Genomic DNA, 53,639 nt, shown 5'->3' with positions numbered 1-53,639 from the left:
GCCACCGGCCCCGGACATTCTCAAGGACGCCAAAGCGTCATGAGCGACGAAGACATCGAGGCCAGCAAAGCGCCGCTGATGGACCATTTGATCGAGCTGCGCTCGCGGCTGATCAAGGCGCTGCTCGCGTTCGGTATAGCCTTCATCTTCTGCTTCTTCTTCGCCAAGCAGATCTACAACGTGCTGGTGTGGCCGTTCGTCTGGGTCGCCGGCCCCGAGAATTCGAAGTTCATCTACACGGCGCTGCTGGAATATTTCCTCACGCAGTTGAAGCTCGCGCTGTTCGGCGCCGGCTTCATCTCGTTCCCGATCATCGCAACCCAGATCTACAAGTTCGTGGCGCCCGGGCTCTACAAGCACGAGCGCGGCGCGTTCCTGCCATACCTGGTGGCGACCCCGTTCTTCTTCGTGCTCGGCTCGCTCCTGGTTTATTTCATCGTGCTGCCGATGCTGGTGCGCTTCTCGCTCGGCATGCAGCAATCCGGCGGCGACGAGACCGCACAGATCCAGCTGTTGCCGAAGGTCGGCGAATATCTGTCGCTGATGATGTCGCTGATTTTCGCCTTCGGTATCGCGTTCCAGCTGCCGGTCATCCTGACGCTGTTGGGGCGGATCGGCATCCTCACCGCGCAACAGCTGCGCGAAAAGCGGCGCTATTTCATCGTGGTCGCCTTTGTCATCGCGGCCGTCCTGACGCCGCCCGACGTGCTGAGCCAGGCTTCGCTCGCGCTGCCGTTGCTGGTTCTCTACGAAGGCTCGATCCTCGCAGTCGCCCTGGTCGAGAAGCGGGCCGCCGCAGCCAAGGCCGCGACCGGCACGCCCCCCTCCGCGACCCCGCCGCCGGCGGCTAATCCGGCCGAGTAGGGTTGTCGTCATACCCCGCGAAAGCGGGGTATCCAGTACGCCGCGGCCTCTCGAATCCATAGCTTCTGCTCTGGAATACTGGATCACCCGCTTTCGCGGGTGATGACGGGTGTGGTACGGGAAGCGCACCGTTAAATGTCAACGTATTGCGTTGGCATTTGACGAATTCAGGAATGACCCGCCATGCACGACATCAAATCGATCCGCGACAACCCGCAAGCCTTCGACGCCGGACTGAAGCGCCGTGGCCTGGCGCCGCTGTCGCCGTCGCTGCTGGCGATCGACGAAAAGCGCCGCGCCGCAATCCTGGCCTCCGAGCAGGCGCAGGCAAGGCGGAATGCGGCCTCCAAGGAGATCGGCGACGCCAAGAAGGCGAAGGATGAGGCGCGTGCATCGAAGTTGATGGCCGAGGTCGCCGAGCTCAAGACCACGATGCCCGAGCTTGAAGCTGCGGCAAAGACGGCGGACGACGAGCTTGCAAAAGAGTTGGCCGCGATTCCGAACCTGCCGCTCGACGAGGTGCCCGACGGTGTCGACGAGCACGGCAATGTGCAGCGTCAGGTGTTCGGCAAGGCTCGCACCTACGGTTTTGCGCCGAAGCCGCATGACGATCTCGGCGGCGCGCTCGGCTATATGGATTTCGAGGCGGCGGCGAAACTGTCCGGCGCGCGTTTTGTCGTGCTGAAAAAAGGCCTCGCGCGGCTGGAGCGCGCGATCGGGCAGTTCATGCTCGATCTCCACACCAATGAGCACGGCTACAGCGAGATCAATCCGCCGCTTCTGGTACGCGATGATGTGATGTTCGGCACCGGGCAATTGCCGAAATTCGAGGATGATCAGTTCTGGGCGATCAAGGGCGAGCTGCTGGCGGCTCCGGATGATGGCCGCTTAAGGAGTGAACGTCTTGGCCTCATTCCCACGGCCGAAGTGTCGCTGACCAATCTCGTCCGCGAATCCATCGTCGACGAAAAGGAATTGCCGATGCGCCTCACGGCGCTGACGCCTTGCTTCCGTGCGGAGGCAGGTGCCGCCGGACGCGATACCCGCGGCATGATCCGGCAGCATCAGTTCACAAAAGTCGAACTGGTCTCGATCACCACGCCGGAGAACAGCCGCGACGAACACGAGCGCATGCTGTCCTGTGCGGAGGAAGTGCTGCGCCGCCTCGACCTGCATTATCGTGTCATGACGCTGTGCGCGGGCGACATGGGTTTCTCCGCGCAAAAAACCTACGACATCGAAGTGTGGATGCCCGGGCAGGGCGACGGCGGCGCCTACCGCGAAATCTCCAGCTGTTCGGTGTGCGGCGATTTCCAGGCGCGGCGCATGGATGCGCGCTATCGCGGGCCCGACGGCAAGCCGCGTTTTGTACACACGCTGAACGGCTCCGGCACCGCGGTCGGCCGCGCGCTGATTGCCGTGATGGAAACCTATCAGCAACAGGATGGATCGATTGCGGTGCCCGACGTGCTGCAGCCTTATATGGGCGGCCTCAAAGTGATCGAGCACGACAAATAGCAAAGCCGAAAATGCCCCTGCATCGCGACATCCATTGGATCGGCCGGCAATGGGCCGTCACCGGCCTCGGGATGCAGTTGATCGACCAAAAGCTGAAGGGCTTCTTTGATATCGAGGTCTCGCAGTTGTGGGACGAGGCGCTGATCGAAACCATGCGGGCCAAGGAATGGCTCAATGTCGCGGATTTCGACAAGGGCCTCGAGGTTGCGCGCAAGCGATTTCCTGCGGGCGGTGCAACGTCGCCGCCGGCGGCGGCCACGCCAGCGCAGCCGGCCGCATTGGCGGCAGTTCCGGAGGCTCAGCCCGTTTCACCGTTGACATCAGTTGCTTCCGCTCCGCCCGTCGTCGCGGCGCCGGTTATCACATCGATCAAGCCGGTTAGAAAAACGCCAGCGCCTGCGCAAATCGCGAAGCCTGCAGAACTGCTGCCGCAAGAGGCTGAAATGATCGAGCCGGCAAAATCGGCGCCGGAAAAATTTCAGATGCGGTTCCTGGGTTATGGCAAGTTAATTCGCCCCTGGCGGGTCCGAATGAAACAGTGACGGTATTTTGCCGGTTTGCCACGGCGACGATAGCCGGATAAGACGGCAGTAGACTCTTGTTTTGACGCGTTTTCTTTACGCGAACCGGTATCCACGTCGCTCGGAAACGCTTTAGAAACGAAAAGCAAACTGAGACTGAACCAGAAGGCATTTTGACGGATGCGCATTCTCTGCACCAATGACGACGGCATTCACGCTCCCGGTCTGAAGGTCGTCGAGGAGATCGCCCGTGCGCTGTCGGACGACGTCTGGATCGTAGCGCCCGAACTCGATCAATCCGGGGTTTCGCATTCGCTGTCGCTGAACGATCCGCTGCGGCTGCGCGAAGTCGGCCCGCGCCATTTTGCGGTGCGCGGCACGCCGACAGATTGCGTGATCATGGGCGCGCGCCACATCCTCGGCGAGAAGCTGCCGGATCTCGTGCTGTCCGGCGTCAACAAGGGCCGCAACGTCGCCGAGGACGTGGTCTATTCCGGCACCATCGCCGGTGCACTGGAAGGCACCATTCTGGGCATCCCGTCATTCGCGCTGAGCCAGGAATTTTCCGTCGACACGCGCCACGCGCCGCTGTGGGACACGGCGGTGAAATTCGGGCCGGATATCGTGCGCAAGGTGATCGACGCCGGCGTGCCCAAGAACACCGTGATCAACGTCAACTTTCCGGCCTGCATGCCTGATGAGGTCAAGGGCATCCGCGTCACGCGGCAGGGCAAGCGCAACCTCGGTTTCCTGAAAGTCGACGAGCGTCACGACGGCCGCGGCAATCCCTATTTCTGGATTGGCTTCGAACGCGCCGCGGTGCTGGACACGCCGGCCGAAGGCACCGATCTCGCGGCGTTGGCCGCGCGCTACGTGTCAGTGACGCCGCTGCGGCTCGACCGCACCGATGAAGCGTTTTCGGAAGCACTGACGGCGACGTTGAAGTGATGAACGGTAGCCCGGATGGAGCGAAGCGTAATCCGGGAACGATCTCAAAGGCCGGTAAACTGAATCCCGGATTGCGCTTCGCTCCATCCGGGCTACGCGCAGTCGGATGTGAAAACTAAGCCGCAGCGCTCTTCAGCGCGCTGTTGATCATCTGCGCCAGCGTTTCCAGTTGAAACGGTTTTTGCAGGGCCGGGCGATCGCGGTATTCCTCGGGTAGGCCCGAAGAGCCATAGCCGGTCGCGAAAATGAAGGGCCGGTTGCGCGCCTTGATCAGTTCGGCCACCGGCGTGATCACCTTGCCGTTGACGTTGACGTCGAGGATGGCGAGATCGAACTCGGTCGATTGGGCGAGCTTGACGGCTTCGCCGATTTCGCCGGCCTCGGCGGCGACGCTGTAGCCGAGCTCTTCGAGCATGTCGGCGACCATCATCCGGATCATGACCTCGTCTTCGACGAGAAACACTGAACAGCCCTGCGGCCGCGTCGCTATCATGATGGAATCCTTGCCCTTCCCGAGCTCAAGGTTCGCAAATAACACCAATCGGCGCAACGACAAGATGGGATAGGCCAAGGCCTGCGGCCCACCCGTCAAGAGCCCCGATTTTCCGGGCTCTAACGCTGCTTCCGGACCCTGGTTCCACGATCGGAACCCATTTTTGAGGAAATTCTTCCTTAAAGCTCTGCTGGCTATTGCATCAAATCTCGACCGAAGCACTAGATGAATGGCCAAGCCGTGACCCTTGAGTCGCTAATGTCGCAAGAACCGCCCGAAAAGATGATGTTCCAGCTCACCCTGCGGCGGCGGGGGATCAGCGACCAGACCATCCTGCGCACCATGGAAGAGGTGCCGCGCGAGATGTTCGTGACCACTGCCGATCGCGGCCACGCCTATCGCGACAGCGCGCTCGGCATCGCCTGCGGGCAAACCATCAGCCAGCCCTTCGTGGTCGCCTACATGACCGAGCAATTGCAGCTGCAAAAGCAGCACAAGGTGCTCGAGATCGGCACCGGCTCCGGTTACCAGGCCGCGATCCTGTCCCGGCTTTGCAAGCACGTCCTGACCATGGAGCGGTACCGGACGCTTGCCGACAGCGCGCGCGCCCGGCTGGAGAAGCTGGGCTACGACAATATCGAGGTCCTGCTTGGCGACGGCTTCGATATCCCGCCAGGTGCCGGGGATTTCGACCGCATCATCGTGACCGCGGCGATGGAGCAAATCCCGGAGAAGCTGCTGGCGCGGCTCGAGCCCGGTGGCATCCTGATCGCACCGGTCGGACCCCACCAGGGTGTCCAGACTCTGATGCGCGTGACGAAAACTGACGCAGGGTTCGACCGCAAGGCGCTGGTCGACGTGCGCTTCGTGCCGGCGCTGCCGGGGATTGCCCGCGAACTGTAGAATCACGGATTGGCGGTTCCCGCCAACATCTTATTCCATAGCCGTGGCTTCGCCGCGGCGTTCTTCTAGGACGTCGGCCGAAGGCCGACTATGGGTTAAGCGGTTATTTACTCGGGACGTGTTTACTCAAAAGAGTATTTTGTTGCGTATGAGTGAGTAACCATGTCCCGTGTCGTCGAGTTGCTTCGCTCGCGTCGCGTACCGCAGGTGGCGGTGCTGACGCTGATGTCGTTTGGCTTTGCCGGCTGCAGCGCCGATATGTCGACGCGCTTCTCGCAAAACACCTTATCGAACCCCTTCAACTATCAGCCGGACGCGACCGGTTCGGTGCAGCAGGCGCCGGCGCCCCAGGTCGAGCGTCGCGAACTGCCGCAATATGCGCGGCCGCAAGCCCAGGCTCCGCAGTATCAGTCGCAATACCAGTCGTCGGCCTTGCCGCCACCGCCGCCGGTGGTCACGGCGCCGCGATCCTATACGGCCGCAGGCAACGGCGTGTCGGGAGGAGGCCGTGGGCTTTCGTCCTACACCCCGCCGGGCCAGCCCAAGCTTGAGACCACCGCCACGGTTGCGCCGCGCTCGGTTGCCGCTGCGCCCGCGCATGGCGGCACCACGATCATCGTCGGTACCAGCGACACGCTCGACATCCTGGCCAAGCGCTACAACGTTTCGCCGGCCGCGATCCTGCAGGCCAATGGTTACAAGGGACCGCGCGCGCTATCGCCCGGCCAGCAACTGATCATCCCGCGCCAGGCCGTTGCCGCTGCGCCCGCGCCGGCAGTAGCGCCGCCGGCCAGCAAGCCGGTCGCGGCCGTGGCAGGGCCGTCGAGCGTGCACGTCGTCAATCGCGGCGACACGTTGATGAGCATTGCGCGCCGCAACAACCTCCCGGTGGCGGATCTCGCCAAGGCCAACAACCTCGACACATCGGCCAAGCTCAGCCTCGGCATGAAGCTGACCGTGCCCGGCGCCAAGATCGCCGCCGCACCTGCGGCGCAGCCTGTTGCACCCGTGCAGCAGGTCGCAGCGGTCGCCGCGCCTGCCGCCAAGCCGGGTACACCCGCCGCCCAGCCGCAAAGCGCGCGCCTGGCGCAGTCGACCGTCAATGTCGAAGAAAAACCGGTAGCCGAAGCGCCGGCGGTCAAGTCCAGCGAAGCCACCGGCGCGCTGCCGACCTTCCGCTGGCCGGTACGCGGCAAGGTCATCACGACCTACGGCGCCAAGACCAACGGCAAGGCCAATGACGGCATCAATCTGGCGGTGCCGGAAGGTACCCCGGTGAAGGCTGCCGAAGACGGCGTCGTCGCTTACTCGGGCAATGAATTGAAGGGTTACGGCAATCTCATTCTGGTTCGGCACTCCAACGGTTACGTCACCGCATATGCCCATGCGAGTGAGCTGATGGTGAAGCGCGGCGACACGATCAAGCGCGGCCAGATCATTGCCAAGTCGGGTCAGTCGGGTGAGGTGGGGTCGCCGCAACTCCACTTCGAGATCCGCAAAGGATCTTCACCGGTTGACCCGCTTCAATTCCTGAACGGCGCTTGAGGCGCGACGCGACCGTAGCCCGGATGGAGCGAAGCGAAATCCGGGGCCGTCCTCTCAAGTAGGTAAACTGTCCCCGGATTGCGCTGCGCTCCATCCGGGCTACAGGCTCTCGCGATGCCGCTACCTTCCCGTCAGCCGCACGCCCAGCCGTCCCGCCAGCTCCTGCGTGAACTGCCAGGCGACGCGCCCCGAGCGTGAACCGCGTGTCGTCGACCATTCCAGCGCTTCGCGCTCCAGTTCCTCATCGGCGAGCTTGATGCCGTAATGGCCGCAATAGCCGCGGACCATCGCCAGGTATTCGTCCTGGCTGCAGCGATGAAAGCCGAGCCACAGACCAAAGCGGTCCGACAGCGAGACTTTTTCCTCGACCGCTTCGCCGGGATTGATCGCGGTCGAGCGTTCGTTCTCGATCATCTCGCGCGCCAGAAGATGCCGGCGGTTCGAGGTGGCGTAGAGGATGACATTGTCCGGGCGTCCCTCGATGCCGCCTTCGAGCACCGCTTTGAGCGATTTGTAGGAGGCGTCGTTGCCGTCGAAGGAGAGGTCGTCGCAGAACACGATGAAGCGGAACGAAGAGCTGCGTACCCGGTCCATCAGGCCCGGCAGGCTCTCGATATCCTCACGATGGATCTCGATCAGCTTGAGTTTTTCGGCCGGCTTGCGCTTGAGGTTGATGTCGGCATGCGCGGCCTTGACCAGCGACGACTTGCCCATGCCGCGCGCGCCCCACAGCAGCGCGTTGTTGGCGGGCAGGCCGTCGGCGAACCGCTCGGTATTCTCGATCAGGATTTCGCGCATCCGGTCGATCCCCTTGAGCAACCCGAGGTCGACCCGGCTGACGCGCGGCACCGGCGCCAGCCGCCCGTCCGGGTGCCAGACGAAGGCGTCCGCTGCCCCGAACGACTCAGGTCCCGAGGTCGCCGGGGAGGCCGCGGAAAGGTGGTTCGCAATGGCCTCCAGCGCGTCCGCGATGCGCTCGGCGGTGGCGTCGTTCGAGGGGGCTGCCGGACGTTTTGTCGCGGTTTTCGCAGTCCTCCGCGGGGCTGCTTTGGAGGTGGCGCGAGCCGCTGTTTTCTTGGGCTTTTTCGACATTTTCCCTGTTCCTGACCGCGCAGCCATAACGGGCCTTGGAAGCTCCCGCAAGCGGCCTAAATGAGGGGGCTGGCAGCGTTGCAATTGGGACGGCCGCCGCTATAGTCCGCGCGAATTTGCCCGGACCGGCCAGACGCTTGCGTCGCCGGTCGTTTCCCGTCTCACGAGGATTGTTCGAATGCTGATTACCCCTGCGTACGCCCAGGCTGCAGCCGGTGGCGATGCCAACAGCATGTTGATGTCGCTGCTGCCGTTCGCACTGATCTTCGTCATCATGTACTTCCTGATTCTGCGTCCGCAGCAGAAGAAGATCAGGGACCATGCCGAACTGGTGAAAAACATCCGGCGCGGCGACACCGTCGTGACCTCTGGCGGCCTGGTCGGCAAGGTGACCAAGGTTGTCGACGACGACCAGATCGAGTTCGAGATTTCCGACGGTGTACGCGTGCGCCAGATGCGGCAGATGATTTCCGGCGTTCGCGCCAAGGGGGAGCCGGCCAAGGAAAAGGCCGAAACCGCCAAGGACGAGACGTCCGCGAGCTGATTTGCGCTCTGCATACTCCTGATCTGACAGGTCGACTCGATGTTGTATTTCACGCGGTGGAAGGCGCTGGCGATCATTCTGACCGCGCTGGTGGTGTGCCTGTGCGCCGTTCCGAATTTCTTTCCCGAGGCCAAGGTAAAGACCTGGCCGAAATGGGCGCAGCGCCACATCGTGCTCGGCCTCGACTTGCAGGGCGGCTCGTCCCTGCTGCTGGAAGTCGACTCCAATTACGTCAAGAAGGAAAAGCTCGACCAGGTGCGCGACGACGTCCGCCGTGTGCTGCGTGATGCCAAGATCCAGTATACCGGCCTCAGTGCCCGTGCCGATGTCGTCGAAGTGCGCATCACCAAAGACACCGACGTGCAGACGGCGCTGACCAAACTGCGCGAACTGTCGCAACCGCTTGGCGGCTTGTTGGGGTCGAGCGGCCAGCGTGGCCTTGAGGTTGCTGACGGTGGCGGTGGGGTGATCCGGCTGACAGTCCCTCCGGCCGCGGTCACGGAGCGCATCCGCCAGTCGGTCGAACAATCGATCCAGATCGTCGAACGCCGCGTCAATGAACTTGGAACGGTGGAACCCTTGATCCAGCGTCAGGGCATCGACCGCATCCTGGTGCAGGTGCCAGGCCTGCAAGATCCGACCCGACTGAAGGACATTCTCGGCAAGACCGCCAAGATGGAATTCCGGATGGTGGATCTGACGGTGCCGCCGGACCAGGCGCAACGGGGGAGCGTGCCGCCGGACTCGGAGTTGCTGCCCAGCGCCGACCCGCAGTATCCGCAGCCCTATGTGATCAAGAAGCAGGTGCTGGTCTCGGGCGGTGATCTGATCGACGCCCAGCCGGGCTTCGACCAGCGCACCAACCAGCCGATCGTTTCATTCAAGTTCAACAGCTCCGGATCCCGCAAGTTCGCGGTGGCGACGACCGAACACGTCAAGGAGCCGTTCGCGATCGTGCTGGATGGCAAGGTGATCTCGGCGCCGGTCATCCAGGAACCGATCACCGGCGGCTCCGGTCAGATATCCGGTAACTTTACGGTGCAGGCCGCCAACGATCTGGCGATTCTGTTGCGTGCCGGCGCGCTGCCTGCGCCACTGACCATCATCGAGGAACGCACCGTCGGTCCGGGCCTCGGTCAAGATTCGATCGAGAAGGGCGAGCTTGCGGCCTATGTCGGCTCGATCCTGGTCATCGTGTTCATGCTGGTGACGTACCGGCTGTTCGGCGTGTTCGCCAATATTGCGGTCGCCATCAACGTCGCCATGATCTTCGGTATCCTGTCGCTGCTGAATGCCACGCTGACGTTGCCGGGCATCGCCGGCATCGTGCTCACGGTCGGTATCGCCGTCGACTCCAACGTCTTGATCTACGAGCGCATCCGCGAAGAGTTGCGCCACGGCCGGACCGCGATTTCGGCGATCGACGCCGGCTTCAGGCGCGCGCTGTCGACCATTCTCGACTCCAACATCACGACCTTCATCGCCGCCGCCGTGCTGTTCTACATCGGCACCGGGCCGGTCCGCGGCTTTGCCGTGACGCTCGGCATCGGCATCATCACCACCGTATTCACCGCGTTTACCCTGACCAGCCTGATCGTCGCCGGCTGGGTACGATGGAAGCGGCCGAAGACCGTGCCAATTTGAAGCATGATCCCGAAAAGTGGCCACCGGTTTTCGGAGCAGATCATGCTTCCAGACAAAAATAGAGCGACGAACATGATCCGGCTACGCTGGATCATGTTCGCGCTGACAATGCGGAGTCGGCTTTGACACAATTCGTCCTTATCGGGCTTGGCATTCTTATTGCCGTGCTGACAGTCGTCGCCGTGCTCGATCTGCTGCCTCCGCTGCGGATCGTCCCCGACGATACGCATTTCGATTTCACGCGCTTTCGCCGCATCAGCTTTCCGATCTCGGCGGCGCTTTCGATCGTGGCGATCATCCTGTTCTTCACCCACGGCCTGAATTTCGGCATCGACTTCAAGGGCGGAACGTTGCTGGAGGTGCAGTCCAAGTCGGGCTCCGCCGACATCGCCACGATGCGTGCGACCTTGAGCAATCTCGGCCTCGGCGAGGTGCAGCTTCAGCAGTTTGGTGGTCCGGCCGACGTCCTGATCCGGGTTGCCGAGCAGCCCGGCGGCGACAAGGCGCAGCAGGATGCGGTGACGAAAGTCCGCACCGCCCTCGGCGACAGCGTGGAGTATCGCCGCGTCGAAGTGGTGGGGCCTCGCGTTTCCGGCGAATTGCTGGCTTACGGCATGCTCGGCCTGATGCTGGCGATCTTCGCGATCCTGATCTATCTCTGGTTCCGGTTCGAATGGCAGTTCGCACTCGGCGCCATGATCGCCAACGTCCACGATATCGTGCTGACGATCGGCTTCATGTCGCTCACCCAGGTCGATTTCGACCTCACCAGTATCGCGGCACTCCTGACGATTCTCGGCTACTCCCTGAACGACACGGTCGTGATCTATGACCGGATCCGGGAAATGCTGCGGCGTTACAAGAAGATGCCGATGCCGCAACTGCTCAACGAATCCATCAATTCGACACTGTCACGCTCGATCATCACCCACGTCACGGTGACGCTGGCCTTGCTGGCGCTGTTGGTGTTCGGCGGGCACGCGATCCACAGCTTCACGGCGGTCATGATGTTCGGCGTCGTGCTGGTCGGCACCTACACCTCGATCTTCATCGCGGCGCCGATCCTGATCTATCTCGGCGTCGGCGAGCACCGCGACGCGCCGGAGAAGCCTGCAAAGAAGTAGGCGGGCATGATCCCGAAAAGTGGGAGCCGGTTTTCGGACAAGATCATGCCTAATCAAAACACTGGTTCCTCGGACGTACCGCATTTTCCGAGGTCGGCGCCGATCGAGGCCTACGGCAAGGGCGGTTTTGCGTTCGCCGACATGTCGCATCGCGGCTCGCTGTTGTGCCTGCCGGACGGCATCTGGGCCTGGGACGTCACCAAGCCCGATGAAATCGATGAGTACTCGCTGGCGCGGGTCTTCAAGTCAGCCAATGCGATCGACACTCTCGTCGTCGGCACCGGCACCGACGTCTGGATCCCGCCCAGACATTTGCGCGAGGCGCTGCGCGCGGTGCGGGTGGTGCTGGACCCGATGCAGACCGGGCCAGCAATCCGCACCTACAACATCATGATGGGTGAGCGCCGGCGTGTTGCCGCCGCGCTGATCGCGGTGCCATGAGCGCAAGCGAGGCGACCAGGGATTCCGCCGGCTTCTGCGCCGACCTGGTGCGCACCCATGATTTCGCCCGCTACGCATCGACGCTGTTCATGCCGGCGGCCCAGCGCCGCGCGCTGCTCGCGATCTACGCCTTCAATGCCGAGATATCACGGGTGCGCGAGCAGGTCAGCCAGCCGCTGCCCGGCGAGATGCGGCTGCAATGGTGGACCGACATGCTGGCCGGCGCGGGCCATGGCGGCGTCGAAGGCAACCCGGTCGCCGCCGAACTGCTGCAGGTGATCCGCGACTACCGCCTGCCGGTCGACCCGCTGTCCCGCCTGATCGACGAACACCAGTTCGATCTCTACAACGATCCGATGCCGTCGATGGCGGCACTCGAAGGCTACATCAACGACACCTCATCGGCGTTGTTTTCGCTGGCCGGGCGCGTCGCCTCGCGGCCGTCGGAAGCGGTCGATCACCTTGCGCGCCACGCCGGCTTCGCCCAGGGCCTGGTGCAGGTGGTCGAGAAGTTGCCGTGGGATGCGGCGCGGCGCCAGCTGTTCGTGCCGCTGCAATTGCTGCAGCAACACGGCAGCGGCATGGAAGAGGTTTATTCGGGCAAGCAGACGCCGCAGGCGCGTGCGGCGATCGACCAGCTGATCGGCGAGGCGCGGGAGCATCTGGAAACCGCCTTCGAGCTGCTCCCAGGCGTGCCGCCGGAGGTGAGGCCGGTATTCCTGCCGCTGGCGCTGGTCCGCGGCGACCTGAAGCGGATGTCGCGGGCCGATTCCGACCCGTTCGTGCCACATCCTCCGTCGCGGCTGCGGACGCTCTGGACGCTGTGGCGCGCGTCGCGAACGCCAGAGTTCGGCGGTTAGCAGCAGCAATGACTGTCATCGCCCGGCTTGACCGGGCGATCCAGTACGCCGCAGCCTCTCAATTTGATCGTGTCGTCTCTGGAATACTGGATCATCCGCTTTCGCGGATGATGACAGCTAGCGTGAGGAGATGCCCGACGGCGAGTCCATATCGGCCGCTTCAAAATTAAACCGGTCCCGCAAATTCTTGCGGCTCTCCAGGATGTCCTTCAGGAACGCCCGGTCGGTGTCGTTCTTCATCATCGGCTCGATCAGGTCGAGCTGATTCATCGCGACAAGCTGCAGGATCTCGGTGCGAGGTTTGCCGGCGCTGTCGCGCGGCAGCGCGCGCACGACCTGGATATGCTCCGGCGGTTTGACGCCCTTGGCGGACGAAAGCTCGCTGCGCAACTGCTTTTCCAGTGCAACCTGATCTGCCTCGACGAACGCATAGAGCCCGACGCCGGTGCGGCGGTCAGCAAAGGCGACGATAGCCGTGTCACGCACGTCGGGGTTCTTGCGGATCATCTCGATCAGGACAGGCGCGTCGTTGACCAGACGCCGGCCGCCGCCCTCGCGATCGGTGAAATTGAACAGGCCGCGGGTGATGGCCTGATAGACCTTCTTGCCGGTCATGAGCCAGACGCTGGCGACGACGGATTTGCGCGCCAGGATCTTGCGCTCCATCGGCGTCAGCGCCGCAGGCGCGTAGCTGCGCTTGTGTTTCAAGAGGTGCCGCAGATCCTCGTAGGCCGCGATGCGAAACAGCCGGCTGCGGCTCTTGAAGCAGGCGGCCAGCTGGAAGTCGGTGACATAGGCCTGTCCGTCGCTGCCGCGCAGCCAGTTCTGCTCCTTGGCGAGATCGTTGTGGCAGATGCCGGCGCGATGCAGCTTTCGGAGCGCCTGCTTGGCCGAGCGGAAATAGCCGACATCGCCATGGGGCTTTGCCATTTGCAGCGCGACGCCATCGATGAAGCCGCGCACCAGCGCCTGCCGGCCGGCCCACAGCAGTTTTGGGCCGACATGGAGGTCGCGCGCCAGCGCCAGCGCGCGGCGCTCGCGGGCGAACAAATGGCGGGCGAGGAGATAAGACCATACCGGCACCTGATCGAGCCGGCGCAACACCGCATCGATCTCGCCGGCGTCGCTTTTGAAGCGCCCGCGCTCGACGGTCGAAAACACGTCGCGTTTTAGCAGAACGCCTTCGGTCCATCGCGCCGACAGAACCGCGGCGTCATCCTTTGGCAAAGCCATGACCTTACGCCGCCGCCGCGACGCGCAGGTGATCGGCGATCCAGCGGTCGAGATCGGCCAGCGCCCGTGCGCTCATCGCCTGCTTCTTGGCGACCGTCTTCTCGTTGCCGCGCAGCCGCGTCCCGTCGGGTTTCTTGGTTGGCGGGCTAGCCAGCGGCGGGAACAGGCCGAAATTGATATTCATCGGCTGAAACGAGCGCGGACCAGCGTCGATGGTCTCGATGTGGCCGCCGGTGATATGGCCGAGCAGGGATCCCAGCGCTGTCGTTGCCGGTGGCGGCGCCAGCGACTGCGTGCGCGCATCCGCCGCGGCATAGAGCCCGGCGATCAGGCCGATGCTGGCGGATTCCACGTAGCCTTCGCAGCCGGTCATCTGGCCGGCGAAACGCAGCCGCGGCTGCGCGCGCAGCCGCAGTTGGCCGTCCAGAAGTTTTGGCGAGTTCAGGAAGGTGTTGCGATGCAGCCCGCCGAGGCGGGCGAATTCGGCCCCCTCGAGCCCGGGAATGGTGCGGAACACGCGCTGCTGGGCGCCGTGCTTCAGCTTGGTCTGGAAGCCGACAATGTTGTAGAGCGTGCCGAGCTTGTTGTCCTGGCGCAGCTGTACGATGGCGTAGGCCTTCACCGTCGGGTCATGCGGATTGGTGAGGCCGACCGGTTTCATCGGCCCGTGGCGCAGCGTCTCGTGGCCGCGTTCAGCCATTACTTCGACCGGCAGGCAGCCGTCGAAATAGGGCGTGTTGGTCTCCCAGTCCTTGAAGTCGACCTTCTCGCCGGCCAACAGATCAGCGACAAACGCGTCGTACTGCTCCTTGGTCATCGGGCAATTGATGTAATCGGCGCCGGTGCCGCCGGGCCCGACCTTGTCATAGCGCGACTGGAACCAGGCCACCGACATGTCGATGGAATCCTTGTGCACGATCGGCGCGATGGCGTCGAAAAACGCCAGCGCGTTCTCGTCGGTCAATTCGCGAATCGCGTCCGCCAGCGGCGCCGAGGTGAGGGGGCCGGTGGCCACTATCACGTTGCCCCAGTCGGCCGGCGGCAGGCCGGCGATTTCCGTGCGGTCGATCTCGATCAAGGGATGCTCGTGCAGGGCACGGGTGACGGCGGCCGAAAATCCGTCGCGATCAACCGCCAGCGCACCGCCGGCGGGTACCTGGTTGGCGTCCGCCGACCGCATGATCAGCGAGCCCAGCCGGCGCATTTCGGCGTGCAGCAGGCCCACCGCATTGTTGGCGGCATCGTCGGAGCGGAATGAATTGGAGCAGACGAGTTCGGCAAGGCCTTCGGTCTGATGGGCCTCGGTCATCCGCACCGGGCGCATCTCGTGCACGACCACGGGGATGCCGGCATTGGCGATCTGCCAGGCGGCTTCCGAACCGGCGAGGCCACCGCCGATCACATGGACGGTGTTAGTTGGATTCTTGGCTGCGGTCATGCGCGCAGGGTTAGCGCGTTTTCTCGCCAAGTGCACCTGCGGCAATGGCGTTTTTAGAACAGGATTCCAGACTCAGATACGACAACGCCCGCAGCGAGGCGGGCGTTATCCGTTCGTCAGGCGGCTGACAAAGGATCAGCCGTTGTAGGTCCCGGCTGCAACGCGCGGAATGTCCGAACGATCAAGGCCAATATCGGCCAGTTCGCGATCGCTAAGCTGGGACAGTTCGCTGACATTGCGCTGATAGTCCCGGAACGCCTGGATCATGCGGATGAGCGAGAGTAACATGGTAGTCTCCTTGAAATTACGATTCAGCCCTTGGAGGAAAGCCTCATCGTTGAAATGAATATAGCGGGTATTTTGCAGTGCAGAAGTTCCGATGTTGCGGTGCAGCTAAGCCAGAAATGCATGGCTTTGGTAAGATTTGATTAACCCTTCGGCGCCGGTGCTCGATCGATCGGCCAGAGCCTGGTTCCGACCTCAATGCATATGAAATACTCGTTCCAGATCAAATAGTTGTCGAAATTTCGGTGGCAACTATTACGACCTCGTAAAATGATCCTCCCGCACCAGAAATCAATGGCTGGCCGACCTGCACAAAATCGGATCATCTCCTGCTTCGTATGCGCGATTCGCATGCAGTTCTCGACGTAATAATGAATCTAAAATCACTTCATGGGGCAAGGCGCGCGGCTTAGGCGCAAGCGCGCGACGGTGGCGCGCGCCCCCGCACTGGAGGCAATAACCCGCAGCCGGGACCCGCCGACACTGTGCTGCTGCTGGCGATCGCTGATGACTTCCGCAGCTCGTGCTGACGACAGTTCTCTTGGTGTGTCGCTAGACGAAGACTGTGCGAACACCGCTCCCGATTTGAACGCAACGTCACACCACATGCGTTGATCATCGCTATCGGGTAGCGCGCACCATGGCGAGATCGAACGCGATCTTTGCGCGGGCGCTGTATCGATCAACGCGCATGCTGCGCCGCGTCGTTACGCGGCTGTAATGAATTACGCGGTCGTAATGAAAAGGCGTCGTTTCGCATAAGCGCCTTGCATGCTGCGCTCAGCACCTCGCGCGAAGTTTATTCCTCAATTTTCTGCGACCAGCGAACAATCGTCGCGCAGATTCCGGCAATGACGCTGGTGCTGTCAAAAACAGAAAACGGAAAACAACATGCTCAATAAATTACTCGCAGCAGTCGCCATGGCTGCCATTGCCTACGCCATCGTTCCGGCAAACGCCGCCAGGATGAACGCTGGCTGCAGCGGTCCCAATCTCGAAAAGACCGAGACCGCCATCGAAGCGATGGCGGACGGCGAGGGCAAGATCGCCGCGCAGAAGGAAATCGCCATGGCTCAGGACGCCATGCTGAACGGCAAGATGGGTGCCTGCGGCATGCACCTGAGCAAGGCCGCGCACATCGGTATGGCGAAGTAGACGCGCCCGGGCGGAGGGCCTGTTGCCTCGGTGCCTGGCCCTCCGATTTCCCGACCCTTCAGGGCGCACGCGCAAGCTGCGTCGCGAAATACCCGATGGTTTTGGAATAGACCTCGCTCTTATTCCATTGCTGAATCACGGCGAAATTCGCGCTGCCGGGCTCCCAATCCTTGCCGCGCTGCCAGCCATAGCTTGCAAGGTAGTTCGCGGTCGAGGCCAGCACGTCAGGCGCACTGCGCAGCAGGTCGCGGCGGCCATTGCCGTCGAAATCGACGGCATATTTGATGTAGGACGACGGCATGAACTGGGTCTGGCCGATTTCACCGGCCCAGGCGCCGCGCATTTCCTGTGGCGCGATATCGCCGCGCTCGACGATGCGGAGCGCGTCCATCAACTCGGCCTTGAACAAGTCGGTGCGACGGCAGTCATAGGCCAGCGTCGCCAGCGAGCGCAGCGTCGGGAATTTTCCTATGTTGACGCCGTAATCGGTTTCCAGACCCCAGATTGCCACCAGCACTTCGCCGGGCACGCCATAGGCTTGTTCGATGCGCCCGAGCACCGACCCATATTGCTTGAGCATGTTGGCGCCGCGCGCGAGCCGGGGCGGGACCATGCGGCCGGAGAATTCCTCAAAACTCTGGCTGAAAACCTTCTGCGAATGGTCGCGCGCAATGACGGCCTTGTCGAGCGCCACGCCGGTCAGTCCGGCTTGAATGGCCGACTGCGAAATTCCTTTCGCCACGGCTTCCTTCTTGAAGTCTTCGAGCCAGCCCTCAAACGTGCCGGTGCCACAGGGTGCTGCAATCGATGGGCTTGCCGAAGTCAGGAGCAGTGCAGCCAGCGCCAAAGTCCGAACAGAAACGCGAGAGGTCATAGTGTCGTTCGCTCCAAAGTCGATTCATGATCGACATTAGTCTCGAAACCACACCGAATGTTCGGAGCAACAGCGGCCAAAACAAGGCCGCCATTTCGTCGGCGGTGACACAAACGTGTCATCGGCACAGCCGCTCAATTCATAGGCAATTCTGAACCTGAAGGCCAAGGGCGTGGGGCGGCGGCCTAGATTGGTCTTGCGCGATGCTTGCATGAGTGGACGCCAAACCGCCGGTCGACAACCGACCGGCGGTTTGATCTCGCTACCGCTGCAGGGCCTATGCGCCTTCCTTGCGCCGCCAGGGAAACAGATTGGCCGGGAAGTCCGCCGCGGGCTTGCGCTCGCGCGGCGCGCGGGGCGGAAGCGGCTGGGGATTGAGTTCCGGTTCAATGGTTTCCCGGTAGAGATGCCAGGTGGCGTGGCCAAGCAGTGGAATGACGACGGCAAGGCCAAGGAAGAACGGCAGCGTTCCTGCAACCAGCAGCACCGCCACGATCAAACCCCAGACCGCCATCGGCACGGGATTTCGCGCGACCGCGCGCAGTGACGTCACCATCGCGTCGGCGGCGCCGGCGTGACGATCGAGCATCAACGGGAACGATACGACGCTGATGCAGAGCGCAACGAGGGCGAACAGGAAGCCGACGCCACAGCCGACCACGATCAGCCACCAGCCTTGCGGCGTCGTCAGCACCCGCGTCGCGAAATCCCGCATGCCGGTCGCGCCTTCATAGCCGAACGCCGCGATGTAGATCGCCTGCGCGGTGGCAACCCATGTCACAAACAATGCCAGCAGGAGGACGCCGAGCCCGAGCATGGCGCCGAACGAGGGCGAGCGCAGCACCTCGAGCGCATCCCACGCGGACGCCGGTGCGCCAGTCTCACGACGGCGGCTCATCTCATACAGGCCAAGCGCGGCGAACGGGCCGAGCAGGGCGAAGCCTGCGGCCAGCGGAAACAACAGTGGCAATACCGAGTAACCGAGCACCGTGCGCGCCAGCACCAATCCGAGCACGGGATAGATCACGCACAGGATAACGGCATGACTTGGAACGGCCTTGAAATCTTCCCAGCCGAGCTGCAAGGCCCGGTGCAAATCGGAAAGGCCGATGGTTCGTATCACTGGCGCGTTCGCGGTCTCCTGTCCGCTCTGCGTCAGAGATGTGACATTGCCTTGATATGAGGTGCCTTGAATTGGAATCGCCATGGTCGTCGTTCTCCCTCTGGCGGCCGCATTTTGCGCTCGCTGGAGGGCGCAAACGTGCCGTTTCCAAACATGATCACGATCAGGCCAGACGCGAAGACAGGGAAGAACAACTGGACATGTCGCGAACTGAGTCAGCAGCGTACCCCCAAACCGGGACAATAGCACTCACGCTTCGGTGAATGTTTCATTGGCAAGCCACAATTCGCTGGCTAAACTACAAGGCGAGCCCGGCCTGGTACTGCCGGTCAAACAGTGCCATTAGCGACATACCTATTCAATTCCACTGGGAGCCAACGATGAGCATTTTCGGAAAAATCATGGGCGCGATCTTCGGCACGAAGGCAGACGCGGCGCCAGCTTCCGGCGGAGCGGCTGCAGGCGGAGCTGCCGCCGGCGGATCCGTAGCACCGGCGGCAACGATCGATGTCGCACCTATCCTCGACGCGGCTGTCAAAGCCAAGGGTGAAAAGCTCGAGTGGCGCACCTCGATCGTCGACCTGATGAAGGCACTCGATATCGATTCGAGCTTCACGGCGCGCAAGGAGCTCGCCAAGGAGCTCGGCTACACCGGCGACAGCAACGATTCGGCGAGCATGAACATCTGGCTGCACAAGCAGGTGATGACGAAGTTCGCCGCGAATGGCGGCAAGCTGCCGCCGGAGATCAAGCACTGACGCTTTCGTATCAACGCGACACGCAAAAGGCCCGCGGTGACGCGGGCCTTTTTTGTCGTTGGAATACGTGCGACAGCGAACGTATCAGGGATACGGCCGGCGCCCGCTGTAGTGGCGGCTCGCGAGTTCGCCGCGGCTGATGCCGATGTCGCGGAGCATACGATCGTCAAGCCGGCTGATGCTTGCGAGTTCGGAGCGGTAGCGGGCGTATCGCCTGATGGCGGCAATCAGAGAGATCAACATGGTCTTTTCCTATTCAAGATGTGAGAGGCACCTTTGCGGTGCTGATGGCCGTTGGTCGCAAGCTGCGGCAACGCGGTTCACTGCAATGCAGCAAAGCGCAGGTGCCATGCAATTTGTGCGAAAACGCTGTAAAGACGGCGTTTGAACAGGAAACGCGGACCCAAGAAGCGCGAACCAAGGAGACCATCATGAACAGCCTCGACCGCAGAACCATTCTAACGACGGGAGCGCTCGCATTGGCGGGAGCGGCGGCAAGCGTTCCGGCCGCTGCGCAGGCCGGCCCGAAGTCGATGTTTCCGGTACCGGCGACGACCATTCCGATCGTCGGCGAGACCGACGTGTTTCAGGTCCGCCGCATCTACTGCATCGGGCGCAACTACGCCGCGCATGCGCGTGAAATGGGGTCCGACCCGACCCGCGAACCGCCGTTCTTTTTCCAAAAGCCGACGGATGCGATCCAGAATGTCGCGGTCGGCAGTGTCGCCGATCATCCCTATCCCTCGCTGACCAAGAACTATCACTACGAGGTCGAACTGGTGGCAGCGCTCAAGTCGGGCGGCACCAACATCCCGGCAGAGAAGGCGCTCGACCACGTCTATGGCTATGCGCTCGGCCTCGACATGACGCGGCGCGACCTGCAGCGCGCGTTGGGCGACGAGAAGAAGCCCTGGGAGATCGGCAAGAGCTTTGACCGTTCTGCGGTGCTCGGCCCGATCCACCCCGCCGCCAAGACCGGCCATTTCACCAAGGGCGCGATCTCGTTGGCGCTGAACGGCACCGTCAAGCAGAACTCCAACCTGCAGAACATGATCTGGAGCGTCGCCGAACAGATCGCCAAATTGTCTGATGCCTTCGAGCTGAAGGCCGGCGATATCATCTATTCCGGCACGCCTGAAAATGTCGGTCCGGTCGTGAAGGGTGATGTGCTGCTGTGCAAGCTGGAAGGGCTGCCGGATATGTCGATCAAGATTGTGTAGATGTTGTCGTCCCGGCGAAGGCCGGGACCCATACGCCGCAGCTTCTCGATTTTGATAGGTCGTGGTTTACACCTTTCGCGATAAGGACGGCCGGTGGTTATGGGTCCCGGCCTTCGCCGGGACGACAAGGGATTACCCGGTCAGATCGGCGAACTGCGGATGCTTGCTTAGATAGTCGACAACAAAACCGCAGCCGGCGATCACTTTGTGGCCGTCGGCGCGGATCAGTTCCAGCGCACCCTTGACCAGTTCGGAGGCAATGCCGCGGCCGCGCAGCGCCCTCGGCGTCTCGGTATGGGTGATGATAACAGCCGACGGGGTCAGCCGATAATTCGCAAACGCTACCGCACCCTCGACGTCGAGTTCGAAGCGGTTTTGGGCTTTGTTGTCGCGGACGGCCATCGAGGGGTTCCCATGCGGTTCACCTCATTCATCTAGGCATGTGAACCCCGCGATGCAAACGAGCGACCAAGGGGGAAATCGCTTGCCGGGGTGACATCATGCGAATTTTGACCTGCCTGACCGCATCGCTGCTGGGTGCAGCCTCGATGCTCGCGCAACCGCCTGCCGCATTCGCCGAAGGCGACCGGAACTGGCAGGCCTGCATCGGCACGACGACCGTGCCGAATGAGAGGGTGACGGCCTGCAGCGTCGTGATTGATGGCAAGACCGAGACCGGCAAGAGGCTCGCCGGCGCCTATTGCAACCGCGGCCACGGCCTTACCGAGAAGCGTGAGCTCGACGCCGCAATGGCCGATTTAAATGAGGCGATCAAGCTCGATCCGGACTATGCCTGCGCCTATACCAATCGCGGACGGGTCCATGCCTTCAAGCGCGATCTCGACCACGCCATGGCCGACTATGACGCGGCGCTCCGCATCGATCCGACCTTCGCTTTGGCCTACAACAACCGCGGCGACGCCTGGTTCGGCAAAGGCGACCTCGATCGCGCGCTGACCGATTTCGACGCCGCCATCAAACACAACCCGTCGCTCGCCATCGCCTATGGCAATCGCGGTTATCTCCATCATCGCAAGCGCGACACCGCCCGCGCGATCGCCGACTACAGCATGCAGATCAAGCTGAAGCCGGACGTGCTGGCCTATATCAATCGCGGCAATGTCTACCGCGATACCGAGCAGCTGGAGCGTGCCGCCGCCGATTACGGCGCGGCGGCGAAAATCGCGCCGACCGATGCCCGGGGCTGGCGCAACCGCGGCATGATCCGGCTGTACCAGGGCGATACCAAGCGCGGCATTGCCGATTACGACAAGGCGCTGCAATACGATCCGGCCGACGCCTATTCCTGGAATAACCGCGGCCAGGCCAAGATGCGGCTGGGCAACAAGGCCGGGGCGATTGCGGATTTCCGCAAAGCCCTGGAGATCAACCCCAGCCTGCGCACCGCCCGCGATGGCCTGCAGCAACTTGGCGCAGTGCAATAGGTCTGTTGAGGTCTTGCAAGCGGTAGGGGTGTACTTACGTCTTTGTGAAGACATACGCCCCGATGCGGCCGGATATGGTTCGAGATCGGAATGTCAGGGATGGCCGGCCGCTGACGTATGCCTCTTTTTCAGGGAGGTTTACTATGTCGGACTTTCGTTTCTTCAGTACGCATCGATCGTGGGAAGACTGGTTCGGCATGCTGCTTGGCGTGCTGATCGTGGTGTCGCCCTGGTTTCCCCTGCAGCCGGCCAACGAGGTCATGACCGCCGATCGCAGCACCATGATCCTCAACACGTTCGTGGTCGGCATGCTGGTATTCGGCCTCGCCCAGCTGGAATATGTCGCATTGCAGCGCTGGGAGGAGGTGGCGGAGATCGTCCTCGGGCTCTGGCTGATCGCTTCACCGTGGATTTTCGGCTATTCCGGCGACGCGTTTCTGCCGGCCTGGCACGCGATACTTGGCGCAGTCGTGGCTCTGCTCGGCGCGCTTCAGCTGTGGCAGGATTGGCGCCTGAGCGACCAGGAACTCGCCGACCATCCGCAGTAAGTCTTGCCACGGACTTGCCAGTCTGCGAGCGGCAGGTCCGCTGGACTTCCGCGAGGTGGGGCGGCCAGTAATTGCCGGATCGGCCACGGCTCCGGTTCAGGAAATCGGGAGGTCAGCGCACGCCGGTCCCCTTGCAGCGCTGGCATTTCACGACGTTATCGCCTTTTTTCACCAGGCCCTTGCCTTCGCAATTCTTGCATTTCTGCTTCTTCTTGATGTTCGGGCCTTTTTCATTGGCCATCATGATCTCCCAGCGGCGTTTTTGGCTGAGGGCACCATGAGCCAGCCCTTGAGCCGCGTCTATAAGCACGCAGCCGGAACCAGCACCGGGACGCCTGGACGCGCTGGCAGAGGCCGGGCTTTCTGCTAACCTCCGGCTGGGACGTTCAGATCAGTGTTGAGAAGCGCAGATCAGTGTTGAGAAGCGTGAAGATGATGATTTCGCTTGGCTTGTGCAGTGCGGCGGTGCCGACATGACGGGAACCGCAACCACAGCCGCGCCGCGCGGCGGCCTGGCGCGGATGTCGAACCGGGTGATGAATCTGGCGCATCTGGTGACCCAGAACGCCCGCCGCCATGGCGATCGCACCGGTTTTATCTACGGCGACCGGACCTGGACCTGGCGCGAGATCGACCGCGCCGTCTCGGCGCTTTCAGCGGCGCTTGCCGAACGCGGCCTCGTCAAGGGCGACCGGCTGCTGGTGCATTCCAAAAATTGCGACGAGATGTTCTGGTCGATGTTTGCCGCGTTCCGGCTCGGCGTGGTCTGGGTGCCGACCAATTTCCGCCTGATGCCGGACGAGGTCACCTATCTCGCCACCGCCTCCGGCGCCAAGGGGTTTTTGTGCCACGGCGATTTCCCGGAGCATGCGGCCGCGGTCGCCAACCCGGCGTTGGAATTCATCTGGCGGATCGGCGAGGGCGCCTTTGGCGAGAAGTCGGTTGGCGCCGCCATTGCGGGGCATGCGGGCGAGAGCTTCGCCAATACCGCGGTCGACTATAATGACCCCTGCTGGTTCTTCTTCACCTCCGGCACGACGGGGCGGTCCAAGGCGGCGGTGCTGACCCATGGCCAGATGGCTTTTGTGGTCACCAACCATCTCGCCGATTTGATGCCCGGCACCACCGAGCAGGACGCCTCGCTGGTGGTGGCGCCGCTGTCGCATGGCGCCGGCGTGCACCAACTGGTGCAGGCGGCGCGCGGGGTGCCGACCATCCTGCTGCCGTCGGAGAAGTTCGACATCAACGAGGCGTTCCGGCTGATCGAGGCGCATCGCGTCAGCAACATTTTTACGGTGCCGACCATTTTGAAGATGATGGTCGAGCATCCCGCGGTCGACCGCTACGATCATTCCTCGCTCCGCTTCATCATCTATGCCGGGGCGCCGATGTACCGCGAGGACCAGAAGGCCGCGCTGAACAAGCTGGGCAAGGTGCTGGTGCAGTATTTCGGTCTCGGCGAAGTCACCGGCAACATCACGGTCATGCCGGCCAATCTGCATGATCCCGAGGATACGCCGCACGCGCGGATCGGCACCTGCGGCTTCGAGCGCACCGGCATGCAGGTCTCGATCCAGGGCGATGACGGGCGCGAGCTGAAGCCGTTCGAGACCGGCGAGATCTGCGTGATCGGCCCCGCCGTGTTCGCCGGCTATTACGACAACCCCGATGCCAACGCGAAAGCGTTTCGCGACGGCTGGTTCCGCACCGGCGATCTCGGCCATATCGACGAGGAAGGCTTTGTCTACATCACCGGCCGCGCTTCCGACATGTACATCTCGGGCGGATCCAACATCTATCCGCGCGAGGTCGAGGAGAAGATCTTGACCCATCCTGGGATCGGCGAGGTCGCCGTGCTCGGGGTGCCCGACCCGTTCTGGGGCGAGGTGGGCGTTGCCGTCTGCGTCCCGCGCGAGGGCGCCGCTGCGGTGAGCGAAGCCGAGCTCGCCGCGTTCCTGTCGCCGAAGGTGCCGCGCTACAAGATGCCGAAGCGGTTCTTCTTCTGGGAGGCGTTGCCGAAGTCCGGCTACGGCAAGATTCCGAAGCGGCTGGTGCGCGACGAACTCGAGGCGCGCGGGCTGCTCGACCTCACCAATCAAGACGCGCCACGATGACGGCGGCGAAGGCAAATCGGCCGGTGCCGGAGGCGATGCGCAGCATCGTCCAGCCCGGTCCGCCCAACCCTGAACGCATCCAGTGGGTCGAGGCGCGGGGCCGCGCGTTCTCCTTCACGCTGCAAGCCGGCCTGCCGCTGCTGGAAGCGGCGCGCCGCGGCTTTGCCGAGGCCGGATTTGCCGGCGGCGTGCTGAGCATGCGGGGCGGGGCGCTCGGACCGCTTGCCTATGTGATGCCGGCGCTGTCCAAGACCGGCGCCAATGCCGCGTTTTACAGCGACACCTTCCGGCCCGAAGGCATCACGCAGCTCAAGTTCGCGGCAATGACTTTGGGCGAGCGCGACGGCGCGCCGTTCTTCCACTGCCACGGCCTGTGGACCGAGATCGATGGCGACCTGCACGGTGGTCATATCCTGCCCGAGGAGAGCATCGTCGCCGAGCCGTTCGCGGTGGAAGCGTTCGGGATCGATGGTGCTGTCTTTACCGCCGAGGTGGATAGCGAGACCAATTTCAAATTGTTCGGGCCGGTGCCGCGCGAGGCGACCGATGCCGACACCACGAGCCGCGCCTTTGCGCTGCGGCTGCGGCCGAACCAGGATTTCGCGTGCGCGCTGGAATCTTTCTGCCGGCAGCACGGAATCTTTCACGCCCGGATTCATGGCGGGGTCGGCAGCACGATCGGCGCGAACTTTTCCGATGGCCGAAGCGTCGTGCCGTTCGCGACCGAGCTTGCGATCCGCTCGGGCATCATCGAGCCGAGTGCTGACGGAACGCTCGAGGCCGCGCTCGATATTGCGCTGGTGGATTATCTCGGCGGCATCGCCGAAGGCCGGCTGATGCGCGGCGACAATCCGGTGTTGATGACGATGGAGCTGGTGCTCGAAGTGCTCTGATTGGTGTGTGAAGAGCACCCGCGCGCTCGCGCCAATTTCCGATTTTAATTTCAAACAGCCACAGTGATTCAAATGCATGTTGCTGTCATCACCCGCCACCGGGTCTCGCCTTCGGCGAGCCCGATGACAGGCTCCGGCGGGTGATCCAGTACGCCGCGGCTTCTCGTTTCAATCACTGGCGCCTCTGGAATACTGGGTCGCCCGGTCAAGCCGGGCGATGACAGCGGGATGTGTGTTCGCATTCCCGCGACGCATTGCGCCCGAGTCTTGCTCGAAATCTTCCGCCCCCGAAAAACAGAGGGCGCAGGGAATGCCGGATGCGCGCTGCACCCGCGGTCTCGTGTGCGAATAGTGCAAAGAAAGCTGCACACGAGCATACAGGGCAGCGGAGGCGATCCGACATTCCCTGCGCAATGGCTTTACGGCTTGCTTCGTGCTCTCCTCGGTCGGGCCGAGCTCGTTGTCACCGTCGCCCGTGGAAGCGTGAGCTTCTCACGAACTTGACGCCAGCATCGGGGCGTCAGGACCACACGACTTCACCGTACGCCTTTGCTGCGGGCGTCAACCGCAACATCAGCGTCCACCGCGACCCGTCCAACGTTCGTGACGATGGCCAACGCCCCTCTGAGCAGGACGGGATGGGCATAGATGTGCCACTGATTTGTCTTCTGGAAAAGCGAAATATTTTTGATTCTTGGGCTTGACGTGTTTTCGGAAAACCAAAAGTGATTTGCCCGTCGTGTTGTTTTGTCGCACGCAGGCCGCGAAATTCCGCTTGCGCGCACGGCGACGCAGTTTCGATCTGCTGCGAAAATAGCGACCCGTAGCCCGGATGAGCCAAGCGACATCCGGGGCTCGTCTTGCGTCAATCCCGCATCTCGCTGCGCTCATGCGGGCTACAGAAGAGGCCGCCAGCCGCGGCCCCTGGAGCGTCCGTTACTTCAAATTCTGGGCAATGCCGTCGAGGGTCTGGGACCATTTTGAGCTCATGTCCGACTGAGCCTTCGAGGTCCTCGTATAAATGTTGTTCGCTTCCTGAAGCGCGAACTGAAGCTGTTGCCCAAGGTCGGACCGTCCGCCGCTGACGCCGTTCAGTTCGTCAGACGCGAGTTCGCGAATGTCGTTGTTCAGATTGGCCATGTCATTCCCCTCTTTGTCTGGGGCGAGACCATTCCCGCCGCGATGATAGGGGCTACGTGATACGGTCGCGGTGCTCTGTGACTTCGGGCACAGTCGAGAACTGGCGGGGCTTCGTTCTGGGGCAAGAGCTCCCGTTGCACACCGGGTGAACTTGAGGCTGCTGACCGCTACTAAGGGAACATGTGAGCGAGCCTTTTAGGCCAAGCCGCCGTCGTGGCGCGCGGCCGCTCTCAATAACCCCGTGAGAATGAAATCGGAGACGCTTGTCATGAATGAATGGATATCGTTTGCGGTCGCGTGGTTGCCGTTCGTGTTGCTGATTGCCGTGTGGTTCTGGTTCGCGCGCCGAAACGGCATGCAGGCGCGTGGATCGTCCGGCTCCAGCATGATCGAGCTTTACGAGCAGCAGGTCGCGGAGACGCGGCGGATGAACGGGTTTCTGGAGCGGATTGCCGCGTCGATGGAGAAGCGGGAGAAGTAGGGCGCAATAGCGAAGCGTATTGCGCCGCACGAGCGGTGCCACGAAAGAGGCGGATCCTGCGTGCTGATGGGCAAATCAGGCCCGGCCTGGCGGTCGCCTGTCCGACGCAACGCCGCGCGTTTCGGCGGCGCCACAAACCAGCCTCCTTTGGTATGAAAATGCGTGACGATAACGCCGCGTGCCTGCGCGGCGATAAAGGCTATGGGGAAACGACATGAGGGTGACGACCGCGAGGGTGGGGGCCGTAGTGGCGGCGCTGGCAGTAATGGGGGTGGCCTGGGCGCACGGGCCGACCCGCCAGAAGGTGCGGGAATCGATCGAGATCAACGCGCCGCCGGCCAAGGTGTGGGCCTTGATCGGCAATTTCCAGGACATGAGCTGGCTGCAGCCGGTCAGCAAGACGGAGGGCACGAAAGGCAACCAGATCGAGGCCACGCGGCGGCTGACGCTGGCTGATGGTGCGACCGTCGATGAGGAACTATACAAATACGATGCCGAGAAGATGACCTATTCCTACCGGATCACGGCCGTCGACGTGAAGGTGCTGCCGGTCACCAACTATTCGTCCACCCTGACGGTCACGCCCAGCGCCGACGGCAAGGGAAGCAGCCTGGAGTGGGTCGGCGCGTTCTATCGCGGTTTTCCCAACAACGATCCGCCGCCGGAGCTGAGCGACCAGGCCGCCGTGAAGGCGGTGAGCGGGCTCTACAGAGCGGGCCTCGAGGCGCTGAAGAAGAAGGTCGAAAGCGGAAGCTGATCGTGCGGGCCATCGTTCTGGCGACTGCGGTCGCCAGCATCGGCACGGTTTGGGCCGCCCGGGCCGAGGAGGCGTTTGTCACCAATCAGCTCAGCGAAAATCTCACCGTCGTTGACCTCGCGACGTCGCGGCCGGTCGCTACCATCGCGATAGGCGGCAAGCCGGCGGGCGTCGCCATCACGCCGGATGGACGCTTCGCCTATGTGACGAGCCCCGACGCCAAGGCGCTCACGGTGGTCGATGCCGCCGCACGTCAGGTCGTCGGCAAGATCAACGTCGGCGGTGGTCCGCTCGGCGTTGCGGTGGCGCCGGATGGCGGCGCGGTCTATGTCGCCGACTGGTACGCCGCGGCGGTGCGGGTGATTGATCCGAAAGAGCAGCGCGTGATCGCCGATATCGCGGTCGGCGCATCGCCGTCGGGGCTTGCGGTAACACCGGACGGACGGCTCCTGCTCTCGGCGGACCGCGATGCCGACAGTGTATCCGTCATCGATACCGCGACGCGCGAACGCCGGGCGGTCATCAAGGTCGGCACGCGCCCCTTCGGCATCACGATCGATGCGGAGGGGCGGCGGGCCTACACCGCCAATGTCGGATCGAACGACGTCTCCGTGATCGACATCGCCGCTAGCAGCGAAATCGGGCGCGTGAAGACGGGCCTGCGCCCCTACGCGGTCGCACTCGCCCAGGGCCGCGGCTTCGTCACCGACCAGTATGACGGCACCGTCAGCGTGTTCGATCTCGCAACGCTTGCGCCGGTCAAGCGCATCAATGTCGGCGATTATCCGGAAGGGATCGCGGCGACGGCGGATGGCAAGCAGATCATCGTGGCGAACTGGGAGAGCAACTCGATCAGCGTGATCGATGCGGTCGAGCTGAAGGTGACCGGTGAGATCAAGGTCGGCGACGGGCCGCGGGCGTTCGGGACGTTTCTGCGGCGATAGTCAGGGCTAGCCTGGGGTGCTGCTCCGCGGCAACCGGACGCGCGGGCATGCCGGGCTCGTTGGTGCTATAATGCCGGGAGAACGAGAGAAACAGGGAGGATGCCATGCATACCCTGGTGCCCAGTGATCGCGTCGAGCACGCGAATGTCTACGGACGAGACGGCACAAAACTCGGCACGATCGAACGACTGATGCTGGACAAGGTGAGCGGTACTGTCGCGTATGCCGTGATAAAGACCGGCGGGCTGCTCGCCACCCATCACCATTATCCGGTGCGGTGGGACGAACTCAGGTTCGATCCCGCGCGTCAGGCCTTCGTGGTCGAGCTGAGTTTGGACGACCTGCGCGCCGGCCCGTCCGAGTTCGATGAAGACGGCTTCGACTGGGGCGATCGCTCGCGATCCTACCCGCATCCGCACTATTGGACGGTGTAGGGGGAGGGCGAGCAGCGCGTTACTGCAGAGGGACGTCCGGGGCACCGGCCGGCCGCGCTACCGCAACTTGCGCACGTGAACATTGATGTCGAGGTCGATGCTGCTGACGCAAGTTTGCTCGGTGCGGTGAGAGCCTCCCGCGTGCCATGGCCCGTTACGCGGATTGGCATTTCTGACGTCGGCAAGCCGCAGGCACCGCCACTGCGGCAGCTTGCCGCTGCTTTGCCCGGCAAATTGCCACGCCAGCACGACTTCCTCACCACGCTTGTTGAGACCCAGGATATGTGGGCACAATTCGCGATGGCGGCCTTCATAGGTGCAGACCACCTGCTGTTCGGCCAGGATCGCATTGCGGAATAAGGTGTAAATCGGGCTGGGCATGGACCTAGCTTGTCCAGGCAGAGAGTGGTGTCAATTCAAATGCCCGACCCAGGGGTAACCTGCCGCTCGCGGATAGCGGAGCATGCGCTGTTCTATTCGTTCTCCATCCTTGCTGTTCACCGTTTGACGTAGTATATTTATGCCATGATCCGATCATGGCGGAATTCCGCGACCCGCAAGGTTTGGGACGGCGAACAGCCAAATCAATTTCGCGGGCTGGATTTCGAAGCTGCGATCGATCTGTTGGTGGCATTGAATGTTGCAAAGTCACTCAGCGACTTAAGTCCGTTGAAAAGCGTAGGCCTTCACAAGCTCAAGGGTGATCGCAAGAAGCAGTGGGCGATGACGGTCAACGAGCGCTGGCGTATCTGTTTCGAGTTTCACAAAGGCGATGCCCACGAGGTTGAGATCGTGGACTACCACAAAGGTTGATCGTCATGGCTCCTGTCGTACACCCCGGTCGTTTATTGAAGCGCGAACTAGCTGCTCGCAAGCTCAGCGCCAACCGTTTGTCGCTCGATATCGGCGTACCCTCAGGTCGCGTCACTGACATCCTCAACGGTCGCCGTTCGATTACGGCTGACACGGCGGTGCGCCTTGGCCGCTATTTTGGCAATGGCGCGCAGTTCTGGCTCGACTTGCAGGGCCAATACGACATTGGTGTCGTTGAGCGGGAGAAGGGGGCGGAGATTGCGAAGCGGGTTAGGCCGGCGGACGCGGCGTAGGGCAACATTAGCGATAGGTCACCTGTGGACCTGACCGGTTGCTACCACGCAGAGAATACGCTTTCGCTCTCCACATTGCGGGCATGTGAGGAGAACAAATGAATCAACCTATCCCGAGCGGTATGGAGATAGCTGATGGAATCAATCTCGATATCTCGGAAACTGGCGCTTGGATCGTCCGGGCGAATGATGACGCGTTTCCCCTTGAAGATATGAGAGATTTTTTCCGGGCGTGGCTACTGTTGGAGCGTCCCTTTGAGGACGTGAAGGCGAGTCTTGATCGGGGACCTTACAGCGCAAATCCTGCAACGCCGTTCCCCTTCTGGAAGCTCATCGGGGCAGCACTAATGGCGGGTACTCGACAGTGGACGGATCACGCGATGACCTGGGTTCCATTTTTGACAATGGCAGAGAAGGCCCGGCTGAAGGACCTATTTATCGAGGTCAGGGACTCAAAGTGGGCGAGCCAAAAGAACAGACAGCTGGCTCGCAAATACGCGAACGAGATAGAACGTAGCGAGCACAGCTCCGCGAATTAGCGTTGGTAAATTACTCCGCCGCCTCGCTCGCCCCGCTGCTCTTCCGCGGCTTCCCCGCCGCCCGCTTCAGCACCGGCGCCAGAAACTTCCCCGTATAGCTCCGCGGCGCTTTCACGATATCCTCCGGCGGGCCCCAGGCGACGATTTCGCCGCCGCCGTCGCCGCCTTCGGGGCCGAGGTCGATGACCCAGTCGGCGGTCTTGATGACTTCGAGGTTGTGCTCGATCACGACGACTGTATTTCCCTGCGAGACCAGCTCGTGCAGCACTTCCAGCAGTTTGGCGACGTCGTGGAAGTGAAGGCCCGTGGTGGGCTCGTCCAGGATGTAGAGCGTGCGTCCCGTCGCGCGCTTTGACAGTTCTTTTGCCAATTTGACGCGCTGGGCTTCGCCGCCGGAGAGCGTCGTGGCCTGCTGGCCGACATGGATATAGTCGAGGCCGACGCGGTGCAGGGTTTTGAAAGTTTCGCGGACGCGCGGGACCGCCTTGAAGAACTCGGCGGCTTCTTCCACGGTCATGTCGAGCACGTCGGCGATGCTCTTGCCCTTGAACAGGACTTCCAAGGTCTCGCGGTTGTAGCGCTTGCCCTTGCAGGCGTCGCAGGTGACGTAGACGTCGGGCAGGAAGTGCATCTCGATCTTGATGACGCCGTCGCCCTGGCAGGCCTCGCAGCGGCCGCCCTTGACGTTGAAGGAGAAGCGCCCGGGCTCGTAGCCGCGCGCCTTGGCTTCGGGCAGGCCGGCGAACCATTCACGGATCGGCGTGAAGGCGCCGGTATAGGTCGCGGGGTTGGAACGCGGGGTGCGGCCGATCGGCGACTGGTCGATGTCGATAATCTTGTCGATATGCTCCAGCCCCTCGATGCGGTCGTGGGGCGCGGCGCCTTCGCTGGCGTTGTTGAGTTTTCGGGCGATGGCCTTGTAGAGCGTGTCGATCAAGAGCGTCGACTTGCCGCCGCCGGAGACGCCGGTCACGCAGGTGAACAGGCCGAGCGGAATTTCCGCCGAGACGTTTTTCAGATTGTTGCCGCGGGCGTTGATGACCTTGATGGTGCGGCGATGGTTCGGCGGCTTGCGCTCGGGGATCGCCACCGACAATTCGCCGGTGAGGTATTTGCCGGTCAGCGACTTCGGATTGGCCATGACCTCGGCGGGCGTGCCTTGCGCGACGATGTGGCCGCCATGCATGCCGGCGCCGGGGCCGATGTCGAGCACGAAGTCGGCAAGGCGGATGGCGTCCTCGTCATGCTCGACCACGATCACGGTATTGCCGAGGTCGCGCAGCCGCTTCAGCGTCTCCAACAGCCGCGCATTGTCGCGCTGGTGCAGACCAATAGAAGGTTCATCCAGCACATAGAGCACGCCGGTCAGACCCGAGCCGATCTGGGAGGCGAGGCGGATGCGCTGGCTTTCGCCGCCGCTGAGCGTGCCGGACGAACGCGACAGCGTCAGATAATTGAGGCCGACGTCGAGCAGGAACGACAGCCGCTCGCGGATCTCCTTCAGCACGCGGATGGCGATCTCGTTCTGCTGGGCGTTGAGCGCCTTGGGCACGCTCTCGAACCATTCGCCGGCGCGGCGCACCGAGAGTTCGCTGATCTCGCCGATATGCTTGCCGCCGATCTTGACGCAGAGCGCCTCCGGCTTCAGCCGGTAGCCGTGGCAGCCCTCGCAGGGGATGTCGGAGAAATATTTTGCCAGTTCCTCGCGCGCCCATTCACTTTCGGTCTCGCGAAAGCGGCGATTAAGGTTGGTGATGACGCCCTCGAACGGTTTCTTGGTGTCGTAGGAACGCACCCCGTCCTCATAGGAGAACTTGATCTCGTCGTCGCCGGAGCCGTGCAGGATCGCGGCCTGCGTCTTCTTCGGCAGGTCCTTCCACTTGGTGTCGAGCGTGAATTTGTAGAACTTGCCGAGCGCGGTCAGCGTCTGGATGTAATAGGGCGAGGACGATTTGGACCAGGGCGCGATCGCGCCCTTGCGCAAGGTCAGCTCCTTGTCGGGGATGACGAGGTCCTCGTCGATATGCTGCTCGACGCCAAGGCCGCCGCAGGCCGGGCAGGCGCCATAGGGGTTGTTGAACGAGAACAGCCGGGGCTCGATCTCGGGAATGGTGAAGCCGGACACCGGGCAGGCGAATTTTTCGGAGAACAGAATCCGTTCCGGTCCGCTCTTGTCGTGGATCTTTGCGGTCTTCTTGTCGGACTTCTTTTCGGACTTCTTTTCGTCGTCGGTGCTGCCTGCGGGCGCATCGGCGTATTCGATCACCGCGAGGCCCTCGGCGAGCTTTAGCGCAGTCTCAAAACTTTCGGCGAGGCGCTGGCCGATATCGGGGCGTACCACGATGCGGTCGACCACGACGTCGATGTCGTGCGGGAATTTCTTGTCGAGCGTCGGCGCCTCGGCGAGCTCATAGAAGCTGCCGTCGATCTTGACGCGCTGAAAGCCCTTCTTGAGGTACTCGGCGAGCTCCTTCTTGTATTCGCCCTTGCGGCCACGCGCGACCGGCGCCAGCAGATAGAGCCGTGTGCCTTCAGGCAGCGCCAGCACGCGGTCGACCATCTGCGACACCAGCTGGCTCTCGATCGGCAGGCCCGTGGCGGGCGAATAGGGCACGCCGACGCGCGCCCAGAGCAGGCGCATGTAGTCGTAGATCTCGGTGACGGTGCCGACGGTCGAGCGCGGGTTCTTCGACGTCGTCTTCTGCTCGATCGAGATCGCCGGCGACAGGCCGTCGATCTGGTCGACGTCGGGCTTCTGCATCATCTCGAGGAACTGGCGCGCATAGGCGGAGAGCGACTCGACGTAGCGTCGCTGGCCCTCGGCATAGATGGTGTCGAAGGCGAGCGAGGATTTGCCGGAACCGGACAGACCGGTGAACACCGCAAGCTTGTCGCGGGGAATCTCGACGTCGATGTTTTTCAGATTGTGCTCGCGCGCGCCGCGGATCGTTATCGCGCGCGTTCCCGAGCCGGCGTTGGTTTGGCGCTTCGCCCTCAGCACTTCATCCATATCGGCATTTCCAGGCGCGTGGAGGCGCGCCACGTTGGGCGCGCATGGCCTGGGGAAAACCGGGCCGGGCGCCGATGGCAGAAAGCTGGAACGTAGGAAGAACGGGCCGGGATTTCCAGTGCTCGCAGCGAGCCATCAACGGTTTGTTTTGCAATGAGTTGCCATGGGATCGCAATGGCAGCAGATGGCAGCGGAGCCGTGGGCGGAACCAATGCGCTCAAACAAAAAGGCCACCTCAAAACAAAAAGGCCGGCGCGAGGCCGGCCTTTTCATCAAATCTTTTGGTGCAGCGAAGCTCAGTACTTCGCAATCACCGGGCCACCCCAACGATAGTTGACGCGCACGGTCACGAGATCGACGTCCTGACGGATGCGTTCGCTGAAGGTGCCGCCAGCCACATTGGTGAAGGTGGCGGTTCGGTTCCCCATGAACAGATGATCGTATTCGACGGCGGCCGACCAGTTCGGGGCGAAGCCGTATTCGAGGCCGACACCGACCACACCACCCCAGCGATTGTCATCGTTGGACGAGGCGATCAGAGCGTTGCCGACGGTGGCATTGACGCGATAGCGATCGGCGGTCACGGCTGCACCGCCCTTGACGTAAAGCAGGACGTTGTTGGCGGCGTAACCGACCTGACCGGTGAGCAGGCCGAACGCGTCGACCTTCGACCGGATGGTCGTTCCCGCGCCAAAGCCCACGGGTCCAAGGCTCACGCTGCTGCCGCTGAAGTCGGCCCAGTTGCCCTGTCCTTCGACGCCGAACACCCACGTGCCGGCCTGCCAGCGATAACCGATCTGGCCACCGGCGGTGCCGCCGCTTGCATCGTGGCAACCTTCGCTGGCAACGAACACGCCCGCGCCATTCAAGGCGTCCCAGCACTTGTGGCTCGTACCCCAGCCGCCATTGGCGCCGATGTAGAAGCCGCTCCAGTCGTAAATGGCCACGACCATCGGGGGCGCCTTGGTGTAGGGACGCGCAGCGAGGTCAGCCGCAGCAGCAGGAGCGGCAAAGGCAACGAGAGCAACAGTACCAAGCAAAAACTTCTTCATTTCAAATAGTCCCCAGTCCGTTGTCCGCTTCCCGTTGGTCCCGAAGCGTTTTCGTCCAAGACGCGAGCGCCGCGCCGTTGGATAAACCCATACGCCAATTCGACCGGAAATGCCGTCTCCGAAATGCAACACTCGCAGGAGAAGTGCCGGCCCTTCAAGGTAATGATTTGTTTATAATATCCGCCGCGCAGCTCCGGGTGGGCGCGGCGTCCGGCACGGAACACCGGCAAGGTGTGGATGACCTGAGGTTGCGCAGAACAAAACTGGAACAATGCCGCGGGCAATGCTATATGTGGATAACCGCTGCTTTGCCGAGGGATCGCTAAGTCGGGGCGGCCATCGGGCGTATAGGGTCGTCTCAAATGTCCCTGATGTGGATGAGGCGGCCAATCGGGCGGCCCGTGCCGGCCGATTGCAGCGGTCGCGCAGCAGTTTTTTGGTACCGATTTTGAGTGGAGAGCGACGATGGCGGGAAGCGTGAACAAGGTGATCCTGGTCGGAAACCTCGGCAAGGATCCGGAAATCCGGCGGACACAGGACGGGCGGCCGATCGCCAATCTGAGCATCGCGACCTCGGAAACCTGGCGCGACAAGGGTACCGGCGAGCGCAAGGAAAAGACCGAGTGGCACCGCGTCGTGATCTTCAATGAAGGGCTCTGCAAGGTCGCCGAGCAGTACCTGAAGAAGGGCGCCAAGGTTTATATCGAGGGCGCGCTGCAGACCCGCAAATGGACCGACCAGAGCGGGGTCGAGAAATACTCGACCGAAGTGGTGCTGCAGGGCTTCAATTCGACCCTGACCATGCTCGACGGCCGCTCCGGCGGCGGGGGCGGCAGTTTTGGCTCCGACGATTCCAGCGGCGATTTTGGCGGCGGCCAGGCCACTTCCGCGCCGCGCCGCGCGGTGGCCGCCGGCGCCGGGCGCAACAACGACATGGACGACGATATCCCGTTCTGATCGGGGCCTGTCAGGCCAACCGGGTTTGCGAGCCGCCGAAAAAGCAGCGGTTCGCGCAAGCTCGCTTGGCTCGTGTATATTCTTAAAGATCGGATCCAACGGATTGATTCTACGAGCACATGATTGTGCGTCGCAGCATTTTGACTCGCACCTATGTTAATGATATTTACATTAGGACATTGATTTAACGTTTTTCGTCTCGCGTTCGGCGATCAGGCGGGCCGTCGCCGGATGGAGCCTTGGGGGAGCGTCCGTCATGAGCCTCGCGCCGCTGCTGGATGCCGCCCCCGCGATCCCGCTTCATGCCTTTGCGGCGATGGCGGCGTTCGCTCTGGGCGTCGTCCAGTTCGCGGCCCCGAAGGGAACGCTGCCGCACCGGACGCTTGGCTGGATCTGGGTTGGCCTGATGGCCGTGGTCGCGATCTCCTCGTTCTGGATTCACGAGATCAGGCTGCTGGGTCCCTGGAGCCCGATCCATCTGCTGTCGATCTTCACGCCGATCATGCTGGTGCTCGGCGTGTGGTACGCGCGCCGGCACAAGGTCCGCGGCCACAAGATCACGATGATCTCGATCTTTGCGGGCGCGCTGGTTGTTGCCGGGCTGTTTACCTTCGTTCCCGGGCGGATCATGCATGCGGTGGTTTTCGGCCAGTAGGCGAAACGAACAACACCGGTTTCGACCAGCATATTTGGTCCCGGAGACGGCCGTATCGGGGGCCCGGAAATGGCTGGCGCGATGACTTGCCTGAAGGGCGCCGCGGGTCCTGTAAGTCCATGAAAAAACGAAGGGAAAAACAGCTGGCCGGGAGCGCCTTGGGGTGGTTAAAAGCCCCCCGATACGCTATATGATTCCCAGCCTAGAACTGACCGGATTCCCCTTTGTCTGACAACGATGAGAACAAGCCCGGCGAGCCGCCGGCGCCTTCCGATATTCGTCCCGTTTCCATTCTGGACGAGATGAAGCGCTCCTACCTCGATTACGCCATGAGCGTGATCGTGGCGCGTGCGCTGCCGGATGCCCGCGACGGCCTCAAGCCCGTGCACCGCCGCATTCTGTACTCGATGTACGAGCAGGGGCACACGCCGGACAAGAAATACGTCAAATCCGCGCGCGTCGTCGGTGACGTGATCGGTAAGTATCATCCGCACGGCGACCAGTCGATTTACGACGCGATGGTCCGGATGGCGCAGGAATTCTCCATGCGCGTGCCGCTGATCGACGGGCAGGGGAACTTCGGCTCGGTCGACGGCGATCCCCCGGCGGCCTACCGCTATACCGAAGCGCGCCTGACGAAATCGGCGCTCGCCGTGCTCGGCGACATCGACAAGGACACCGTCGACTTCCAGGCCAACTACGACAATTCGGAGCGGGAGCCGTCGGTTCTGCCGGCCAAGTTCCCGAACCTCCTCGTCAACGGCGCCGGCGGCATCGCCGTCGGCATGGCGACCAATATCCCCCCGCACAATCTCGGCGAAGTCATCGACGCCTGCACGGCGCTGATCGACAACCCCGCGCTCGGGATTGACGACCTCATCAACATCGTACCCGGCCCCGATTTTCCGACCGGCGGCATCATCCTCGGCCGCCAGGGCATCCGTTCGGCCTATCACCTCGGCCGCGGCTCGATCATGATGCGCGGCAAGGTCGCGATCGACACCATCCGCAAGGATCGCGAAGCGATCATCATCACCGAAATTCCCTACCAGGTGAACAAGGCCACCATGGTGGAGCGCATCGGCGAACTGGTGCGCGAGAAGAAGATCGAGGGCGTATCCGACCTGCGCGATGAATCGTCCCGCGAGGGCCTGCGCGTCGTCGTGGAACTGAAACGTGAAGCGGTGCCGGATGTCGTTCTGAACCAGCTCTATCGTTTCACGCCGCTGCAATCGAATTTCCCGGCCAACATGCTGGCGCTGGATTCCGGCCGCCCGCTGACCATGAACCTGAAGGACCTGCTGACGCTGTTCATCGCGTTCCGCGAGCAGGTCATCACGCGCCGCACCAAGTTCCTGCTCAACAAGGCCCGCGACCGCGCCCATATCCTGGTCGGACTGGCCATCGCCGTCGCAAATATCGACGAGATCATTCGCGTGATCCGCGCTTCGCCGGATCCCACCACCGCCCGCGACAGCCTGATGGCGCGGGACTGGCCGGCGCGGGATGTCGAGGCGATGATCACGCTGATCGACGATCCTCGGCACCGGATGGCGGCCGATGGTACCGCGCGGCTGTCGTTCGAGCAGGCCAAGGCCATTCTCGACCTCCGCCTGCAGCGCCTGACTGCGCTGGGCCGCGAGGAGATTTCCGAAGAGCTCGACAAGCTCGCACTGGAGATCGCCGACTATCTCGAGATTCTGCGCTCGCGTGCGCGGGTGCAGGCCATCGTCAAGGCCGAACTCGCAGAGGTGAAGGCCGATTTCGCCACCCCGCGCAAAACCGTCATCATGGAGCAGGAAGACGAGGTCGAGGACGAGGACCTGATCCAGCGCGAAGACATGGTGGTCACGGTCTCGCATGCCGGCTACGTCAAGCGCGTGCCGCTGTCGGCCTACCGGGCGCAGCGCCGCGGCGGCAAGGGCCGCGCGGGCATGCAGACCCGCGACGAGGATTTTGTCAGCCGGCTGTTCGTGGCCTCGACGCATACGCCGGTGCTGTTCTTCTCCTCGCGCGGCCAGGTCTACAAGGAAAAGGTCTGGCGGCTGCCGATGGCGGCGCCGAACGCGCGTGGCAAGGCGCTGATCAACATCCTGCCGCTGGAGCAGGGCGAACGCATCACCACCATCATGCCGCTGCCGGAGGATGAATCCTCCTGGGGCAATCTCGACGTGATGTTCGCCACCACCGGCGGCAACGTCCGCCGCAACAAGCTCTCCGACTTCGTCGATGTCCGCCGTTCCGGCATCATCGCCATGAAGCTCGACGAGGGCGAGGCGATCGTCGACGTGCAGATCTGCACCGAGCGCGACGACGTGCTGCTGACCGCCGCCGGCGGCCAGTGCATCCGCTTCCCCGTCACCGATGTGCGCGTCTTTACCGGCCGCACCTCGATGGGCGTGCGCGGCATTGCGCTTGCCGAGAACGACAAGCTGATCTCGCTGTCGATCCTGCGCCATGTCGAGACCACCTCGGACGAGCGGTCGGCGTACCAGAAGATGCGCCGCGCGGTGGCCGGCGAGACCGGCGCCGAAGAGCCCGCCGATGTCGAGGCCGAGGAGACGTCAGGTACGCTCCAGCTCTCCCAGGAGCGCTATGCCGAAATGTCGGCGCAGGAGCAGGTGGTGCTGACCGTTTCCGTCAACGGTTACGGCAAGCGCACTTCTTCCTACGAATACCGCACCACGGGGCGCGGCGGCAAAGGCATCGTCGCGATGTCGGTCAACAACCGCAACGGCAAGCTGGTGGCCTCGTTCCCGGTCGAGGATAGCGATCAGATCATGCTGGTGACCGACAAGGGCCAGTTGATCCGCTGCCCGGTCGAGGGCATCCGCATCGCAGGGCGCTCGACGCAAGGCGTGATCGTGTTCGACACCGCCGAGGACGAGCACGTGGTCTCCGTCGAGCATATCGGCGACGACGGCGAGAATGGCGAGAACGGGAATGGCGGCTAGCGCCCTGTCAGGGCGCGGTCTCATTTCAGCGGAGCCAAATTCGGCTCGAGGCGAGCTTGACGGAAGCGAGATTGCCGGGCGCTCGTTAATCGCGTCGGTTCGCCGCGCGCCGCTGTTTCTTCGTTGCGACTTCCGCCGGAGCCGCCCGGAACAGCGCGCGGCATCGATCGCGAAGCAGGGTGCATGGTGATCGTGTGGCCGGACCAGTTTGTGGCGCACGTCCTGCAGCTCAAGGGCTACGGTCCGCTGGCCGCGTTCTTCGATGGCGGCATGACCCGACGGTGCTGAACGGAGCGTAAAATTTGATCGGTGCCGAATGTCTGCAACTGGGACCAAATCGAACAACCGAGTCAGTGCTGCTTCGGTGCTCGAAGCGCGTATAGCCTTTGATAGATCATCGACTCTGGTATCCAGTCGAGCAAGGTGTGTCCAAGTGGCAGCTTGATTAGGCTGGCGATAATTCGAGATGAAGGCGGATACCAATATACGGACAGGTTATGAAATTTAAGGGGAGCGAACCCCAGAGTCGTGAACTCATGCATCAATCGCCTGTGACCGAAGTGTCTTCTGTAGTCGACGATTGGACCCGAAAGCAAAAGTATCTTGCCAGAATGTTCCTTGGCGACTTTCTCCAAGAACGCTTCTCGCTCCGGTAGGGACAGATAGTAGACGCATTCGAGGGCTGCGATCACGTCGTACCCCTCGAATGAGGCTTGCAAAAAATCAGCGCTTTCAAATCTGGCATTTGGCAGGTTTAGCGATTTGGCGCGAGCAATTGCTACATCGCTGATGTCGATGCCAACCACCGATCGTGCCTTGCCAAAGATAGCTTGCGTCAAGTGGCCTTCGCCGCAGCCGAGTTCAAGAACGGATTTGTCCCGGATGAATGGCTTCAGGCATCGGCGCAAGACCCTGTCCCTGAATTGGGCGTGGGAAATATGCCAGGGGTCAGGGTTCGCGTAATAGAGATTGAAATCTGCAGCCGTTCGCATGGCTGGTTTCCGCTTGGTTGAAAGACAAGCAATCTTCCCAGTCGCCAAGAACTAAATGTCCGTGGCGCGTTGGCGAGATCCCGGCGCTTCAAGCCTTGCCTTTGGCGGCAGCGCCTACTGCATGCTCACCCTTTCGCGCCATCGCGCTTCGAAAGTATCAAAGTCTTTCAGTGCCCAGGCTTGCGAGTCCAATGGATTGCCAGGCTTCTCCGTGACCGCGGTTGTGACTTTTGCGGCGGAAACGGGTTGCGGGGATGCTTCCTTTGGCCATTCCAGCAACGATTTCGAAAGCATGGGCTTGCCTTCGTACCAGCACTTTCGTCCATCGATCAGACGATAGGACCACCACCGCCCGTGCGTATTTGAAGGCGTCGCGGCGCTGCATTGTTGTTTGGCCTGCGCGTTTGGCATCCCAACTGGCAAGAGCATAACAATCCAAACGGCCAAGGCGATTGGTGGCAGTTTTCTCATTTGCGCACTTGTTGCTGCAGGCGGCTTACAGCGACCACCAAATCGGGGCGGTCGAGAACTTCCACCAAGCTGTCGAGGATACGCTCATTGTTCTGCGGCCGGGGCCGAAGGTATTCTTCCAGTATGCGTTGCGCTTCGCTAATCGCCTGAACAGTCAATTGTTGATCGGTCATGTCTTCTTACCCATCAAACAAAAACGCGCCCCGCCAAAAGCGGAGCGGGAAATCAAGACGCTTTTGGGAAATATCCCCGCTATTTTGCCTTATTCGATCAATTTTTGTTTCAATGTGGAACCTCAGCGCGCGATCGCTGCGGCCTCGACCGGCGGATGACTACGTGAAGGCGATCGCACTGAAATCGATTGAGACCAACAGCATGTCCGTGACGGGCCTGCGATCGGGACCGCGTGCGTAGGCGCGCCGCACGCTCGGGAGGCGAATACCGTCTGCTTCGATATGCGCGGACGTGAGTTGCGCGGCCGGAAAGCCGCCCGCGATGTTCACGCTGTAATCATGACGGCGCAGCATCATGTCCTCGCCGAAGAAGAAGTCCTGCACCATGCAGTGGGTTTCCATCCGGCCGGGGAAGTGGGCGCGCAGCACGCGCCAGGTCTCGGGCCCCTCGCGCCAGGCCTCGGTCTCTTCGACACGGACACCGTCCATCGCCAGCAGGAATGGCGTCGTCAGATATGTCCACACGGCTTCGCCGTTGAAGTAGGCACGGTGCAGCGGATCCCAGGGTGTGTGCATCTGGTGGCCCGCGAACGAATCCCGAGGCGCGTATCGCTCGGCGACCAGCGTACCGTCGAGCTTCTCGATGGCGATCCGATCCGGCGTGAACATCGTCCGCTGATCGGGAGCCCCGAACGGCGTGACGGAAGAGCGCTCCTCATGCAGCCACACGGTCATGCGCCGCGGATTGCTATCCTGCGACAGGCCTTTGAGGGGAAAGAGGCCTCCGCCTGTGACCATGGTGGCCTCAACCTTATTGTATCCTTGCCAGCGCTCCAGACCGCCGTGCGCATCGAGAACTTTCGCAAGCAGATCGTTCATGGCTTTCGTCTCCAATCCTCAAGAGAAATCGGTCAGGATCAGGCCGAAGTTCGGTCTGGTTAGGCAGTCGGCATTGGTAGCGCCGATATTTGTGGGCCCGCCGGTAACGAGGGCGGCGCCCCCGGGTAGTGGTGCTCGTGGACATACCCCTTTGTGCGGCTCTAAGTTATGCCGTCTGAACTTGCCGCGATATGACAGATTGAGAGCTATCCTTTCGAATTGTGGACGTAGATTCGATGGATCGCCTGGAAGCCATGTTGACCTTTCTGGCCGTCTTGGCTCGAAAGCGACAGCCGCGCGCTGCGACAAAGGGAATCCTGATTGGTCTCTCTGCACTGCTGCTTGCAGGGGCTCAATTCCCCTATGCACGCCTCATCGCACAGGAAGCCATCGGACCGCACCGTTCCGCTCCGCAGCCGACTGTGCTTTCCGCCGACGCAGAGAGAGCAATGGTGTCAACGTCGGGCTCTGAGTTCAGAGAATGCGCGCGCGAATGCCCGGTGATGGTTGTGATCCCCGCGGGCAGGTTCATGATGGGCTCACCCGATCACGAACCGGACCGTAGGACCAGCGAAGGTCCGCAGCACGAAGTGATATTTCGCGTACCTTTCGCCCTTTCCAGATTCGAGGTGACGTTCGAGCAATGGGACGCTTGCGTGGCCGCCTCGGCGTGTGCGCGCGCAACCGATGCATGGGGTCGTGACGCGATGCCGGTGGTCAATGTGAGCTGGGACGATGCCAGGCAGTATGTGAGTTGGCTTTCGCAATTGACCGGGAGAGAGTATCGATTGCCGACCGAGGCTGAATGGGAATACGCCGCGCGCGCCGGTGCCAGCGGCCGCTACGCCTGGGGCGATGAACCCGGCGCGGAAAACGCCAACTGCGCCGGCTGCAGCGATAAGTGGAGCTTGCAGACCGCGCCCGTTGGATCGTTCAAGCCCAACGCCTTCGGCCTGAACGACATGCACGGCAATGTGTGGGAATGGACTGAAGACGTTTGGCACGACAGTTACTACGGCGCGCCCGCGGACGGTTCGGCATGGATCGAGGGCGATCGCGATTATCGGACCATTCGCGGTGCATCCTGGCACAACGAGACGGAACTGGTTCGGGCAGCGGTTCGCTTCGCACGTCACCGCAAGGTTCAGTTCGATACGCTCGGATTCCGCGTAGCCAGGACAATGAGGCCGTGAGCCGCTGGTGGCGCCGTAGCCAGGACGTTCTTCCGCTCAATGGCCACGGGCCACTGGTAGCATTCTTCGATGGCTTCACGGCGCCACGGGCGGCTAGCGCCAATCGACGCTCTCCAACTCTCGGGTGAGTTCGGCAAGCCCGTCGCGCATGCCGAACTGCGCCTTCCAGCACCATAGCTCCAGCGTACAGCAGAGCCGGTAGAGGTCGATTGTGTCCTGCCAGTTCGGGCGCTCGATGACGCCATATCCGGCAAGCAATCCCGACCGCTTCAGTGCGTCCTGCGGCTTTTCCTGCGGTTTGAAGTAATAGAGCGCCTTGGCAATATCCATCAGCGGATCGCCGGCTGTGGCGTTTTCGAAATCGACGATGCCGGACAGAAGCGGTGCGCGGCTCGCGGTCACCAGCACGTTTCCGGCGTGAAGATCGTAGTGACAAAGGCGAGGGGCGATCGCTCCGTCGAGCAGGTGCCGGCGCGCGGCAATGCTGACCCTGAGCCGCTCGGCCAGCGCGGGATCGCCGCCGCGCTCGCCAAACTCCGTCAGCTTCCGCTCGAACTGGGAGGACATGTAGTTGCGGTTGGTGGCCTGAGGCGTCCAGACGCCGTTCGGGCCGATATAACCGAAGCCGTCGAGCGTGATCTTGTTGATCTCGCGCAAGCTCGCGCCCATCTCGGCGTAGATCGCAAACAGCTCGGCGTCTGGCAGTTCCGCCTCATGCCTGCCCAGCACCAGTCCGTCGAGCTTGTTCATCAGGACGAAATTGAGGTCGATGACCGACCGCGTATCGTCGGCAATGAGGATGCGGGGAACAGGCGTGCTGATATCTAGCAGGAGGCCCAGCACGTGGACCTCTTTCGCCATCTTCCACGCCATCGACGCCGGATAGACTTTGAGAATGCAGGAAGAGGAATCTGTCAGCGTGATCTCGAATATCGCGCTCATCTCTCCGCCGCGCAGTTCGGTGGCGGCTACGACGGAAGAATGGGGAGCGAGGCGACCCGTGATCGCCCGCGCCTGGTCGATCGAGATTGCCAGCCGCGGCTTTAGCGGCGTTGGTGCATTATCCGGCATGGCGTCGATTCCGGCGACTTCTTTGCCAAGCGAGTAGCACGGGTGAGGCGAAGCACAACCCGGGAAAATTCTCGCCGCGTCGGGGCCAGCACGCACGAAAACGTGTGCAGCGCCCGGGAATGCTGCGGCATTCGAGAGCCTGGTTCCACCGCATCAAACTTTTGCCAAACGTCGCCGCTACCTCGACCGCCGGCTGGCGGTCGCGATAAAGTTGTGGAACTCAATCATGTCGGCATACTCGAGCGTCACAATCGATAGAGAGCCGCGTCATGCAGGCGTCGAGGAAAGCCGTGTAGAGACTGCGGGCCGATCCGATCTCGGCAGCGTGTTCGTCGCCGCACTTTACGCTGCGCTCGTCGTTCCCGTGATGACGGGGTGGTTGTACTTGCTCGGCCTTTCGTTCTGGAAGGTCATGATCTGGATGATTGCTTGATCATGCCCGGTTCTCTGTCCGGCCCCCTCAAGCCCTGCGCGCGGAGCACGTGAGATGCTGGACGTCGTTGCTATTTTGGTTTTGCTCGGGGTGGCCTACGCTGCTGGATATTATACGCGTGACCGTATGTCCCGAAAACGGCGTGAGAGCGCCCGCAGATGGAAGAACTACGTAGAGGCGGGACGGCCGCATCCCGCGAATACCAACCAGGCTCCCGCCAAACAGGCGCATGGCGATCTCGCTCAAATGCTGAGCCGCTGGGATGACAGGGCCCGAGCACGTCGATCGCAGCAATGATCCTTCCTGGAAATGGAAGCTGCCGCCCTAAACGCCGAAGTCCTCGGGGGGCATCCCGAGGACTTCAAATCAGAGCAATCTGACGGCTAAATCGGTAGGCCGGCGCCCTTATGGGGTGCGGTCGGCGGTAACCAGGCGCGCTTCCCGGATCAACGACTTGGAACCGGCGGCGCGGAGGCAGGAAGCCTCGAAATTCGGCCAAGCCTGCTGCGAGCAATCCTTGCCGACGGTGCGGATGTCGAGGCGGTCACCCTTGGCAAGCGCCTGCGGCACGCTGGCTTCAACCGAGGGGGCAAAGCCGGGCAAAATGGTCAATGCGGTGGCGATGAGCGCGGCAAAGGTGATTGCGGAAAGTGCCTTGATCATGACGGTCCCCTGTCATGGGCCGTTCGGCCCGTCGTTTCGTTGGATGGATGTGTACCTAGGCGGCGTTTCCGGGTGTCTTCGCCAAGCCCGAAAATGGTTTCGTCAGGGCCGAGTTTTGTTTCGTCGCCCCGGAGGGACGAAACATTGCCGGCTCGCCTAAGCAGACGCGCCGACCCCAACAGTGGTTCATTGGCCGATCCCAAATAAAAAGGCGGGTCTGCGGGGAACCGGAGCGTTTTCGAGCGAAGCCTGCCCGGGCTTGATCCGGGGTGGGTACCGGTTTGCGTGAAGAAAACGCGTCAAAACAAGAAACTGGCCCGCTTGCCGGGCCGCCCGGGGCGGGTTAGGAGGGTTCTATGCCCCGTATCGCGCTCTATCCCGGCTCTTTTGACCCCGTCACCAACGGCCATCTGGACGTGGTCCAGCACGCTGTGACCCTGTGCGACCGGCTGATCGTCGCCGTTGCCGTCCATCCCGGCAAAAAGTCGCTGTTTTCGACCGAGGAACGCCTGGAGATGCTCAAGGAGGTATGCGCGCCCATCGCGAAGAGCGCCGGTTGCGCCTTTGAGGCCTCCACCTACGACAATCTGACGGTCGCGGCGGCCCGGGCGGCCCGCGCCACCATCATGATTCGGGGCCTGCGCGACGGCACCGATCTGGACTACGAGATGCAGCTTGCCGGCATGAACCAGACCATGGCGCCTGAGGTGCATACGGTGTTCGTCCCGGCGTCACCCGCGGTCCGCCCGATCACCGCCACACTGGTACGCCAAATCGCGGGCATGGGCGGCGACTTTTCCGCGTTCGTGCCGCCCTCGATCGCAGCCAAGCTCAAGGCCAAATTCGCCAGCTAGCGCGCATCGCGTGCTCCCAACGCCTTACTCTCTCGATCCCGGAGTTTTCATGATCCGCATTCTCGCTTTTGTCGCCGCGCTGATTTGCGCGGCTCCCGCGATCGCCCAGCCGCTGCCGGCCAATCTCGACAAGGCCAATGCGGTCGTGATCGACACGACGAAAGGCCGCATCGTGATCAAGCTGCGGGCCGACCTCGCGCCTCAGCATGCCGAGCGCATCAAGCAGCTGGCACGCGAGGGCTACTACAACAACGTGCCGTTCCACCGCGTGATGGACGGCTTCATGGCGCAGACCGGCGACGGCCAGAACTTCAACGGCACCGGCGGCTCGAAATATCCGAACCTGAAGCAGGAGTTCTCCAAGGTGCCGTTCACCCGCGGCATCGTCGGCATGGCGCGGCGCGGCGACAGCGTCGATACCGCGAACTCGCAGTTCTTCATCATGTTCGCGGAAGGCTCGAGCCTGAACGGCCAGTACACCGTGATCGGCGAGGTCGTGTCCGGCATGGATGTGGTCGACAAGCTGAAAAAGGCGCCGCCCGGATCGTCCGGCGGACAGGTCACCGACCCTGACAAAATGGTGAAGGTGCAAGTCGCATCCGATATCAAGTGAGCCATGACAACGTCGCGCAGCAAGCCGCTCCTCGGGTTTGCCGCGCTGCTGTTGTGCCTGGTATCGACCGTGCAGGCCTCGGCGCAACCGCTGCAACTCGACACGCTCAAGGACATCTTTGTGCGGCTAAATTCGTGCTGGAAGCCGCCGCCGCTGTCGCAGGCTAACCCGATCGACATCACCGTGATCGTCAGCTTCAACCGCGCGGGCGCCATTATCGGTCAGCCCAGAATTACCTATGAATCGGAACACGCCAGCGATAACGACCGGCTCAAATACCGCATTGCGGTGATGGAAACATTGCAACGCTGCACGCCGTTGCCATTTACCGAGGGACTGGGCGGTGCCGTTGCCGGCCGGCCTTTGGCGGTCCCTTTTCGAACCCGCAAACGTCCACCCAAACCTGATGAGAGAAGAGCATGGCAGCCACAGAAAATACTTTGATCCTTGAAACCACGCAGGGTCCCGTCACCATCGAGATGCGCCCGGATCTGGCGCCGGGCCACGTCGCCCGCATCAAGGAACTGGTGCGCGAAGGGTTTTACGACGGCATCGTGTTCCATCGCGTGATCGACGGCTTCATGGCGCAGACCGGTTGCCCGCAAGGCACCGGCACCGGCGGCTCCGGCAAGAAGCTGAAGGCCGAATTCAACAAGGAGCCGCACGTGCGCGGCACCACCTCGATGGCGCGCGCGGCGAGCCCGGATTCCGGCGACAGCCAGTTCTTCATCTGCTTCGACGACGCGTCCTTCCTCAACGGCCAGTACACGGTCTGGGGCAAGGTCACTGAAGGCATGGAGAATGTCGACAAGATCAAGCGCGGCGAGCCGGTCAAGGATCCGGACAAGATCGTCAAGGCGCATATGGCGGCTGACGCGGGCTGATCATCAGCCGTCATTCCGGGGCATGCGAAGCATGAACTGGGATGTGCAATTGCACATCTGAGAATCTCGAGATTCCGGGTTCGCATCTTCGATGCGCCCCGGAATGACGCTGAGAGGCAACGCTGGAGCGCATTGCGCCATGCGCACCGATCTGTTCGACTTCGAACTGCCCGCCGCCAACATCGCGCTGCGACCGGCGAGCCCGCGCGATTCAGCGCGGATGCTGGTGGTGCAGCCGGACGGCGTGTTGCACGACCGGGCCGTGGCCGAACTGCCGGACTGGTTGCTGCCTGGCGACCAGCTCGTCGTGAACGATACCAAGGTCATTTCGGCCCAGCTCAAGGGACGCCGCATCGGCCGCGAGACCGAACCGAAGATCGAGGCAACACTGATCAAGCGGCTCGACGGCTCGCGCTGGCGGGCGCTGGTCAAGCCGGCCAAGAAACTGGCGCCGGGCGACGTGGTGCGCTTCGGCAATGAAGGCAAGGTCTGCCTGCTCGGCCATCTCGACGCCGAGGTCGAGGCCAAGGGCGAAGAGGGCGAGATCACGCTGTCGTTCTCGTTTCATGGACCTGCGCTCGACCAGGCGATCGCCGACCTCGGCACGCCGCCATTGCCGCCCTACATCGCCTCCAAGCGCACGCCTGACGATCGCGATGCCGCCGATTACCAGACCATGTTCGCGGCCAATGAGGGGGCGGTCGCGGCGCCCACCGCAGGGCTGCATTTCACGCCGGCGCTGGAGGCGGCACTGCGCGAGCGCGGCGTCGGACTGCATCGGATAACGCTGCATGTCGGGGCAGGGACCTTCCTGCCGGTCAAGGTGGAAGAAACGTCGGAACACCGGATGCATGCCGAATGGGGCTCGATCTCGGCCGAGACCGCCGCTGCCTTGAATGCGGCCCGCGCCAAAGGTGGCCGCATCGTTGCGGTCGGGACCACATCGTTGCGGTTGTTGGAAAGCGCGGCCGCCGAGGACGGCACCATCCAGCCGTTTGGCGCGGAGACCGCGATCTTCATCACGCCGGGCTATCGCTTTCGCGCGGTCGATATTTTGCTGACCAACTTCCATCTGCCGCGCTCGACACTGTTCATGCTGGTGTCGGCGTTCAGCGGGCTGGAGACGATGAAGCAGGCCTATGCGCACGCGATCGCCAGCGGCTATCGGTTTTATTCCTATGGTGACGCGTGCCTGTTGTTTCGCGCGCGCGAGTGATCGGCGCTTTAGCTTCGTTCGACAGCGCGCTCGAGCTTCTTGCTCAAAATCCAGGACAGGCCGAGGAACGCGACCAGCAGCGCGAAGGCCACGCCGGAGGAAGCATCGCTCATCATCTTCTCCGAGACCTGGCCGAAGGCATAGCCGGCCGAGACGACGGTGCAGGACCACAGGCCCGCGGCGACGAAATTGAACGCCAGGAAAGTGGACCAGGGCAGTTGCGATATTCCATACGCAAAGCCCGCGACGCCGCGTATGCCGTGCGGAAAACGATGAAACAGGATCATCCAGGCATAGTGACGGTCGGCCAGCCGGGCTGCGATCTGGACGGCACGTTCCAGCCTCGGAAAGGATCCGAGCCAGCGTGTGCCATAACGCCGCGCGATCCAGAACCGGATCACGTCACCGGTAAAGGTGCCGAACCAGCAAACCATGATCAGCTTGCCGAAATCCAGCGCGCCCGAATGCACCGCGTAGCCCGCGAACAGCGTGATCAGCAGGCTATGCGAGGCCGCATAAGCGAACATGAGACTGTAGGCCGCATCGCCGTGCTGGCGGATGAGATCGAGAAACGACGCCAGATCGGTCGGAAACAGCAAAATAGCCTCACTTTGGACGATTATCCCCCGGTGACACGTCCTGTCACCGGGGGACCAGCCCGAACGCTACTACGCGGCCTGAACATTTGAAAGCAAAAGGCAGGTTGGGGTTGAAGCGTATCATTCGCACAGGGCGCAGCGTGGCCGGAGCACAGGGAAACCTACCACGCACATCTGCGCTGTTCCGCGCGCTTGACCGAGGGCGTGGTCGGTTGGTCCGCGCCTGCATAGGTCGATCAACGCGGCTCGCTCGGCTTGTCCCGCTCCCGGCCTTCGGCGGCTTGAGCGGCGCATTCATCCATGCCGTGGCACTTGCTCTTGTAATAATAGTACCACGATCCGGCTATCGCGCAGATCAAGACCAGCCCGAGGAGATAAGCCCAGCTTCGCTTCGGCATCGTCAGCCTTCAAGTTCGGTAGCGACCGTGAACTTAACCAACGATTCGCCGCGAAGCCAGCAGGCGCGACGCGCCCCTCATCGATGTCAGGAATTTCTCATTTCCGGCGACGCAACGAAGGCGCGTCAGCTCGACGGCACGCGATCGGTCAAATCCAGGGTTCTTGCAAATGCTCCTGTTGCAGCGCGCGTTGAACCGCAGGTCTTGCCAGAATGCGATTCATGTACGGACCGACATGGGGCCAGCTTGCTCCCGGACGCGGCATTCCACGTGACCATCGACACAGGGTAAGCGCACAAGCGTCAACTGCCGAGTAAGTATCACCCAACAACCACGGGCCACCGTGAGATTCGAGCGCACCGTCGAGCAAATCGAATAAGCCATACACCTTCTGTTCAGCACACGCTCGCAACTCGGGAAACATGGCTGGATCGTTGGCCCATTTGTTGGGATGCAGATACATGGACAATGCAGGCTGTAACGTACTTGAGGACCACATCAGCCACTTATAAAAGTGCGCGCGTTCGCCAGTCCCTATGGCCGGAGCCAGCTCAAACCCGGATTGGTATCGACCAAATGCAGGCAGATGGCTGCGGATTCGTACAAGACCAAATCATCCTGCACGAGGACCGGGATTAGACCGTTTGGATTCAGTCGGAGATGATCGGGTCCCTTGTGCGCGCCGCCGCTCAGATTGACAAAAATGAGCTGGTACGGAGCCGCAATTTCTTCGAGCAGTATATGCGGAACGAGGCTGATGAAGCCGGGATCGTAATAAAGCCGTATGATCAGCGATCTCCTCGCGAGCAAAAGCGAGCATGCTTTGTCGCATAAATGATGCGCGAAGCGTGGAGTTGGTTAGCGACGTCTAACCTACTCCACGCGTTCACCTCACGCCATCGCGCGTTGTGGCAGCAGCTCCGCAATCTGGACGGCGTTCAGCGCGGCGCCCTTCAACAGCTGGTCTGCCGAGACGAACATCGCGATCGAATGGCCTGATGGATCGCTGAGATCCTTGCGGATGCGGCCGACCAGCACGTCGTCCTGGCCTGACGCGTCGATCGGCATCGGGAAGTAATTCTTCGCCCGATCATCGACGATCTTGACACCCGGCGCCTTCGACAGGATCGCGCGCACCTCGTCCTCCGAGATCGGGCGCTCGCATTCGAAAGTGATGGCCTCGCAATGCGCGCGCAGCACCGGCACCCGCACGCAGGTGACGCCGATCGCAATCTTCTCGTCCTCGAAAATCTTCCGCGTCTCCTTGATGACCTTGGTCTCTTCGTCGTTGTAGCCGGTCGCCGGATCGATCGCGGTGTTGTGGCTGAACACGTTGAAGGCGTAGGGGAGCGGGATCACCTTGGGCGTAAACGGCCGCCCCTCGAGGCTGGCGCGGGTCGATTCCCTGAGTTCCTCCATCGCCGCCGCACCGGCACCGCTGGCGGCCTGATAGGTCGAGATGATCATGCGCTTGATGTGGTTTTGCCTGTGGATCGGCCACAGCGGCACCAGCGCCGTGATCGCCGAGCAGTTGGGGTTGGCGATGATGCCCTTGTGGTCGCGGATGCGGCCCGCGTTGATCTCGGGAATGACCAGCGGCACGTCCGGGTCCATCCGGAAGGCGGATGAATTGTCGACCACGACGGCGCCGGACTTCACCGCGATCGGCGCATACTTCTTCGAAATGCTGCCGCCGGCCGAGAACAGCGCAATGTCGACGCCGTGGAAGGAGTGCGGGGTGAGCTCTTCGATCACCACCTGCTCGCCACGGAAGTTGACGGTCTGGCCGGCCGAGCGCGCGCTCGCCAGCGCCTTCAGCTTGCCGACGCGGAAATTGCGCTTGTCCATGGTGGCGATGAATTCGGCCCCGACGGCGCCGGTCACGCCGACAATGGCCACTACTGGATCGTTGCTCACGTTCGTCTTCCTTTGGTTTGAGTAGGCTGCAGGCAATAAAAAAGCCCCGGTCCTTTTCAGGCGGGGCTTCGGTTCAGATGATGCGATCGTTCGACTACGTGCGCACGGCTCCCGAGCCCCCCAAGGGTGCTTTGGTTTTCGCGGTACGTTTGGTGGTCGCGTTCATGGGGCGGACTTATGCGGGAGACTTGTGCCGCCGTCAACGGGTTTTGGAGGGAAAAAGAGGCTGAATGGCCTGTTGAACAGGGCGCGTCTGTTACGCCATAAGCTCACCCATGGACGTTCCCAATCATTTCGAGCTGCTCACCACCAACGGCCAGGCCCGGCTCGGCCGGCTCTCCACCCCACACGGCATGGTGCGGACGCCGGCCTTCATGCCGGTCGGCACCGCGGGCGCGATGAAGGGCATGCACTGGCGCGAGGTGCGCGATGCCGGCGCTGATATCGTGCTCGGCAATACCTACCATCTGATGCTGCGGCCGGGGGCCGAGCGGATCGCAGCCCTTGGCGGCTTGCAGAAATTCACAGGCTGGCAGGGGCCCATGCTGACCGATTCCGGCGGCTTCCAGGTGATGTCGCTTTCAGAGCTGCGCAAGGTGACAGAGCACGCCGTGACCTTTCGCTCGCATATCGACGGCGCCAAGGTCGAGCTGTCGCCGGAACGATCGATCGAGGTGCAGCGGCTGCTCGGCTCCGACATCGCCATGCAGATGGACGAATGCGTGCGGCTGCCGGCCGGACGCGCCGACATCGAACGCGCGATGCAGCTCTCGTTGCGCTGGGCCGAGCGCTCAAAACGCGCCTTCGAGAGCGCGCCTCCCGGCTACATGCTGTTCGGCATCGTGCAGGGCGGCGACGTGCCCGAACTGCGCCACGCCAGCGCGCGCGGGCTGGTCGAGATCGGGTTCCACGGCTACGCGATCGGCGGCCTTGCGGTCGGCGAACCCCAGGCGGTGATGCTTGCCATGATCGAGGAGACCGCGCCCCTTCTGCCGCAGGATCGTCCGCGCTATCTGATGGGCGTCGGCACGCCAGAGGATCTGCTGGAGGCGGTAGCGCGCGGCATCGACATGTTCGACTGCGTGATGCCGACCCGTAACGGCCGGCACGGCATGGCATTCACGCGCTTTGGCCAGATCAATCTGCGCAATGCCCGCCATGCCGACGATCCCAGACCGCTGGACGAGGAGAGCATGTGGCCGGCGACGCGCGAATACTCCCGCGCCTATCTCCATCATCTGGTGCGGTCGGGCGAGACGCTGGGCGCGATGCTGCTGTCGGAAATCAATATCGCGTATTATCAGCACCTGATGCAGGGCATGCGGGACGCGATCGGTAACGGCAGCTTCGAGACGTTCCAACAACAAACGCGCGCCGGATGGGCGCGCGGTGACATTGCTGTGAGGTGATGCTGAGAGGTGGTTGTTTTTTTTAGTTTGACGCGTTTTCCTTACGCGAACCGGGGCCCACTTCGCTCGAAAACGCTATGCCTAGTTACAGGCGAACCTCCGGATCGAATGCTTGGTCACGAAGCCGTAACCGCAGGTATCGCAGGTCCAGAGATAACCGATGACGTTGTCATACATGTAGGCGGAAGCTTCCGCGGCCACCATAGAGTCCGCACATACCGGGCAGGTCGGTAAATCACAGCCACGCGGGTCGGGCCTAGAC

The 53,639-nt window shown here is 62.4% G+C and carries 63 protein-coding genes (2 of these 63 cut by a window edge); 38 read left to right on the top strand and 25 right to left on the bottom strand.

The annotated features are described in order from the left end of the window. From tatB to surE, 5 genes are all read left to right on the top strand, one after another. Positions 1–43 carry the 3' end of a Sec-independent protein translocase protein TatB gene (tatB, locus tag JQ567_RS11320; protein ID WP_212438878.1) on the top strand. The gene continues 476 nt to the left of window position 1, outside the view, so the window shows 43 of its 519 coding nt (coding positions 477–519); its start codon lies off the left edge, out of view; its stop codon occupies positions 41–43. Continuing rightward, positions 40–864 (top strand): twin-arginine translocase subunit TatC, encoded by an 825-nt coding sequence (gene tatC, locus JQ567_RS11315; RefSeq protein ID WP_212438877.1) that lies wholly within the window; start codon positions 40–42, stop codon positions 862–864. Before tatB ends, tatC begins: the two co-directional genes overlap by 4 nt. Before the next feature lie 183 nt (positions 865–1,047). After that, on the top strand, positions 1,048–2,382 hold the full coding sequence (gene serS, locus JQ567_RS11310; RefSeq protein ID WP_212438876.1) for a serine--tRNA ligase: 1,335 nt from the start codon (positions 1,048–1,050) through the stop codon (positions 2,380–2,382). A 71-nt stretch (positions 2,383–2,453) separates the two neighbouring features. Next, on the top strand, positions 2,454–2,924 hold the full coding sequence (locus JQ567_RS11305) for a hypothetical protein (RefSeq protein WP_212438875.1): 471 nt from the start codon (positions 2,454–2,456) through the stop codon (positions 2,922–2,924). Between the two features lie 159 nt (positions 2,925–3,083). Next, entirely contained in the window at positions 3,084–3,851 is a 768-nt protein-coding gene (gene surE, locus JQ567_RS11300; RefSeq protein WP_212438874.1) for a 5'/3'-nucleotidase SurE, read from the top strand. A 115-nt stretch (positions 3,852–3,966) separates the two neighbouring features. On the opposite strand, the gene JQ567_RS11295 is transcribed toward surE, so the two are convergent. Then, entirely contained in the window at positions 3,967–4,344 is a 378-nt protein-coding gene (locus JQ567_RS11295; RefSeq protein WP_212438873.1) for a response regulator, read from the bottom strand. Between the two features lie 258 nt (positions 4,345–4,602). Between JQ567_RS11295 and JQ567_RS11290 the strand changes: the two genes are divergently transcribed. Beyond that, positions 4,603–5,247: a protein-L-isoaspartate(D-aspartate) O-methyltransferase gene (locus JQ567_RS11290; protein ID WP_409363592.1), complete on the top strand. Its 645-nt coding sequence runs from the start codon at positions 4,603–4,605 to the stop codon at positions 5,245–5,247. Between the two features lie 162 nt (positions 5,248–5,409). Then, positions 5,410–6,792 carry a peptidoglycan DD-metalloendopeptidase family protein gene (locus JQ567_RS11285; protein ID WP_212438872.1) on the top strand — a complete coding sequence of 461 codons (1,383 nt, stop codon included), beginning with the start codon at positions 5,410–5,412 and terminating at the stop codon, positions 6,790–6,792. A gap of 120 nt (positions 6,793–6,912) precedes the next feature. On the opposite strand, the gene JQ567_RS11280 is transcribed toward JQ567_RS11285, so the two are convergent. Beyond that, positions 6,913–7,884 carry an ATP-binding protein gene (locus JQ567_RS11280; protein ID WP_212438871.1) on the bottom strand — a complete coding sequence of 324 codons (972 nt, stop codon included), beginning with the start codon at positions 7,882–7,884 and terminating at the stop codon, positions 6,913–6,915. A 178-nt stretch (positions 7,885–8,062) separates the two neighbouring features. Here JQ567_RS11280 and yajC point away from each other — a divergent pair, with 178 nt between their 5' ends. From yajC to JQ567_RS11255, 5 genes are all read left to right on the top strand, one after another. Further along, positions 8,063–8,428, top strand: a complete 366-nt coding sequence (gene yajC, locus JQ567_RS11275; RefSeq protein ID WP_192739505.1) for a preprotein translocase subunit YajC — start codon at positions 8,063–8,065, stop codon at positions 8,426–8,428. A 39-nt stretch (positions 8,429–8,467) separates the two neighbouring features. Continuing rightward, complete coding sequence (secD, locus tag JQ567_RS11270; protein WP_212438870.1) at positions 8,468–10,072, top strand: protein translocase subunit SecD; 1,605 nt, start codon at positions 8,468–8,470, stop codon at positions 10,070–10,072. 122 nt (positions 10,073–10,194) lie between these two features. Then, positions 10,195–11,196 (top strand): protein translocase subunit SecF, encoded by a 1,002-nt coding sequence (secF, locus tag JQ567_RS11265; protein ID WP_212438869.1) that lies wholly within the window; start codon positions 10,195–10,197, stop codon positions 11,194–11,196. A gap of 45 nt (positions 11,197–11,241) precedes the next feature. Beyond that, entirely contained in the window at positions 11,242–11,637 is a 396-nt protein-coding gene (locus JQ567_RS11260; RefSeq protein ID WP_212438868.1) for an Mth938-like domain-containing protein, read from the top strand. Continuing rightward, positions 11,634–12,497, top strand: coding sequence for a phytoene/squalene synthase family protein (locus JQ567_RS11255; protein WP_212438867.1), 864 nt, complete (start codon positions 11,634–11,636; stop codon positions 12,495–12,497). Before JQ567_RS11260 ends, JQ567_RS11255 begins: the two co-directional genes overlap by 4 nt. 117 nt (positions 12,498–12,614) lie before the next feature. On the opposite strand, the gene JQ567_RS11250 is transcribed toward JQ567_RS11255, so the two are convergent. From JQ567_RS11250 to JQ567_RS11240, 3 genes are all read right to left on the bottom strand, one after another. Beyond that, on the bottom strand, positions 12,615–13,730 hold the full coding sequence (locus JQ567_RS11250) for a serine/threonine protein kinase (protein ID WP_212438866.1): 1,116 nt from the start codon (positions 13,728–13,730) through the stop codon (positions 12,615–12,617). A gap of 4 nt (positions 13,731–13,734) precedes the next feature. Beyond that, positions 13,735–15,168, bottom strand: coding sequence for a methylenetetrahydrofolate--tRNA-(uracil(54)-C(5))-methyltransferase (FADH(2)-oxidizing) TrmFO (gene trmFO / locus JQ567_RS11245; RefSeq protein WP_212438865.1), 1,434 nt, complete (start codon positions 15,166–15,168; stop codon positions 13,735–13,737). 135 nt (positions 15,169–15,303) lie between these two features. Beyond that, positions 15,304–15,456 carry a DUF1127 domain-containing protein gene (locus tag JQ567_RS11240; RefSeq protein ID WP_016846063.1) on the bottom strand — a complete coding sequence of 51 codons (153 nt, stop codon included), beginning with the start codon at positions 15,454–15,456 and terminating at the stop codon, positions 15,304–15,306. Between the two features lie 888 nt (positions 15,457–16,344). Here JQ567_RS11240 and JQ567_RS11235 point away from each other — a divergent pair. Further along, entirely contained in the window at positions 16,345–16,608 is a 264-nt protein-coding gene (locus tag JQ567_RS11235) for a hypothetical protein (RefSeq protein ID WP_212438864.1), read from the top strand. A gap of 58 nt (positions 16,609–16,666) precedes the next feature. On the opposite strand, the gene JQ567_RS11230 is transcribed toward JQ567_RS11235, so the two are convergent. Further along, a complete protein-coding gene (locus JQ567_RS11230) occupies positions 16,667–17,482 on the bottom strand; it encodes a lytic murein transglycosylase (RefSeq protein WP_212438863.1) in 816 nt (271 codons plus the stop codon). Positions 17,483–17,759: 277 nt separating this feature from the next. Further along, positions 17,760–18,689: a DUF2189 domain-containing protein gene (locus JQ567_RS11225; RefSeq protein ID WP_212438862.1), complete on the bottom strand. Its 930-nt coding sequence runs from the start codon at positions 18,687–18,689 to the stop codon at positions 17,760–17,762. Between the two features lie 296 nt (positions 18,690–18,985). Between JQ567_RS11225 and JQ567_RS11220 the strand changes: the two genes are divergently transcribed. Beyond that, the gene (locus JQ567_RS11220; protein ID WP_212438861.1) at positions 18,986–19,363 is read left to right on the top strand and encodes a DUF3597 domain-containing protein; all 378 of its coding nucleotides are present in this window, start codon (positions 18,986–18,988) and stop codon (positions 19,361–19,363) included. Between the two features lie 84 nt (positions 19,364–19,447). Here JQ567_RS11220 and JQ567_RS11215 read toward each other — a convergent pair whose 3' ends face one another. After that, positions 19,448–19,606, bottom strand: coding sequence for a DUF1127 domain-containing protein (locus JQ567_RS11215; RefSeq protein ID WP_212438860.1), 159 nt, complete (start codon positions 19,604–19,606; stop codon positions 19,448–19,450). 188 nt (positions 19,607–19,794) lie between these two features. On the opposite strand from JQ567_RS11215, the gene JQ567_RS11210 reads away from it, so the two are divergent. After that, positions 19,795–20,583, top strand: coding sequence for a fumarylacetoacetate hydrolase family protein (locus JQ567_RS11210; protein ID WP_212438859.1), 789 nt, complete (start codon positions 19,795–19,797; stop codon positions 20,581–20,583). 132 nt (positions 20,584–20,715) lie between these two features. Here JQ567_RS11210 and JQ567_RS11205 read toward each other — a convergent pair whose 3' ends face one another. Next, positions 20,716–20,985, bottom strand: coding sequence for a GNAT family N-acetyltransferase (locus JQ567_RS11205; protein ID WP_212438858.1), 270 nt, complete (start codon positions 20,983–20,985; stop codon positions 20,716–20,718). A 98-nt stretch (positions 20,986–21,083) separates the two neighbouring features. On the opposite strand from JQ567_RS11205, the gene JQ567_RS11200 reads away from it, so the two are divergent. Next, on the top strand, positions 21,084–22,028 hold the full coding sequence (locus JQ567_RS11200; RefSeq protein ID WP_212438857.1) for a tetratricopeptide repeat protein: 945 nt from the start codon (positions 21,084–21,086) through the stop codon (positions 22,026–22,028). A gap of 143 nt (positions 22,029–22,171) precedes the next feature. After that, a complete protein-coding gene (locus JQ567_RS11195) occupies positions 22,172–22,576 on the top strand; it encodes an SPW repeat protein (RefSeq protein ID WP_212438856.1) in 405 nt (134 codons plus the stop codon). A 112-nt stretch (positions 22,577–22,688) separates the two neighbouring features. On the opposite strand, the gene JQ567_RS11190 is transcribed toward JQ567_RS11195, so the two are convergent. Next, on the bottom strand, positions 22,689–22,886 hold the full coding sequence (locus tag JQ567_RS11190; RefSeq protein ID WP_212438905.1) for a hypothetical protein: 198 nt from the start codon (positions 22,884–22,886) through the stop codon (positions 22,689–22,691). A gap of 163 nt (positions 22,887–23,049) precedes the next feature. On the opposite strand from JQ567_RS11190, the gene JQ567_RS11185 reads away from it, so the two are divergent. Both JQ567_RS11185 and JQ567_RS11180 read left to right on the top strand, forming a co-directional pair. Continuing rightward, positions 23,050–24,690 carry an acyl-CoA synthetase gene (locus JQ567_RS11185; protein ID WP_212438855.1) on the top strand — a complete coding sequence of 547 codons (1,641 nt, stop codon included), beginning with the start codon at positions 23,050–23,052 and terminating at the stop codon, positions 24,688–24,690. Between the two features lie 35 nt (positions 24,691–24,725). Next, positions 24,726–25,583 carry a PCC domain-containing protein gene (locus JQ567_RS11180; protein ID WP_212438901.1) on the top strand — a complete coding sequence of 286 codons (858 nt, stop codon included), beginning with the start codon at positions 24,726–24,728 and terminating at the stop codon, positions 25,581–25,583. 936 nt (positions 25,584–26,519) lie between these two features. On the opposite strand, the gene JQ567_RS11175 is transcribed toward JQ567_RS11180, so the two are convergent. After that, positions 26,520–26,723, bottom strand: a complete 204-nt coding sequence (locus tag JQ567_RS11175; protein ID WP_212438854.1) for a hypothetical protein — start codon at positions 26,721–26,723, stop codon at positions 26,520–26,522. Between the two features lie 268 nt (positions 26,724–26,991). Between JQ567_RS11175 and JQ567_RS11170 the strand changes: the two genes are divergently transcribed. From JQ567_RS11170 to JQ567_RS11155, 4 genes are all read left to right on the top strand, one after another. Next, positions 26,992–27,204, top strand: coding sequence for a hypothetical protein (locus JQ567_RS11170; protein ID WP_212438853.1), 213 nt, complete (start codon positions 26,992–26,994; stop codon positions 27,202–27,204). A gap of 214 nt (positions 27,205–27,418) precedes the next feature. Beyond that, entirely contained in the window at positions 27,419–27,961 is a 543-nt protein-coding gene (locus JQ567_RS11165) for an SRPBCC family protein (protein ID WP_212438852.1), read from the top strand. 2 nt (positions 27,962–27,963) lie between these two features. Then, complete coding sequence (locus JQ567_RS11160; protein WP_212438851.1) at positions 27,964–28,905, top strand: cytochrome D1 domain-containing protein; 942 nt, start codon at positions 27,964–27,966, stop codon at positions 28,903–28,905. 104 nt (positions 28,906–29,009) lie between these two features. Then, a complete protein-coding gene (locus JQ567_RS11155) occupies positions 29,010–29,339 on the top strand; it encodes a PRC-barrel domain-containing protein (RefSeq protein WP_212438850.1) in 330 nt (109 codons plus the stop codon). Between the two features lie 57 nt (positions 29,340–29,396). Here the strand turns inward: JQ567_RS11155 and JQ567_RS11150 are convergent, their stop codons facing one another. Then, positions 29,397–29,720 (bottom strand): hypothetical protein, encoded by a 324-nt coding sequence (locus tag JQ567_RS11150; protein WP_212438849.1) that lies wholly within the window; start codon positions 29,718–29,720, stop codon positions 29,397–29,399. 144 nt (positions 29,721–29,864) lie between these two features. Between JQ567_RS11150 and JQ567_RS11145 the strand changes: the two genes are divergently transcribed. The 3 genes from JQ567_RS11145 to JQ567_RS11135 all read left to right on the top strand — a co-directional run bounded on the left by JQ567_RS11145 (position 29,865) and on the right by JQ567_RS11135 (position 30,984). Then, positions 29,865–30,152, top strand: coding sequence for a type II toxin-antitoxin system RelE/ParE family toxin (locus JQ567_RS11145; RefSeq protein ID WP_212274924.1), 288 nt, complete (start codon positions 29,865–29,867; stop codon positions 30,150–30,152). Between the two features lie 5 nt (positions 30,153–30,157). Beyond that, complete coding sequence (locus JQ567_RS11140) at positions 30,158–30,445, top strand: HigA family addiction module antitoxin (protein WP_212210434.1); 288 nt, start codon at positions 30,158–30,160, stop codon at positions 30,443–30,445. Between the two features lie 98 nt (positions 30,446–30,543). Further along, positions 30,544–30,984 (top strand): hypothetical protein, encoded by a 441-nt coding sequence (locus JQ567_RS11135; RefSeq protein ID WP_212438848.1) that lies wholly within the window; start codon positions 30,544–30,546, stop codon positions 30,982–30,984. Between the two features lie 10 nt (positions 30,985–30,994). On the opposite strand, the gene uvrA is transcribed toward JQ567_RS11135, so the two are convergent. Together uvrA and JQ567_RS11125 are read right to left on the bottom strand one after the other, a co-directional pair. Further along, positions 30,995–33,994 (bottom strand): excinuclease ABC subunit UvrA, encoded by a 3,000-nt coding sequence (uvrA, locus tag JQ567_RS11130; RefSeq protein WP_212438847.1) that lies wholly within the window; start codon positions 33,992–33,994, stop codon positions 30,995–30,997. A 296-nt stretch (positions 33,995–34,290) separates the two neighbouring features. Continuing rightward, complete coding sequence (locus JQ567_RS11125) at positions 34,291–35,046, bottom strand: outer membrane protein (RefSeq protein WP_212438846.1); 756 nt, start codon at positions 35,044–35,046, stop codon at positions 34,291–34,293. A gap of 465 nt (positions 35,047–35,511) precedes the next feature. Between JQ567_RS11125 and JQ567_RS11120 the strand changes: the two genes are divergently transcribed. From JQ567_RS11120 to gyrA, 3 genes are all read left to right on the top strand, one after another. Continuing rightward, positions 35,512–36,003 (top strand): single-stranded DNA-binding protein, encoded by a 492-nt coding sequence (locus JQ567_RS11120; protein WP_192739871.1) that lies wholly within the window; start codon positions 35,512–35,514, stop codon positions 36,001–36,003. Positions 36,004–36,259: 256 nt separating this feature from the next. Then, positions 36,260–36,658, top strand: coding sequence for a DUF2306 domain-containing protein (locus JQ567_RS11115; protein WP_212438845.1), 399 nt, complete (start codon positions 36,260–36,262; stop codon positions 36,656–36,658). 224 nt (positions 36,659–36,882) lie between these two features. Further along, entirely contained in the window at positions 36,883–39,612 is a 2,730-nt protein-coding gene (gene gyrA, locus JQ567_RS11110; RefSeq protein ID WP_212438844.1) for a DNA gyrase subunit A, read from the top strand. Between the two features lie 350 nt (positions 39,613–39,962). Here the strand turns inward: gyrA and JQ567_RS11105 are convergent, their stop codons facing one another. Both JQ567_RS11105 and JQ567_RS11100 read right to left on the bottom strand, forming a co-directional pair. After that, a complete protein-coding gene (locus JQ567_RS11105; protein WP_212438843.1) occupies positions 39,963–40,604 on the bottom strand; it encodes a bifunctional 2-polyprenyl-6-hydroxyphenol methylase/3-demethylubiquinol 3-O-methyltransferase UbiG in 642 nt (213 codons plus the stop codon). Between the two features lie 114 nt (positions 40,605–40,718). Continuing rightward, on the bottom strand, positions 40,719–41,075 hold the full coding sequence (locus tag JQ567_RS11100) for a hypothetical protein (protein ID WP_249165394.1): 357 nt from the start codon (positions 41,073–41,075) through the stop codon (positions 40,719–40,721). Between JQ567_RS11100 and JQ567_RS11095 the strand changes: the two genes are divergently transcribed. Next, positions 41,060–41,407 carry a hypothetical protein gene (locus tag JQ567_RS11095; protein WP_212438842.1) on the top strand — a complete coding sequence of 116 codons (348 nt, stop codon included), beginning with the start codon at positions 41,060–41,062 and terminating at the stop codon, positions 41,405–41,407. The two genes, JQ567_RS11100 and JQ567_RS11095, sit on opposite strands and share 16 nt — an antisense overlap. Here the strand turns inward: JQ567_RS11095 and JQ567_RS11090 are convergent, their stop codons facing one another. After that, positions 41,408–42,127, bottom strand: coding sequence for a hypothetical protein (locus tag JQ567_RS11090; RefSeq protein WP_212438841.1), 720 nt, complete (start codon positions 42,125–42,127; stop codon positions 41,408–41,410). Positions 42,128–42,363: 236 nt separating this feature from the next. Here JQ567_RS11090 and JQ567_RS11085 point away from each other — a divergent pair, with 236 nt between their 5' ends. Next, on the top strand, positions 42,364–43,320 hold the full coding sequence (locus JQ567_RS11085) for a formylglycine-generating enzyme family protein (RefSeq protein ID WP_212438840.1): 957 nt from the start codon (positions 42,364–42,366) through the stop codon (positions 43,318–43,320). A 93-nt stretch (positions 43,321–43,413) separates the two neighbouring features. Here JQ567_RS11085 and JQ567_RS11080 read toward each other — a convergent pair whose 3' ends face one another. After that, the gene (locus JQ567_RS11080; RefSeq protein WP_212438839.1) at positions 43,414–44,391 is read right to left on the bottom strand and encodes a phosphotransferase family protein; all 978 of its coding nucleotides are present in this window, start codon (positions 44,389–44,391) and stop codon (positions 43,414–43,416) included. Positions 44,392–44,617: 226 nt separating this feature from the next. On the opposite strand from JQ567_RS11080, the gene JQ567_RS11075 reads away from it, so the two are divergent. Continuing rightward, positions 44,618–44,824 (top strand): hypothetical protein, encoded by a 207-nt coding sequence (locus JQ567_RS11075; protein WP_212438838.1) that lies wholly within the window; start codon positions 44,618–44,620, stop codon positions 44,822–44,824. Positions 44,825–45,229: 405 nt separating this feature from the next. On the opposite strand, the gene JQ567_RS11070 is transcribed toward JQ567_RS11075, so the two are convergent. Beyond that, entirely contained in the window at positions 45,230–45,487 is a 258-nt protein-coding gene (locus JQ567_RS11070; RefSeq protein WP_212262800.1) for a hypothetical protein, read from the bottom strand. A gap of 356 nt (positions 45,488–45,843) precedes the next feature. Here JQ567_RS11070 and coaD point away from each other — a divergent pair, with 356 nt between their 5' ends. From coaD to queA, 5 genes are all read left to right on the top strand, one after another. Further along, on the top strand, positions 45,844–46,341 hold the full coding sequence (gene coaD / locus JQ567_RS11065) for a pantetheine-phosphate adenylyltransferase (protein WP_212438837.1): 498 nt from the start codon (positions 45,844–45,846) through the stop codon (positions 46,339–46,341). Positions 46,342–46,390: 49 nt separating this feature from the next. Next, positions 46,391–46,954: a peptidylprolyl isomerase gene (locus JQ567_RS11060; RefSeq protein WP_212210407.1), complete on the top strand. Its 564-nt coding sequence runs from the start codon at positions 46,391–46,393 to the stop codon at positions 46,952–46,954. Between the two features lie 3 nt (positions 46,955–46,957). Further along, positions 46,958–47,398 (top strand): hypothetical protein, encoded by a 441-nt coding sequence (locus tag JQ567_RS11055; protein ID WP_212438836.1) that lies wholly within the window; start codon positions 46,958–46,960, stop codon positions 47,396–47,398. Continuing rightward, a complete protein-coding gene (locus JQ567_RS11050; protein WP_212438835.1) occupies positions 47,374–47,838 on the top strand; it encodes a peptidylprolyl isomerase in 465 nt (154 codons plus the stop codon). Before JQ567_RS11055 ends, JQ567_RS11050 begins: the two co-directional genes overlap by 25 nt. Positions 47,839–47,977: 139 nt before the next feature. Beyond that, complete coding sequence (gene queA, locus JQ567_RS11045; protein WP_212438834.1) at positions 47,978–49,054, top strand: tRNA preQ1(34) S-adenosylmethionine ribosyltransferase-isomerase QueA; 1,077 nt, start codon at positions 47,978–47,980, stop codon at positions 49,052–49,054. Between the two features lie 8 nt (positions 49,055–49,062). Here queA and JQ567_RS11040 read toward each other — a convergent pair whose 3' ends face one another. The 5 genes from JQ567_RS11040 to JQ567_RS11020 all read right to left on the bottom strand — a co-directional run bounded on the left by JQ567_RS11040 (position 49,063) and on the right by JQ567_RS11020 (position 51,968). Then, on the bottom strand, positions 49,063–49,653 hold the full coding sequence (locus JQ567_RS11040) for a DedA family protein (RefSeq protein WP_212438833.1): 591 nt from the start codon (positions 49,651–49,653) through the stop codon (positions 49,063–49,065). Between the two features lie 236 nt (positions 49,654–49,889). After that, positions 49,890–50,051, bottom strand: a complete 162-nt coding sequence (locus JQ567_RS11035; RefSeq protein WP_212037391.1) for a hypothetical protein — start codon at positions 50,049–50,051, stop codon at positions 49,890–49,892. 148 nt (positions 50,052–50,199) lie between these two features. Beyond that, entirely contained in the window at positions 50,200–50,475 is a 276-nt protein-coding gene (locus tag JQ567_RS39040; RefSeq protein ID WP_409363594.1) for a glutathione binding-like protein, read from the bottom strand. A 110-nt stretch (positions 50,476–50,585) separates the two neighbouring features. Next, positions 50,586–50,861, bottom strand: a complete 276-nt coding sequence (locus JQ567_RS39035) for a glutathione S-transferase N-terminal domain-containing protein (RefSeq protein WP_212438831.1) — start codon at positions 50,859–50,861, stop codon at positions 50,586–50,588. A gap of 81 nt (positions 50,862–50,942) precedes the next feature. Next, positions 50,943–51,968 (bottom strand): aspartate-semialdehyde dehydrogenase, encoded by a 1,026-nt coding sequence (locus JQ567_RS11020; protein WP_212438830.1) that lies wholly within the window; start codon positions 51,966–51,968, stop codon positions 50,943–50,945. Positions 51,969–52,243: 275 nt separating this feature from the next. Between JQ567_RS11020 and tgt the strand changes: the two genes are divergently transcribed. Further along, complete coding sequence (gene tgt / locus JQ567_RS11015) at positions 52,244–53,377, top strand: tRNA guanosine(34) transglycosylase Tgt (protein WP_212438829.1); 1,134 nt, start codon at positions 52,244–52,246, stop codon at positions 53,375–53,377. 81 nt (positions 53,378–53,458) lie between these two features. Here the strand turns inward: tgt and JQ567_RS11010 are convergent, their stop codons facing one another. Further along, positions 53,459–53,639 carry the 3' portion of a hypothetical protein gene (locus JQ567_RS11010; RefSeq protein ID WP_192736088.1) on the bottom strand. Its footprint extends 32 nt past the window's final position, so only the last 181 of its 213 coding nucleotides appear in the window; its start codon lies off the right edge, out of view; the stop codon is at positions 53,459–53,461.

The sequence above is a fragment of the Bradyrhizobium sp. AUGA SZCCT0431 genome (assembly GCF_018131065.1).
Lineage (GTDB): Bacteria > Pseudomonadota > Alphaproteobacteria > Rhizobiales > Xanthobacteraceae > Bradyrhizobium.
Note: the sequence above shows the minus strand (reverse complement) of the source record. Positions and strands in the feature narration are given on the sequence as shown.

Bases quoted from the DNA above. Each gene is read 5' to 3' on its own strand.
- tatC (WP_212438877.1), top strand. From the start codon at position 40: ATGAGCGACGAAGACATCGAGGCCAGCAAAGCGCCGCTGATGGACCAT.
- serS (WP_212438876.1), top strand. From the start codon at position 1,048: ATGCACGACATCAAATCGATCCGCGACAACCCGCAAGCCTTCGACGCC.
- JQ567_RS11305 (WP_212438875.1), top strand. From the start codon at position 2,454: ATGCAGTTGATCGACCAAAAGCTGAAGGGCTTCTTTGATATCGAGGTC.
- surE (WP_212438874.1), top strand. From the start codon at position 3,084: ATGCGCATTCTCTGCACCAATGACGACGGCATTCACGCTCCCGGTCTG.
- JQ567_RS11295 (WP_212438873.1), bottom strand. From the start codon at position 4,344: ATGATAGCGACGCGGCCGCAGGGCTGTTCAGTGTTTCTCGTCGAAGAC.
- JQ567_RS11290 (WP_409363592.1), top strand. From the start codon at position 4,603: ATGTCGCAAGAACCGCCCGAAAAGATGATGTTCCAGCTCACCCTGCGG.
- JQ567_RS11285 (WP_212438872.1), top strand. From the start codon at position 5,410: ATGTCCCGTGTCGTCGAGTTGCTTCGCTCGCGTCGCGTACCGCAGGTG.
- JQ567_RS11280 (WP_212438871.1), bottom strand. From the start codon at position 7,884: ATGTCGAAAAAGCCCAAGAAAACAGCGGCTCGCGCCACCTCCAAAGCA.
- yajC (WP_192739505.1), top strand. From the start codon at position 8,063: ATGCTGATTACCCCTGCGTACGCCCAGGCTGCAGCCGGTGGCGATGCC.
- secD (WP_212438870.1), top strand. From the start codon at position 8,468: ATGTTGTATTTCACGCGGTGGAAGGCGCTGGCGATCATTCTGACCGCG.
- JQ567_RS11260 (WP_212438868.1), top strand. From the start codon at position 11,242: ATGCCTAATCAAAACACTGGTTCCTCGGACGTACCGCATTTTCCGAGG.
- JQ567_RS11255 (WP_212438867.1), top strand. From the start codon at position 11,634: ATGAGCGCAAGCGAGGCGACCAGGGATTCCGCCGGCTTCTGCGCCGAC.
- JQ567_RS11250 (WP_212438866.1), bottom strand. From the start codon at position 13,730: ATGGCTTTGCCAAAGGATGACGCCGCGGTTCTGTCGGCGCGATGGACC.
- trmFO (WP_212438865.1), bottom strand. From the start codon at position 15,168: ATGACCGCAGCCAAGAATCCAACTAACACCGTCCATGTGATCGGCGGT.
- JQ567_RS11240 (WP_016846063.1), bottom strand. From the start codon at position 15,456: ATGTTACTCTCGCTCATCCGCATGATCCAGGCGTTCCGGGACTATCAG.
- JQ567_RS11235 (WP_212438864.1), top strand. From the start codon at position 16,345: ATGCTCAATAAATTACTCGCAGCAGTCGCCATGGCTGCCATTGCCTAC.
- JQ567_RS11230 (WP_212438863.1), bottom strand. From the start codon at position 17,482: ATGACCTCTCGCGTTTCTGTTCGGACTTTGGCGCTGGCTGCACTGCTC.
- JQ567_RS11225 (WP_212438862.1), bottom strand. From the start codon at position 18,689: ATGGCGATTCCAATTCAAGGCACCTCATATCAAGGCAATGTCACATCT.
- JQ567_RS11220 (WP_212438861.1), top strand. From the start codon at position 18,986: ATGAGCATTTTCGGAAAAATCATGGGCGCGATCTTCGGCACGAAGGCA.
- JQ567_RS11215 (WP_212438860.1), bottom strand. From the start codon at position 19,606: ATGTTGATCTCTCTGATTGCCGCCATCAGGCGATACGCCCGCTACCGC.
- JQ567_RS11210 (WP_212438859.1), top strand. From the start codon at position 19,795: ATGAACAGCCTCGACCGCAGAACCATTCTAACGACGGGAGCGCTCGCA.
- JQ567_RS11205 (WP_212438858.1), bottom strand. From the start codon at position 20,985: ATGGCCGTCCGCGACAACAAAGCCCAAAACCGCTTCGAACTCGACGTC.
- JQ567_RS11200 (WP_212438857.1), top strand. From the start codon at position 21,084: ATGCGAATTTTGACCTGCCTGACCGCATCGCTGCTGGGTGCAGCCTCG.
- JQ567_RS11195 (WP_212438856.1), top strand. From the start codon at position 22,172: ATGTCGGACTTTCGTTTCTTCAGTACGCATCGATCGTGGGAAGACTGG.
- JQ567_RS11185 (WP_212438855.1), top strand. From the start codon at position 23,050: ATGACGGGAACCGCAACCACAGCCGCGCCGCGCGGCGGCCTGGCGCGG.
- JQ567_RS11180 (WP_212438901.1), top strand. From the start codon at position 24,726: ATGCGCAGCATCGTCCAGCCCGGTCCGCCCAACCCTGAACGCATCCAG.
- JQ567_RS11175 (WP_212438854.1), bottom strand. From the start codon at position 26,723: ATGGCCAATCTGAACAACGACATTCGCGAACTCGCGTCTGACGAACTG.
- JQ567_RS11170 (WP_212438853.1), top strand. From the start codon at position 26,992: ATGAATGAATGGATATCGTTTGCGGTCGCGTGGTTGCCGTTCGTGTTG.
- JQ567_RS11165 (WP_212438852.1), top strand. From the start codon at position 27,419: ATGAGGGTGACGACCGCGAGGGTGGGGGCCGTAGTGGCGGCGCTGGCA.
- JQ567_RS11155 (WP_212438850.1), top strand. From the start codon at position 29,010: ATGCATACCCTGGTGCCCAGTGATCGCGTCGAGCACGCGAATGTCTAC.
- JQ567_RS11150 (WP_212438849.1), bottom strand. From the start codon at position 29,720: ATGCCCAGCCCGATTTACACCTTATTCCGCAATGCGATCCTGGCCGAA.
- JQ567_RS11145 (WP_212274924.1), top strand. From the start codon at position 29,865: ATGATCCGATCATGGCGGAATTCCGCGACCCGCAAGGTTTGGGACGGC.
- JQ567_RS11140 (WP_212210434.1), top strand. From the start codon at position 30,158: ATGGCTCCTGTCGTACACCCCGGTCGTTTATTGAAGCGCGAACTAGCT.
- JQ567_RS11135 (WP_212438848.1), top strand. From the start codon at position 30,544: ATGAATCAACCTATCCCGAGCGGTATGGAGATAGCTGATGGAATCAAT.
- uvrA (WP_212438847.1), bottom strand. From the start codon at position 33,994: ATGGATGAAGTGCTGAGGGCGAAGCGCCAAACCAACGCCGGCTCGGGA.
- JQ567_RS11125 (WP_212438846.1), bottom strand. From the start codon at position 35,046: ATGAAGAAGTTTTTGCTTGGTACTGTTGCTCTCGTTGCCTTTGCCGCT.
- JQ567_RS11120 (WP_192739871.1), top strand. From the start codon at position 35,512: ATGGCGGGAAGCGTGAACAAGGTGATCCTGGTCGGAAACCTCGGCAAG.
- JQ567_RS11115 (WP_212438845.1), top strand. From the start codon at position 36,260: ATGAGCCTCGCGCCGCTGCTGGATGCCGCCCCCGCGATCCCGCTTCAT.
- JQ567_RS11105 (WP_212438843.1), bottom strand. From the start codon at position 40,604: ATGCGAACGGCTGCAGATTTCAATCTCTATTACGCGAACCCTGACCCC.
- JQ567_RS11100 (WP_249165394.1), bottom strand. From the start codon at position 41,075: ATGAGAAAACTGCCACCAATCGCCTTGGCCGTTTGGATTGTTATGCTC.
- JQ567_RS11090 (WP_212438841.1), bottom strand. From the start codon at position 42,127: ATGAACGATCTGCTTGCGAAAGTTCTCGATGCGCACGGCGGTCTGGAG.
- JQ567_RS11085 (WP_212438840.1), top strand. From the start codon at position 42,364: ATGGATCGCCTGGAAGCCATGTTGACCTTTCTGGCCGTCTTGGCTCGA.
- JQ567_RS11080 (WP_212438839.1), bottom strand. From the start codon at position 44,391: ATGCCGGATAATGCACCAACGCCGCTAAAGCCGCGGCTGGCAATCTCG.
- JQ567_RS11075 (WP_212438838.1), top strand. From the start codon at position 44,618: ATGTCGGCATACTCGAGCGTCACAATCGATAGAGAGCCGCGTCATGCA.
- JQ567_RS11070 (WP_212262800.1), bottom strand. From the start codon at position 45,487: ATGATCAAGGCACTTTCCGCAATCACCTTTGCCGCGCTCATCGCCACC.
- coaD (WP_212438837.1), top strand. From the start codon at position 45,844: ATGCCCCGTATCGCGCTCTATCCCGGCTCTTTTGACCCCGTCACCAAC.
- JQ567_RS11060 (WP_212210407.1), top strand. From the start codon at position 46,391: ATGATCCGCATTCTCGCTTTTGTCGCCGCGCTGATTTGCGCGGCTCCC.
- JQ567_RS11055 (WP_212438836.1), top strand. From the start codon at position 46,958: ATGACAACGTCGCGCAGCAAGCCGCTCCTCGGGTTTGCCGCGCTGCTG.
- JQ567_RS11050 (WP_212438835.1), top strand. From the start codon at position 47,374: ATGGCAGCCACAGAAAATACTTTGATCCTTGAAACCACGCAGGGTCCC.
- queA (WP_212438834.1), top strand. From the start codon at position 47,978: ATGCGCACCGATCTGTTCGACTTCGAACTGCCCGCCGCCAACATCGCG.
- JQ567_RS11035 (WP_212037391.1), bottom strand. From the start codon at position 50,051: ATGCCGAAGCGAAGCTGGGCTTATCTCCTCGGGCTGGTCTTGATCTGC.
- JQ567_RS39040 (WP_409363594.1), bottom strand. From the start codon at position 50,475: ATGTTTCCCGAGTTGCGAGCGTGTGCTGAACAGAAGGTGTATGGCTTA.
- tgt (WP_212438829.1), top strand. From the start codon at position 52,244: ATGGACGTTCCCAATCATTTCGAGCTGCTCACCACCAACGGCCAGGCC.